A 57,671-nucleotide genomic window follows, 5' to 3' on the forward strand; every position below is an offset into this window, starting at 1 on the left:
AGCGGACCGAACTGCAGGCGCCGTTGTTTTTCCGGGGCCACTTCCGGGGCTTCACTGCGGCGCAGCAACGCCTGGATGCGCGCCAGCAGCAGGCGTGGACGCACGGGTTTGCACACGTAATCGTCAGCACCCAGGTCGAGGCCAAGAATCTGATCCGTGTCGTCGGTGCGGGCGGTGAGCATCAGGATCGGGCCGTCATACTTGTCACGGACCTTGCGGCAGATACTCAGGCCATCTTCGCCGGGGAGCATCAGGTCGAGGATCACCAGGTCCGGCTTTTCATTAATGATGCGAGCAGCGGCCAAGGCTCCATTGCCCTCGATCAATACGCGCAGGCCATTGGCTTCCAGGTAATCGCGGGTCAGTTCGGCCAGTCGCTGGTCGTCCTCCACAATCAATATCTGCCAGGCTTCTTGCTCCACGGTGACCTCTGCTTGCCAACAACACGAATAAAGGAAGGATCCGCCCGTCTTTTTGTAATGAATGGGGAGGATAAGAAAGCGTACACACTGGCCGATTGTATAAACGCCGAACGCCGAGAACACAAGCCGGCAAATGCGTTCGGACAACCCGGTTTTTTGTGATAGGGTTCGCGCCCTTAAAAATCCGAATGACTGTTTTCGGTCGCTGAAAATCAGTGAAAAACGGTCGACTCCAGCTAGGTCGCGGCCTACACGCCTGTTCCCTGTTTCACACACAATTTACGCACAGGTTTATCCACAGGTAGTACGTTGCAACACCCTCCAAAACGCATTATCTTGTACCTCGGCGCGAAAAAAACCCTACATGTAGGGTTTTACGCCAAAAACCAAACACAAACCGGATACCGATTTCAAGCGCTTTTATTGCCTCTTTCCGGTTGAACCAAACGTATTTTCGAAAGACCAAACCGCGCGTGCGGATGGCTACTGTTTTTGAGCCCGAAACGGCGATAACGGTACGGGTGTTGCAGTCAATTACTGCCACCCAAAACGGAATTCGGTTTCAGGCCCAAGGCGTGACACCAAAGACTTCGGCATGGAAGCGGCGCCCAACAGCCCCCTTCCTGATCTGTCCCGAAGTTGGTATGCCCGGCCCCCCCGCCGGTTGTAGTGCTTCAGGACGGAACGGTGGGCACCGTGATGGTGCCCAAACAAACATAGAGAATGTGGAGACAACCCCCCATGCAAACCGACACAACTCGCGAGAACCCGCAGGGCACCTTGCCGCAGGCCGCTGATTCGACTTCGGATCTGTCCGCCACCGCGCCTGGCCAACTGCGCGTGATCAAGCGTAACGGCACTGTCGTTCCTTACACCGACGACAAAATCACCGTCGCGATCACCAAAGCGTTTCTCGCAGTTGAGGGCGGCACCGCTGCCGCCTCGTCGCGAATCCATGACACCGTTGCCCGCCTGACCGAACAAGTCACCGCAACCTTCAAGCGTCGCATGCCTTCGGGCGGCACCATCCACATCGAAGAAATCCAGGACCAGGTTGAACTGGCCCTGATGCGTGCCGGCGAGCAGAAAGTTGCGCGCGACTACGTGATCTACCGTGACGGTCGTTCGAAAGAACGCGCTGCCCACGCACCGGCCGAAGAAGCAGTCAACGCTCACCCGTCGATCCGCATCACCCGCGCCGATGGCACCTTTGCTCCTCTGGACATGGGTCGCCTGAACACCATCGTCACCGAAGCGTGCGAAGGCCTGGAAGAAGTCGACGGCGACCTGATCCAGCGCGAAACCCTGAAAAACCTGTACGACGGCGTGGCCCTGACCGACGTCAACACCGCCCTGGTGATGACCGCCCGTACCCTGGTCGAGCGTGAGCCGAACTACTCGTTCGTGACCGCCCGCCTGCTGATGGACACCCTGCGTGCCGAAGGCCTGAGCTTCCTGGAAGTCGCTGAAAGCGCCACTCACCACGAAATGGTCGACCTGTACGCCAAGGCCCTGCCGTCGTACATCGCCAAGGGTATCGAATTCGAATTGCTGAACCCGATCCTGGCCACCTTTGACCTGGAAAAACTCGGCAAGGCGATCAACCACGAGCGCGACCAGCAGTTCACCTACCTGGGCCTGCAAACCCTGTACGACCGTTACTTCATCCACAAGGACGGTATCCGCTTCGAACTGCCGCAGATTTTCTTCATGCGCGTGGCCATGGGCCTGGCGATCGAAGAGAAGCAGAAAGAAGACCGTGCGATCGAGTTCTACAACCTGCTGTCGTCCTTCGACTACATGTCGTCGACCCCGACCCTGTTCAACGCCGGCACCCTGCGTCCACAGCTGTCCAGCTGCTACCTGACCACCGTGCCGGATGACCTGTCGGGCATTTACCACGCGATCCACGACAACGCCATGTTGTCGAAATTTGCTGGCGGCCTGGGCAACGACTGGACGCCGGTTCGTGCGCTGGGTTCGTACATCAAGGGCACCAACGGCAAATCACAGGGCGTTGTTCCGTTCCTGAAAGTAGTGAACGACACCGCCGTCGCCGTTAACCAGGGTGGCAAGCGCAAAGGCGCTGTCTGTGCCTACCTGGAAACCTGGCACATGGACATCGAAGAGTTCATCGAACTGCGCAAGAACACCGGTGATGATCGTCGTCGTACCCACGACATGAACACCGCCAACTGGATCCCTGACCTGTTCATGAAGCGCGTCTTCGATGACGGCCCGTGGACCCTGTTCTCGCCATCCGAAGTACCGGACCTGCACGACCTGACCGGCAAAGCCTTCGAAGAACGTTACGAGTACTACGAAGCGCTGTCCCAGTACCCAGGCAAGATCAAGCTGTTCAAGACCATCCAGGCCAAAGACCTGTGGCGCAAAATGCTGTCCATGCTGTTTGAAACCGGCCACCCATGGCTGACCTTCAAAGACCCGTGCAACCTGCGCAGCCCGCAGCAGCACGTGGGCGTGGTCCACAGCTCGAACCTGTGCACCGAGATCACCTTGAACACCAACAAGGACGAGATCGCCGTTTGCAACCTGGGCTCGATCAACCTGCCGAACCACATCGTCAACGGCAAGCTGGACACCGCCAAGCTGGAACGCACCGTGAACACCGCCGTTCGCATGCTCGATAACGTGATCGACATCAACTACTACTCGGTGCCACAAGCGAAGAACTCCAACTTCAAGCACCGTCCGGTCGGTCTGGGCATCATGGGCTTCCAGGACGCTTTGTACCTGCAGCACATTCCTTACGGTTCCGACGCTGCCGTCGAGTTCGCCGACAAGTCGATGGAAGCTGTCAGCTACTACGCGATCCAGGCTTCCTGCGACCTGGCCGATGAACGCGGCGCCTACGAGACGTTCCAGGGTTCGCTGTGGTCCAAAGGTATCCTGCCGCTGGATTCGCAACAGATCCTGATCGAGCAACGTGGCCAGAAGTACATCGACGTTGACCTGAACGAATCCCTGGACTGGGCACCGGTTCGTGCCCGTGTGCAGAAAGGTATTCGTAACTCCAACATCATGGCCATCGCACCGACCGCGACCATCGCCAACATCACTGGCGTCTCGCAGTCGATCGAACCGACTTACCAGAACCTCTACGTGAAATCGAACCTGTCGGGCGAATTCACCGTGATCAACCCGTACCTGGTTCGCGACCTGAAGGCTCGCGGTCTGTGGGACTCGGTCATGATCAACGACCTGAAGTACTACGACGGTTCCGTTCAGCAGATCGAGCGCATCCCGCAAGAACTCAAAGAGCTCTACGCGACGGCCTTCGAAGTGGACACCAAGTGGATCGTTGACGCGGCAAGCCGTCGCCAGAAGTGGATCGACCAGGCTCAGTCGCTGAACCTGTACATCGCTGGCGCTTCGGGCAAGAAGCTGGACGTGACCTACCGCATGGCCTGGTACCGTGGTCTGAAAACCACTTACTACCTCCGTGCCCTGGCCGCGACCAGCACCGAGAAGTCGACCATCAACACCGGCAAGCTGAACGCTGTTTCCAGCGGCGGCAACCATGGTGAAGATTCGGTCCTGGCAGCCCCTGCCGGCCCTGCTCCAGTGCCGAAAGCTTGCGCCATCGACGAGCCGGATTGCGAAGCTTGCCAATAAGCTGAGCCGGTGAGCGCTGAAAGGCGCTTACCTGGATAACCCCCGATCAGTCCTCTGGATTGTCGGGGGTTTTCTTTTGCCTTCCTTTTAAGATCAAAAGATCGCAGCCTCGTTTCACTCGACAGCTCCTACAGAAAGTCGCGGCAAAAAAAACGGCGAAGCCCGAATAAGGGTTTCGCCGTTTGTGTTTTGCCCGCCGCAATATCCATCAGTTTTCGATGAATGCTGCCGCGTTGCGACGCTTAAACCGGAACGGTGAACGAGTCTCCGTTGTTGGTCATGAACGTCTCGATGGTGTTGGACCCGGCATACCAGTCCTTCAGGAAAACCCCGGAGTCCAGGTTGCCACTTTGCAGGTCGGCGGCATTGAAGATGTAGGCGCCCAGGTCGTTCTTGACCACCCGGACATCGCTCAGGCTCTGGATGTTTTTCAGGGTGACGGTATCCACACCGGTGGTGCCGTCATCGAAGATAGCGACCATGGTTTTGGAGGAAACGAAGTACGCATCGCTGCCCTCGCCACCATAAGCATCACCCGCGGCGCTCAGGTACATTTTGTCGGCACCTGCGCCACCCCGCAGTTCATAACCGCGTCCCAGCCCCATCAAGGTGTCGTTGCCGTCACCTCCGTCAGCAACGCCCGACAGCACCGTGATGTTGTCATTACCGGCATCGCCGTAATAGATCGAGCCGACGTCATGGTTGGGACCGATGAGGTAATCATCACCGTTACCACCATGAAGGATGTTGACCTGGTTGGCATCCGAGGACGTTACCGACAACGCCCCCAATACAGTGAAACTGTCGCCGTACAGGATGTCGTTGCCGTCACCGCCGTAAAGGGTGTCGTTACCGGCACCACCTTCCAGCATGTTGGCGTTGGCATTACCGGTCAGCGTGTCATCAAAGACAGAACCGACCAGGTTATCGATGCCGCTGAGGACATCCCCTTGCGCATCGCCACCCGTGCCGACGCCTGTCAGCAGATTGACCTGCACCGCGTCGGAGCTGTTCACGTACCAGGCAGCGTCACCGCGGCCCACACCGGTCAAGACGTCAGCACCCGCGCCGCCGACAAAGCTTTCGACTGCGTAGGCGCTGCCGGTAAAGGTGTCCGCGTAATTGGAGCCCTGGAACGCTTCGATGCCGGTATACAAGTCGCCTGCGGCCACACCACTGACGAGCGGAGCACTCAGATCGACGGTGACGCCCGAGCTTTCATAGGCAAAACTCAGAATGTCGACACCCGTGCCGCCATCGAATCGGTCAGCGCCCGCACCGCCAACGAAGATATCGTTGAAGTTCGACCCGTTGATCTGCTCGATACCGCTGTAGACGTCACCCGCGGCGAACCCCGTACTCGCGACACCTGCCTTGGTGCTGATCATCAACACGTTGTTGCTGTCGGCATAACTGACGATGTCATAACCGGCACCACCGATGAGCTGATCCGCACCGTCGCCACCCGACAGAACATCATTGCCTGCCCCGCCGGTGATGATGTTGTCAGTGGCATTGCCGCGGCCGGTGAAGTTACCGGTCCCGGTGAAGGTCAGGCGTTCGACGTTGTCGGCCAGCACCTGGGTGTTGAGCTGGGTACGCACTTCATCGTCACCGCCACCAACCTGCTCGACCACTGTCGCGCCCTGGTTGGTGATGATGTAGACGTCATTACCAGCGCCGCCCTCAAGGGTTTGAATCGGGTTGTAACCCGTCAGGGTGTCGTTGAACACCGAGCCGATGACACGTTCGATGTTCGCGTAGCTGTCGCCCTGCGCATCGCCGCCCAGGCCTTTGGCCGTCAGGAAGTTCACGTCCACCGCACTGCCTGAATCGGAGTAGTCCACGGTGTCAGTACCACTGGAGCCGTCGAACGAGTCGGCGACAGCGCCACTGATAAAGGTATCGTTGCCGTTGCTGCCCTGCAAAATCTCGACACCGCTGTAGCTATCGCCTGCCGCAACACCGAGGTTGGTACCGGTTTTGGTGTTGATCGTGACCGGCACTTCATTAAAGCTGTCGGTGTAGCTCACCGTGTCCGTGCCTGCACCACCGATGAACTGGTCCGAGCCGCCGCCACCACGCAGCACGTCGTTACCCGCACCGCCGGTGATGATGTTGTCACCAGCATTACCCGTGCCTGTGAAGTTACCCGTACCGACGAACGTCAGGCGCTCGACGTTGTTGGCCAGCACCTGGGTGTTGAGCTGGGTCCGCACTTCGTCATCGCCACCGCCGGCCTGTTCGACCACGTTGCCGCCCACGTAGAGGTTGATGTTGTACACATCATTGCCCGCACCACCTTCCAGCACATGGTTCGAGTTGCCTGCCGTCAGGTTGTCGTTGAACGCCGAACCGACCACGCGTTCGATGAACGCATAGCTGTCGCCTTCGGCATCACCGCCCGTGCCTTTGCCGGTTTGCAGGTTGATGTTGACGCCAGCGCTCGAGGCCGAATAGTCGATGGTGTCGATGCCATTGGCACCGTCGAACGAGTCGGCGGCAGCGCCACTGATGAAGGTGTCGTTGCCGTTGCTGCCCTGCATAATCTCGACACCGCTGTAGCTATCGCCTGCCGCAACACCGAGGTTGGTACCGGTTTTGGTGTTGATCGTGACCGGCACTTCATTAAAGCTGTCGGTGTAGCTCACCGTGTCCGTGCCTGCACCACCGATGAACTGGTCCGAGCCGCCGCCACCACGCAGCACGTCGTTACCCGCACCGCCGGTGATGATGTTGTCACCAGCATTACCCGTGCCTGTGAAGTTACCCGTACCGACGAACGTCAGGCGCTCGACGTTGTTGGCCAGCACCTGGGTGTTGAGCTGGGTCCGCACTTCGTCATCGCCACCGCCGGCCTGTTCGACCACGTTGCCGCCCACGTAGAGGTTGATGTTGTACACATCATTGCCCGCACCACCTTCCAGCACATGGTTCGAGTTGCCTGCCGTCAGGTTGTCGTTGAACGCCGAACCGACCACGCGTTCGATGAACGCATAGCTGTCGCCTTCGGCATCACCGCCCGTGCCTTTGCCGGTTTGCAGGTTGATGTTGACGCCAGCGCTCGAGGCCGAATAGTCGATGGTGTCGATGCCATTGGCACCGTCAAACGAATCGGCGGCAGCGCCACTGATGAAGGTGTCGTTACCGTTGCTGCCCTGCAAAATCTCGACACCGCTGTAGCTATCGCCTGCCGCAACACCGAGGTTGGTACCGGTTTTGGTGTTGATCGTGACCGGCACTTCATTAAAGCTGTCGGTGTAGCTCACCGTGTCCGTGCCTGCACCACCGATGAACTGGTCCGAGCCGCCGCCACCACGCAGCACGTCGTTACCCGCACCGCCGGTGATGATGTTGTCGCCAGCATTACCCGTGCCTGTGAAGTTACCCGTACCGACGAACGTCAGGCGCTCGACGTTGTTGGCCAGCACCTGGGTGTTGAGTTGGGTCCGCACTTCGTCATCGCCACCGCCGGCCTGTTCGACCACGTTGCCGCCCACGTAGAGGTTGATGTTGTACACATCATTGCCCGCACCACCTTCCAGCACATGGTTCGAGTTGCCTGCCGTCAGGTTGTCGTTGAACGCCGAACCGACCACGCGTTCGATGAACGCATAGCTGTCGCCTTCGGCATCACCACCCGTGCCTTTGCCGGTTTGCAGGTTGACGTTCACGCCTGATGCAGAGTTTGCAAAGGAAACGGTATCCATCCCGTTCCCGCCATTCAAAACATCCGCACCAGTGCCTCCGTCCAACAGATCATTGCCTTCCCCTCCGCTCAGCGAATCATTCCCGGCAAAACCGTAGAGCTCATCCGCATCTTGGGTGCCTACCAGAGTATCCGTACCCGATGTTCCATTAATCACTGCCATTTTTTCTTCCTTGCCGTTTGATGAATCGGTAGCCCACACACAACACTTCAGCGGCGCATCATCCTTCCCGGAATGCGCGCTGAGCATGATCACTGATCGGTTTGAGCAGATAAGACATGACACTACGGGAGCCGGTCTTGATCATCGATTCCACGGGCATGCCCGGCACCAGGGCCAGCTCTTGCAGTTTTGCCATTTCACTCTTGGGGATTCTTATACCCGCACGGTAGAAGCCGACACCGGTGCGTTCGTCCTGAATCAGATCCGCCGAAAGGCGAACCACCGTGCCGGACAATTCAGGCGTGGTGCTGCGATTGAACGCGCTCAGGCGCAACGTGGCGTCCTGGCCAAGAGACACCTGATCGATATCCTGGGAACTGATCTTCGCCTCGACCAACAACTCGTCATCGGCCGGCACGATCTGCATCAAGCCTTCCGCCGGGGAAATCACCCCGCCCACGGTGTGCACCGTCAATTGCTGCACCCGGCCGGCTATAGGCGAGGTGATATCGATGCGTTTGAGCTGATCCTTGGCGCTGATTTCGCGTTCGACCAATTCACCCTGGCGCGCCAGCAAGTCGCGTAGCTCCTCGGAGACTTCGCTGCGAAAGGTCTGGTCGACCTGCAACCGTTGCAGGTCGGTTTCGGCGATTTTCCCCCGGGCTTCGGCAATGGCGGCCATGAGCTGCCCGCGCTCGCCGCGCAACCGGGTCATGCCGCGAGCCAGCGCATTGACTCGATCCAGGGTCATCATGCCTTTGTCGAACAGCTTCTTGACGGCTTGATACTCCTTGTCGATCAGCTCGATTTCTTCGGTCTTGGATTGCTGCTGCAAGTCATGGCCGACAATGGTGTCGTTGAGTTGCCGAATCCGTTCGCGCAGCTGTTTCTTCTGCCCTTCGCGGGACGCGCGACGGTCCAGGAACAGTTGCTGCTCGCTGGCCATCACCGCCCGTGCTTCGTCAGCGCTCATGCGCATCAGCAACTCTTTGGGCACCGTGACTTCATTGGCATTGTCGCGCTCGGCTTCCAGGCGAGCCTGACGGGCCCAGGCCTGATTCAAAGACTTGCTGACAATCGCCTGACTGGCCGCCGGCAATGTGGCATCGAGGCGCAGCAGCACATCACCTGCCGCGACCTGCTGCCCTTCCTTGACCAGCAACTCGGCCACGACGCCGCCGGTTGGGTGCTGAATCTTTTTGACGCTGCCTTCTACCGCGAGGGAGCCCGAAGCAATCACCGCACTGGACAGGTCGGTGCAGATTGCCCAGGCCAGGCCACCGCCCAGCAGCACAACCAGCGAAATCATGCCCAGCCGCAGATGACGGGACAGCGAATGGGTCAGGGTGCTTTCTTGATCGTTTTGCATCAGTTGGACGCTCCCAGCTCAACGACATTGGTGGCAGGCCGCGATGGCGTGGGCGCAGGTCTTCTGAGCACGGCGTCTCTGGGTCCGAAGGCAACCTGAGCGCCGTTTTCCAGAATCAGTACCTGATCGATGACCGACAGAATGTTGGTGCGATGGGCAATTACCACGACCACGCCGCCTCGGGCCTTGATCGAAAGGATCGCCCTGGCCAGCGCTTGTTCACCCTCGGCGTCGAGGTTGGAATTGGGTTCGTCCAGCACCACCAGGAACGGCTCGCCGAACAACGCTCGGGCCAGCGCAACACGCTGGCGCTGGCCGGCCGACAGGTTGACGCCGCCCTCGCCGACCTGGGTTTCATAACCCTGGGGCAATTGCAGAATCAGCTCGTGTACACCCGCCTGCTGGGCGGCGGCGACAATCGCGTTGTCCGCCGCTGAAGGATCCAGCCGTGCGATGTTCTGAGCCACGGTGCCGGTGAACAGGCCGACGCTCTGTGGCAGGTAACCGATCAGTTTGCCGCGCGCCTGATCCGTCAACAGATCAAGCGGCGCACCGTCGAGTCGCACATGCCCGCGAGCCGGTCGCCAGGCATTGACCAGCACGCGCGCCAATGAAGACTTGCCCGAGGCACTCGGCCCCACCACGCCCACCGCGGTGCCCGCTGCCACGCTGAAATTGACGTTTTGCAGTGCCAGGCGCTGGCTGCCGGGAGGTGCGGCGAAAATGCCTTCGACGTGCAGGCTGCGATGAGCAGCCGGCAATTCGGTCTTGTTCTGCTGATCGGGAAACAGGTTGAAGACTTCCAGCAGTTTCTTCCAGGCGATGTGCGCGCCCAACAGGCTGCGCCAGGTGGCGATGACTTGCTCGGCGGGCGCCAGCGTGCGGGCGACGATGATTGAAGCGGCGACCATCGTGCCGCCGCTCAAGTCCCCCTTGATCACCAGATAGGCCCCTAGGGCCAATGAACCGGATTGCACGGCCAGCCGCAGGTTCTTGGAGATCCCGCCAAAGAAGCTGCCGATGTCCACGGAGCGCCGTTGCAGTGTGGTGTAAGTGCTGTGGTGGTGTTGCCAGATGGCCGAGGCATTGCCGACCATGCCCATGGCCGCCAGCGCCTCGGCGTTCTGGTGCGATTGCTGGCCGTGATGATTGCGCTTGTTCAGCGCATCGGCCGAGGCTTGCATCAGTTGACGGGTTTGGCGGTCGGTCATGACCGTCAACGCGATGAGGATGATCATCAGCGCGGTGGTCAACCAGCCAAACGCCGGATGGATATAGAAGCAGACCGCCAGATAGACCGGCATCCATGGCAGGTCGAAAAACGCGACCAGCCCGGGGCCGCCGATAAAGCCACGGATCTGATCAAGCTCCTGCGCCGGTTTCAAGGCGTCGCCGGTGATCGGGGTTTTCAATGAGGCGCCGGAGATGACGCTGAACACTTTTGACGACAGCGTCAGGTCCAGGGAGGAAGCGATGCGCACCATGACCCGGGAACGAACAATGTCCAGCAGACCGGACAGCGCGTATACGCCAAGTACCAGCAAACCCAGCGCGACCAGGGTCGGAATGCTTTGGCTGGGAATGACCCGGTCATAGACTTCAAGCATGAACACCGGGCCGATCAGCGCCAGAATATTGATCACGCCGGAAAACAACGCAGCGCCGATCAATCCGCGACGCAATACCGATTTCAGTTGCAGCGCCACGACAGGCGCACTGACGGCTTTATGGCTCATCACTGGTGTTCCATCCTTAGAGTGTTGCAGGGCTTCCATGTCGCCGAACTGGCGTTCTGGCTGTATCAAACAAGTCGTATGAAACTTTGACGCGTATCGACCTGCGCCAGACGAGAGTGCAAATTGCGCACCAACCCGCCCGACGAACGGTATTCATTGGTACGAAAGCTTTTTCACGGGCATAAAAAAACCGGCGCCGTGTGGCGCCGGTTTTTCAGTAGAGCCCGCGAATCACATCAGGTCATCTGAATGATGGTCTGCATGATGGTGCTCTGGGTGGAGATGGTCTTGGCGTTTGCCTGGTAGTTGCTCTGCGCCTTGATCAACTCAACCAGTTCGTTGGTCAGGTTGACGTTGGACTCTTCCAGGGAGTTGGACACCACCGAACCCAGCGTACCGGTTTTCGGTGCATCGACACCAGCCACGCCGGAGGCGAAGGTTTCTTTCCAGCGGGTACCACCGATTGGCTGCAGACCTTGCTCGTTGGCGAAGCTGGCGACCGCAACCTGGCCGATGGCCTTGGTTTGCTGGTTGCTGAAGTTGGCGGTCATCACACCAGTTTCGTCGATGGTCAGGCTGGAGATCTGGCCAGTGGCGTAGCCGTCCTGGTACTGCGCAGTCCGCGCGGTAGGCGAAGCGTACGAGGTGGTTTTGGTCATGTCGAACGCAATACCGCCCGCGGCTGCGTCCGAGCCGTTCAGGGCCCAGGTTGGCGGGTTGGCGTTAGCGTTGACCAGCACGCCCGGCTTCCAGCCTGCCATGGTCAAGGTAGTGCCGTTTACCGTCCAGCCTGCACCTGCCGTCAGCGTCTTGATGCTGCCATCAGGGTTGAAGGTGATGTCGGCAGTGAGGGCGGTCGGAGGATTCGCGGTAGGATCCGATGGACTACGGCCATCCATGTAGGTGTAAACAGTCCAGGAGTTGGACGCCACATTTTTCACGTAGTACTGATCCATCCTGTGCTCGTTACCTTGGGTGTCGTACACAGGGGTGGAAATGGTTTTGTTGTAGCTATTGAGGTCTTTGACGTTGAACGGAGTGACTGTTGGCAGTGGGTCCGACGAGTTCAGGTTCATCGTCTGATCGATACGGGTCGTGGCATGTGGCGCCAGGCTCGAGGTGTCGATTTTCAGGTCAGTCAGCACACCGTTGATGATCTTGCCGTTGGCATCAACGCCATAACCCTGCAAGCGGTTGCCGTTGTTGTCGACGACGTAGTTTTCAGCGTCAGTCTTGAACGCACCGGCACGGGTGTAGCTCAGGGAACCGTTGTCGCTGAGGATGAAGAAACCGTTGCCCTGGATACCCATGTCCAGCACGTTGCCGGTGTTGTTCACGTCGCCCTGGCCGAACTGCTGGGAAACGTTGGCCAGGCGCACGCCGTTGCCGATGGTCTTGCTGCCGGTACCCAGGCGAGTGGCCGAGTACACGTCTTCGAATTCTGCACGGGACGATTTGAAACCGGTGGTCGCGACGTTGGCGATGTTGTTGCCGGTCACGTCCAGTTGTTTGTTGGCTGCATAGAGACCGCTAAGGCCGATATTGAAAGACATATTCCACTCCTTTGTGCCGTGTTAGTCGGCTCTATATACCAATGGTTTGTACTTTGGACAGGGCAACGCTGCCCAGGCCTGCCAGGTTCAGCATCAACTCACCGCCGGTCTGGCTGATGGTCACGCTGTTGACGGTGGCCGGCAGGTAAGTAACCAGCGAGGTCGCCTTGCTGTCGTAAGTCGCGGTGGCGGCGAATTTGTACGTGCCTGCCTTGGCCACTTCGCCCGCATCGTTCTTGCCGTCCCAGATGAAACTGGCGCTGCCGGCTTTCTGGCTGCCCAGATTGAGGGTGCGCACAACTTTGCCATCGGCGTCGGTGATCTTGACCATGACCGGATCCACCGATGCCGGTACCACGGCCGTGCCGTTGAAACTCTTGGAGGTATCAACGACCGCCGTGTCGGTCTGCGCGACCACCGAGCGGCCCACCAGCGAAGACGCTTGTAGCGCTTGCGAGGAGTTGTAGTTGCCGGCAATGCCGCTGACCGTCGTGTTCAGCGTGGTGATGCCTTCCAGGCTACTGAACTGTGCCAGTTGAGCCACGAATTCACCGTTGTCCTGCGGCTCAAGCGGGTTCTGGTTCTTCAGCTGGGTGACCAGCAATTGCAGGAACGCATCCTTGCCCAACGCCTTCTTGCCAGTGGCGCTGTTAGTCGCTGCCGTCAGGCCGTCAGCGCTGGTGTTTTTTTTGACCGAAGAATTGGCCAAGACGTCCTTGATGCTCACGCCGCTGGTGGTATCGGTAACACTCATCTGAGTCGCCCCTTATCACTGACCGAGGGTCAGGACCTTCTGCATCATGGTTTTGGCGGTGTTCATCATTTCGGCGTTGGTCTGGAATGAACGACTGGCGGAAATCATGTCGGCCATTTCTTCGACGACGTTGACGTTCGGGTAGTAGACGTAGCCCTTGGCATCGGCGGCCGGATGGTTCGGCTCGTAACGCGCGTCAAGGTTGCTCTGGTCTTCGACCACGCCCAGCACTTGCACGCCTTGACCGGCGGCGTCCTGGTTCTGGAACAGCGAATCGCTGCCGCCGCTCTGACCGCCCTGGAACATGGTGGCGAACACCGGGTGACGGGCGCGATAGGTCTGGTCGATGCTCGAGGAGACGGTTTCGGCGTTGGCGATGTTCGAGGCCACGGTGTTCAAGCGAGTGGTCTGGGCACTCATGCCGCTACCGGCAATGTTGAAAACACTGGATAGAGACATGAATTACTCTCCGCGCAGGGCTGATACCAGCCCTTTGAATTTGCTGTTGAGCAGGGTGAAGCTGGCCTGGAAGCCGACGGCGTTTTCCGCGTAGTTCGACTGTTCCAGTTGGGCGTCCACGGTGTTCTGGTCGATCGACGGCTGCATCGGCGTGCGATACATCAGCGACTCGTCGCCATTGCCCAGGCCTTCGGCTTCGATATGACGGTTGTTGGTCATGTTCAAGGCAAAAGTGCCGCCCTTGGTTTTCTCGTTCTGTGCGGCAAGCACTTTGGAGAATTCCAGGTCCCGAGCCTTGTAGTTCGGGGTGTCGGCGTTGGCGATGTTGTTGGCCAGGACTTCGGCACGCTGAGCGCGGAAACCCAGGGCTTGTTCGTGAATACCGAGCGCTTTATCGAAGCTGATGCTCATGTCGGGAAACCTTCGGGTGACCTGATTTTTCGTAACAGAGACATAGCAAGCGGCGTGCCAATTCAAAAAAGCCCGGAAACCGGGGCTTTGCCGGCAGTGGCAAGGCGGCAATGCCAGAAAAGCGGCAACCGATTACCGCCGCCTGCCGCTTTTCTGCCGCTTATCACCAATCGTCAGAACAACAACTGCCCCTGTGGGAGCGGGCTTGCCCGCGATGGCGGTGTCACAGGTTGCGTTGATGTCGACTGATACGACGCTATCGCGGGCAAGCCCGCTCCCACAGGGGTGTGGTGATTTTTAGAGATAATTACAGGCACAAAAAAAACGGGAGCCTCTGAGGGCTCCCGTTTTTTGATGACGCCAACCAATCACTTCGCCTGGTAAATGATCCCCGGGCTGCACTGGACCATCTGGTAATGATCCGGCAAACCGTTCAGCGCTTCGGAGGCGCCGAGGAACAGATAACCGCCCGGCTTGAGCGTGCTGTGAATGCGCAACAGGATGTCTTTCTTCACCTCGGCGGAGAAGTAGATCAGCACGTTGCGGCAGAACACGATGTCGAACTTGCCCAGGGCCGCATAGCTGTCCAGCAGATTGAACGAGCGAAACTCCACGCGGCTCTTGATCGGCGCCTTGATGGCCCAGCGTCCCGGCCCCTTCGGGTCGAAGTAACGCTGAAGGCGCTCGGGCGACAGACCACGGCCGATGGCCAGGCTGTCGTACTCGCCGGTCTTGCAGTTGGTCAGCATGGTGCCGGACAAGTCGGTGGCCACAATCTGCGCCCCCATCTTCAGCTGGCCCATGTTGACGCGCTCGAACTCATCGATGGACATCGACAGCGAATACGGTTCCTGACCCGACGAACACGCCGCCGACCAGATCCGCAGACGCTGGCCGGGGGCTGCCTTGATCGCTTCGGGCAGCACCTTGTTCTTCAACACTTCAAACGGATAGGTGTCACGAAACCACAGGGTTTCGTTGGTGGTCATGGCATCCACCACCATCTCGCGCAAACCGCTGCGCGGCTGGGTCTGGATGCGCTGAACCAGCTCACCCAGGGACTTGATGCCTTGCTGCTCCATCAGTTTGTTGAGACGGCTCGAGACCAGGTACTGCTTGTTTTCACCGAGCAAAATGCCACAGGCTTTTTCCAGGAATACCCGGAACTGTTCGAAATCCAAATTACCCGTAGACAAAGATGCCGCCTCTTAAATCGTGTTAACCACCAGGGGCAAAAGGCCCCTAGCTGATATCTGCTGCTTTGATCCGGTCGACTACCCGGGATGCCAGGTCATCAGGACGGAATTTGGCAAGGAAGTCATCCGCACCGACCTTCTTGACCATTGCCTGATTGAATACACCCGACAACGAAGTATGCAGGATGATATGAAGCTTTTGCATGCGCGGGTCGTTGCGGATCTCGGCCGTCAGGGTGTACCCGTCCATTTCCGGCATCTCGATGTCGGAAATCATCATCAGGAACTCTTCTTCCGGCTTCTTGCCCTCATCGACCAGCTTGCGCAAGTAATCCAGCGCTTGCCTGCCGTCGTTCAACGCCACCACTTCGACGCCGACCGTCTGCAGGCAACGGCTCACCTGCTTGCGCGCCACCGACGAGTCATCGACCGTCAATACCCGCAACGACAACGCCTTGTGCTGGGTTTCGACATCCACCACGCCGACCGAAATCGCTTCCGGTGTCGGCGCCACTTCCGCCAGCACTTTTTCGACGTCGATGATTTCGACTAACTGATTGTCGACCCGAGTCACAGCCGTCAGGTAATGATCGCGTCCCGTGCCCTTGGGTGGCGGATGAATCTCCTCCCAATTCATGTTGACGATGCGCTCCACCGATCGCACCAGGAAACCCTGGGTCTTGGTGTTGTACTCCGTGATGATTACGAAGGGATTGCTCTGATCTTTAAGTGCGCCGGAGCCGGTCGCCATTGCCAGATCAAGAATCGGAATGGTCGCCCCCCGGATATTTGCCACACCGCACACGACAGGACTGGACTTGGGCATCAGGGTCAGTTTGGGGCATTGCAGCACTTCCCGAACCTTGAACACGTTGATCCCATACAGCTGCTGGCCGTCGAGACGGAACAACAACAGCTCAAGGCGATTCTGCCCAACCAGTTGCGTGCGCTGGTTTACCGCATCCATTACACCAGCCATGCACAGACTCCTACACCAACGCTTAAGTGTGTTGCGACGCACATTCATTGCTAAACGGCACGGCGCTTGCTTTTTAACTCTTATGAACACAGAACCGACATTTTTCCGACGCCTGACATCAACTTCCCGCAAATTGCTTTGCGCGATGTCGGCCGTTTGCCTGTTCAACGCTGGCAGCCCTGCCTTTGCTGACGCGGTTACCTTGCCTGACATGCTTATCGGCGTCACTCAGGGCTTTCTTGAATTCACCGTAGAGGACTATTTGGCGACCAGTCAAACGGAAGGCCGCTATGAAATCGAGGTCAACCAGCTCGATCCGCGACTGCGCATGCCCATGTGCGACAAGGAATTGACAGCCACCCTGGAGAGCCCGGCGACCCCGATCGGGCGGGTGACGGTCAAGGTTCGTTGCGACAGTACGGCCCCCTGGACAGTCTTCGTGCCCGCTCAAGTCCGCCTGTTTCGAGACGTTGTCACGACCACGCGCCCGCTTAAACGCGCAGGGGTCATCGAGCCCGGCGACGTCATGTTGCGCGAGCGGGATATCAGCCTGATCAACCAGGGTTATTTCACCTCCATGGATCAGGCCGTCGGGCAGAAACTTACCCGACCAACGGTCGCCAATCAGGTGCTGACGCTGGTTCATCTCGAACAGGCGGAAGTCATCAGCAAGGGCGATCAGGTGGTGATTACCGCCCGCAGTGGTACGCTCAGTGTGCGTATGCCGGGCGAAGCCCTGTCCAACGGCGGCCTGCGTGAACAGATTCGTGTGAAAAACCTCAACTCCCAGCGGGTCATCAAGGCGCAAGTCACAGCGCCCGGCCAGGTGGAAGTGGCCATGTAGAGCGATCTGTTGGTGAAGAGATGGCGCGCCGCCCGGCTGTTCCCTAAACTGTGCCGCAGGCAGGACTAGCGCTGGCGCATGCAAGCTCATTGATAAATGGGCCTAAAGTTTTCGCAGGGAGAGCCGAAAACATGGCAAGCGTCCAAATACCCAGAGGTTTTTATCATGGTCATCGATTTCAGCCGTTTGAACAGCTCCTCGTCACTTACCGGTAGTACGCGTACCAGCACCGCGAAGGAAACTGCCGAAACCGGCAAATCCGCGACGCTGAATACCCCGGCCGAACAGGCCAGTACCGCTAAAAGCGGGGAATCGGTACACCTCAGCAATGAGGCTCAACAGTTGCAGAAGGTCACTGACAAGCTGCGCGATCAGCCTGCCGTCGACAACGCCCGTGTGGCCGAGTTGAAAGCAGCGATTGCCGATGGCAGCTATAAAGTCGACAGCAACCGTGTAGCCAGCAAACTGCTCAACTTCGAAGCCCAGCGCTAGGCCACGGCCTGCGCCAGGCTTTTGGACGCTTAAACCCCAAGGCCAGCCATGCACGACACTAATTTACTGCAACTGATCACCGACGACTTTGCTCCAGCACAATACTTGCTGGAGTTACTGCAAACCGAATCCATCGCTTTGCACGGTCGCGACATGCCGCTGCTCGAGGATATCCTGGCGCAGAAACAGGCAATGATCATTCTGCTGGAACAGCATGGCCGCAAGCGCAGTGAAATCCTCGCCAGCCTGAATCTGCCGACCAATCGCAACGGCCTGGAGCAACTTGCCAGCCAGTCGAGCATCGGCGATCAATTGCTGGAACAGAGCGACAAACTGACCGATCTGCTGGCTCAATGCCAGGCGGCCAACGTCAACAATGGCCAGTCGATCCTGGTCCAGCAGGCCGCCACGGCCAATCAGCTGAAAATCCTCACCGGCGGCGAACCGCCAGCGCTTTACGATGCACGCGGATCAACCTCCATGCTAGCGAAGCCGCGCCCGCTTAGTCAGGCTTGAGCCTGTTAATGAGCACGCTCTATCAAGACGCCTCACATGCTGGCAGTATGCTGGCAAGTCGCAGTCATATTTTGTCTGGAGAATGATGAACCGTGTTCAATGCCTTAAACGCGGAAGATGCTCCGCAGCCACCCAAGGTGCTATCCACGCCGATGGAGATCGCCGGTAACCTGCGGCAGCTGCAAGAGAGCCATGACCCGCTGATCATCACGTTCCACGAACGCAACCAGCGCTTCCAGAGCTATCTGGTGGACGTCGACCGTGACGGCAACATGATTGCCCTGGACGAGATGGTGCCTCGTGATGGCGAGCGTTATCTGCTGGCCGGCGAATCGTTTCGGGTTGAAGGCTTCCACGACGGCGTGCGCATTGCGTGGGAAAGCAACGGCCCGCTGACCATCGACGAGTCCGGCGGCGGTCGCTGCTACCGTGGCACCCTCCCCGATGAAGTGGTCTACCACCAGCGCCGCAATGCCTTCCGGGCTGCGTTGAAGCTGGCGCAACTGGTCGATGTCGAACTGGGCGGTGAAAAGCTCAAGTTCCCGATCAGCGGCAAGCTGCTCGACATTTCCGCCACCGGCTGCAAGCTGCGCTTTGAAGGTGACATCACCCCTAGGCTGCAACTGGGTCAGGTCTACGACCGCTTTATCGCCGATCTGCCGTTCGGCAGCATGACCGCGCCGGTGGAGTTGCGTTACCTGCACTTTGAAGAAAGAATCTCCACCACCTTCGCCGGCATCCGCTTCCACAACATGAGCGGACTGGTGCAGCGCCAGGTCGAACGGTTCGTCTATCAGCTTCAGCGTGAAGCGCGCCGCTTCGACAAAGACGACATCTGATACAACGCTTCAACAAAAAACGGGCAGTCCCTTGCGGTGACTGCCCGTTTTTTTATGCGCCGGCTTAAGGCCTGGCTTCGGTAAAGCTTTGCTCGCGACCCGCATTCGGGTCTTCGGGTGGTGGATCGGTGTCGGGTTCTGGTTCTGGTTCTGGTTCAGGTTCTGGGTTGATCGGGTTTTGCATCTGATCCTGCACCACCTGCTCATCGACCCTCGGGTCAAGGCACGCCACCAGTGGCGAACTCGACATGCTGTCCGGCATGGCCACGTGATGCAGCGGTGCATCGTCGACCTGATGCAGGTTGGTGACCGCTTTCGGGCGGATCCGCCACACCAGCACCAACGCGAAGAAACTGAAGAAGGCATACAGCATGTGGCTGCCAAACAGTTTCATCAGGACACCGGCCACCAACGGCCCGATACTGGCGCCAACGCCGTAGGTCACCAGCAACATCGCGGTCAGGGACACGCGACGATCACCTTCGACGTGGTCATTGGAGAACGCCACCGCCAGCGGATACAGGCAGAACATCACCAGCGAACAAAAGAACCCGGCGACAAACAGAACCTCCAGCGGTACCTGTTGCATGATTGCCAGCGGCAACGCGGTCAAGGCCAGGACCACCGCAAAGCAACGTATCAACAACGCCCGGTCATAACGGTCGGACAGCCAGCCCAGCGGCCACTGCACCAGCAGCCCGGCAAAAATACAGCTACCCATGAACAGACCGACCTGCTCGGTGGACAACCCTTGCTGCGAGGCATACAGCGGCGCCAGACCGTAGAAGGAGCCAATAATCAGCCCCGCTCCCAGCACCGTACTCAACGACTGCGGCACCCGTTTGATGAAGAAGCGCGGCTCCATCGGCGCGGGATGCAGCGGTGCCGGGTGAATGCGACGTGTGAGGGCCACCGGCACCAGGCACAGCGCAAAGCACAGGGCGACCAGCATCAGCAGTTCCAGGCCCAGGGCGGGGTGCATGACCAGAATCAGCTGACCCAGCACCAGCCCCAGATAGGAAGCGATCATGTAACCGCTGAACACCGTGCCGCGCTGCGACGCTTCGGCCTGCTCATTGAGCCAGCTCTCGATGACCATGTACTGGCACATCATGCCGAGGCCGACGATCACCCGCAGGAATATCCAGGCCGGCAGCCAGTCGACCAGGCCATGGCCCAGCACTGCCGCGCCGACAATCCCGGCGCAGGCCGAATAGGCGCGAATATGCCCGACCCGGGCGATCAGTCGGTGACCGATCTTGCCGCCCAGTACCAGGCCAAAATAGTTGGCCGCCATCAACGCACCGACCCACAAGCTGTCGACGTTATCCGCCGCCAGGCGCAAGCCCAGGTACGTACTCAGCAAGCCTGAGCCGATCAACATCATCAGCGAGGCAAAATAAAGCGCTCGAAAAGGTTTCCAGATTTGGCGCATCGGCGTTCCGAGCGGCTCCTTGCGGTGAGAAACGGGCTATCCGAAAAGATAGCCCGAAGACGACAGGTCGTCAGGCCTGGGCCGCCAGCACACGGCGCTCCCAGGGAGTAATTTCATCAAAGAAGCTGGTCAACTCCATGGTCTTCGAAGCGACGTAGCCTTCGATGAACTCCTTGCCAAACAGTTCCTTCGCCAATTGGCTACGTTTCAGACGTTCAAGAGCGGCATGCAAGGTACACGGCAACGAAAGATTATCCGGGACTTCGAACTCACCCTGGATCGCCTCGCTCGGCTCCAGTTCGTTTTCGATGCCATACAAACCGGCGGCAAGGCTGGCGGCGATCGCCAGATACGGATTTGCATCGGCCCCCGGCAAGCGGTTCTCGACCCGACGAGCGGCCGGCGAACTGGCCGGAATGCGCAATCCGGCGGCCCGATTGTCGTGGGACCAGCAGGCATTATTCGGCGAGGCAAACGGATGGCACAAGCGCTGATAGGAATTCACGTTCGGCGCAAACAGCGCGGTGAGATCCGCCATGCCGGCCTGCTGGCCCCCAATGAAATGGCGGAAGATCGCGGTCGGCTGACCGGCCTCGTCGCTGAACACGTTCCGCCCGCTGGCGATCTCGACGATGCTCTGGTGAATGTGCATCGAACTGCCCGGCGTGTGCGCCAGCGGCTTGGCCATGCAGACCACGGTCAGGCCGTGCTTGAGCGCGACTTCTTTAAGCAGGTGTTTGAACAGGAATGTCTGGTCGGCCAACAGCAACGGATCGCCGTGCAGCAAGTTGATCTCGAACTGGCTGACGCCCATTTCGTGCATGAAGGTGTCACGGGGCAAACCCAGGGCCGCCATGCAGGCATAGACATCACTGAAGAACGGCCGCAAGCCATTATTGGAACTGACACTGAACGCCGAATGCCCTTCTTCGCGCCGACCGTCCAGGCCCAGTGGCGGCTGGAACGGCTGCGTTGGATCGGGATTGGGCGCGAACACGAAGAATTCCAGCTCGGTCGCCACCACTGGCGCCAGGCCCAAGGCCGCGTAACGCGCGATGACAGCCTTGAGTTGACCACGGGTCGACAGCTTAGAGCTCTCACCGGTCAGTTCATCGGCGTCGCAAATGGCCAATGCCCGCGGTTGATCGCTCCAGGGCAAGCGGTGGATGTGCGCAGGGTCAGGCACCAGCGCCAGGTCGCCATCATCGCTGCCGTAAAAACGTGCTGGCGGATATCCGCCCATGATGCATTGCAGCAGCACACCCCGCGCCATCTGCAAACGCCGTCCTTCGAGAAACCCCTCGGCGGTCATTACTTTGCCGCGAGGCACGCCATTTAAATCCGGCGTGACACATTCAATCTCATCAATGCCCGTCAATCGCTGTGCGAGTGAGCGATGGCCATCGGTTGTCATGACGCAATCCTTTGTAATTGTGCGAGCCGCGAACGGCGACCCGTACAAAATAGGCTCCGCCTGTTCGGAATATCAAGCAACGCCACACAAAAAGAACGTCAGGGCAGATAAAGGCTGAACAGACCGCCGCCCAACGGGCCGCCGTTGCTGATTTTGGTGCGCCCGCCCACGCCATCGCGCTGGTGCAGCGCGGCGATCCGTCCGGCGAAGTACAGGCCCAGACCGGTGCTGCTACTGCTGTAGTTAATGCCCTGCACGTAGTCCGCCTGAAGCTCGATCATCTGGGCTGGATAGCCGTCGCCATCGTCGTTGATGGTCAGCACCAGTTGGCCGTCCTCATCGCTGACGCTGATCAACAGCGACTGGCGGGCGTAACGAATGGCGTTGGTGATGGTGTTGGCCAGCACCGAGGCCACCAGCTCGCGGTCGAAGAAACCCAGGGGGCTCAACGGGTCGACTTCATAAGTCGCGACAATCCCACGACTGGCGAATACCTCTTGATGACAAGCCAACTGCGCTTCGAGGAAGTCATCCAGATCATGGTAGGCCGGCTGCAACGGCATCTGATTGACGCCCAATTTGTACAGCCCCAGCAACTGCACCAGCATGCCGTTGAGGTGAGCGAACTCGTACTCGATGACGCCCTGCTCCGGGCTGTGCCGTTCGGGATCAGGCAAGCGCGCCAGCCAATGGCTGTGGGCCTGCATCAGCATGGCCAAGGAGTTCTTCATGTCGTGCACGGTAGAGGCAATCACCGTGGAAAAATCCAGTGCAGAGTTGTCTTGGCTCATCCGCTGAACGCCTTGATTTTCAGTTTCTGGTAGCGCGGATAACGCGCGTCGGTGTCGGGCATCATGCCGACCAGTTTCAGGCAGGCTCGGCATTCATCCAGTTCGGCCGAAGGTACGCTGGTGTCCGCGCCGTGCAGCAGCGACTGCGCCATGTTCAGCGCGATACTGATGTTCTTCGGTTGCATGTGCAGGGCCTTGCGAAACACCGCCCGGGCTTCCGCCAGGTTGCCGGTCTTGTACACCTGCACACCTTGACGGTTGAGTTCGGAGGCCGCGTTGCTCTGGCTGAGAATCGTCGGGTCATCGGTCAGTTTGGCGATGCCTTGCATCACCGCCGGATCGTCACCGTAGATTTCCGCGCAGTTTTTCAACATCGACGCGCCGGCGCTCGCCTGCCCGAGCATTTGCAGCTGCTTGGCCACTAGCAGCGCCGCTTCGGCGCTCATGAACTGCTCCATGCCATCAAGGCGCATCATCGCCTGCTCGGTGAGCTTCTCGGCGGTTTCTGCGTCGTTGAGCAGCAGGCTGGTGGCTTTCATCAGTCGCGCACGAATCTGCAGGCCGGGATCGCTGGGGTTTTCCTTGGCCACCAGACTGAGGGTCGTGTTGATCTCCAGTCGGGTGCGGGTATCCAGACCTTTTTCGCTGCCTTTGCTTATCAACGCGTGGGCCAGGCCCAGGTTGCTTTCGGCATCCTTGAAGCGCGATTGAGCGCCTTGGGAAACGGCTTGGCGATAGGCCTTGGAGGCCGTGTCGAAATCTTCGTTGGCCATCGCCAGTTTGCCCAGCAACGCTTGGCGGCGCACGGCTAATGGCGACAGGCGAATGGCCTCTTCCAATACTTTCTGCGCGCCTTTGGTGTCCCCTTCGACCACCAGCACGTCGGCCATGCCGTCATACAGCGCCGGCATCATCGGAAACACTTTCAGGGCTTTTTCGTAAATGCCTTTGGCCTGGCTGACTTGGCCGCGCTTGAACAGCAATTTGCCCAGCCCGGCAAACGCCCACGGCAAGGGACGATCGGCAATGATGCTGTCGTAGAGGCGTTCCAGCGCTTCGTTCTGATTCAGGTCGCGCAAGGCGTCCGCGCGATAACGCAGGCACAGCGGCGAATAACGGATGTCCTTCTTGCACAGCTCGATGCAGGCATTGAGCACTTCGAGCGGTTTGCCACGATCAAGCGCTTGCAGGATCGGCTTGAGCAGGTTCTTGCGTTGCTCCAGACGCTCCAGGCGCTGGGCCAGGCCGGATCGGTTGAACGGCTTGGTCAGGTAAGCGTCGGGCTCGTGTTCCAGCGCGCTGAGCACCATGGCCTGACTCGTTTCGGCGGTGACCATGACGAACACACTTTCATGGCTGATCAGCTTCTCGATCATCAAGTCTTCGAGGACTTGCTGACCGTTTTTCTTGCCGTCGCCGAGGTGAAAATCCTGCAGGATGAAATCGTAGGCCTTCTGCGAACACATGCGCAGCGCCTGCTCACCGGTATCCGCGGTGTCGACGTCCTTGACCCCCAGTTCACGCAGCATGGACCTGACGGAACTGCGGAAATCCGAGAAATCATCGACGATCAGAAAACTCTTTTGGTGATACGACAGCATCGAAGATTTCCAGGCAATTTGAGAAGAAGACCATGACCGTTCGGGTTATCGGCCAGTAGTGCCGTTCCCTTGAGAATCCCGCCTCACAAGTGCCTCTAAATATTTGAAGGCGTTATTGAAAAACGGGATTATCCTGCTTCATTGGAGTGCGTTTACCTCCTCTTGAACTCAACTCCGCCCCGTCGCCGATAAAGGCTGAAGTCATGACCACCACTTCCCCACCGTCGGCCATGGATCCTGAGCGAAAGGCCCTGAGCCCCAGCACCCTGGACTTCCCGGTGGTCGGCATTGGCGCGTCGGCGGGTGGGCTGCAAGCCATCAAATTGCTTTTCGAAAACATGCCGCACGACAACGGCATGGCCTTCGTGATCATTCTTCATCTGTCGCCCGATCACCAGAGCATCGCTGACAAAATCATCCAGGAATCGACCGCGATGCCGGTCCTGCAGGTCACCGAGACTGTGGCCATCGAGAAAAACCACGTCTACGTCATCTCACCGGCCCAGCGACTGAAGATGAATGACGGTGTGCTTGAGGTCAGCAACAACGACCCGCGCGAGGGGCGGCACGCCTCGATCGATCTGTTCTTTCGCGACCTGGCCGAAGTCCATCGCGAGCGCGCCTTCTGCCTGGTGCTGTCGGGCAGCGGCTCCGATGGCGCGGTAGGCTTGTCGCGCATCAAGGAACACGGTGGCATCACCATGGCCCAGGCGCCGGAAGATGCCGAGTTCGACGGCATGCCCCGCGCTGCCATCGAGACCGGCAATGTCGATCTGGTGTTGCCGGTGGTGGAGATGCCGCAAAAGCTGCTGGAACTGTGGCAAAACTCGCAGGAAATCAGCCTGCCCACTGCCAACGACCCGGAACTGCGAACCTTCGCTTCCGTGTCCGAGCGTGACGCGGCGCTCGCCGAACAAATGCTCCACGACATCCTGATTCAGTTGCGCGCCGGCACCGGGCATGACTTCAAGCACTACAAACGCGCGACCGTGTTGCGGCGGATCGAGCGCCGGATGCTGGTTACGGCCCAACCCGACCTGGGGGCCTATTTCCGCTACCTGCAAAACAATCCCGAAGAAACCAAAGCCCTGCTGGGCGACATGCTGATTGGCGTGACCAACTTCTTCCGCGATCGCGAGGCGTTCGAAGCCCTGGAACGGGACGTGCTGCCACAGCTGGTGAGTGCCGCCGTGTCAGCGCAGCCCGAGAAAGAAGAAATCCGCGTCTGGTCGGCCGGCTGCTCCACGGGCGAAGAAGCCTACAGCCTGGCGATGTTGCTCAACGATCAACTGCAACTGCAACTGGACGCCAGTAAAGCCTCGTTGCAATTGTTCGCCACCGACATCGACGAACGCGCCATCAGCATCGGGCGAGCCGGTCTGTACCCGCAAGCAATCGTGACCGATGTGCCGCCGACGCGCCTGCGTCATTACTTCGCCAAGGAAGACGATCACTACCGGATTCGCAAGGAGATCCGCGAAAAGGTCCTGTTTGCCAAACACAGTCTGTTATCCGACCCGCCCTTCTCGCAGATTGATCTGATCGTTTGCCGCAACCTGCTGATCTATCTGGATCGCGAAGTGCAACGTGAAATCCTGCAGATGTTCCACTTTGCGCTGCGCCCGGGTGGCTTCCTGTTCCTGGGGTCGTCCGAGAGCGCGGACGCTTGCCACGAGCTGTTCGCCCCGGTAGATAAACGCAACCGGATCTTCCGCGCCAAGACCGGTACAGCCAACAGCCGACGCACCCCGACCATGCCGCGGGGTGGTTACGTACGCACCAATATCTCCCGCAAGGCACCGCAAAACGCGGTACAGCGCAAGTTGTCCTTCGCCGACATCCATCAGCGCGCCCTCGAACGCGCCGCACCACCGAGCATGATTGTCGATGCCAACGCCGACATCCTGCACATGAGCGAAAGCGCCGGGCGTTTCCTGCGCCATGTGGGCGGGGAGTTGTCGTGCAACCTGCTGACGCTGATCCTTCCGGAATTGCGCCTGGAAATCCGCACCACGCTGTTTCAGGTCCAGCAGAGCGGTTTGATTGTGAAATCCCGCGCAGTGCCGATCAGCCGTGACAATCGGCGTTACAAGGTCGACCTGATCGCGCAGCCTTATAAGGACGATGAGTCGGACGGCGAGTTCGTCCTGGTGATTTTCGAAGAGGCCGAAGTCGATCCTTCCGAACTGGCCGCCACCACCCTGCTGCAAACCGAAAGCCAGGTGCTGTCCAACCTTGAGCGCGAACTGCAACGCACCAAGTTGCACTTGCAGGACACCCTCGAACAATCGGAAGTCTCCAGCGAAGAACTCAAGGCTTCCAACGAAGAAATGCAGGCGATCAACGAAGAGCTGCGCTCGGCCACCGAAGAGCTGGAAACCAGCAAGGAAGAACTGCAGTCGATCAACGAAGAGTTGCTGACGGTCAACTACGAGCTGAAAACCAACGTTGAAGAAACCGACAAGATCAACGACTACCTGACCAACCTGATCGCCTCGACCGACATTGCCACGGTATTCGTTGACCGCAGCATGCGGATCAAATGGTTCACGCCGCGTGCCACTGACATCTTCAGCATGTTGCCGGTGGATACCGGCCGCTCGTTGCTCGACATCACCCATCGCTTGCACTACGAAGACCTGGCAGGTGACGCGACATTGGTGTTCGAGTCATTGAACATGATCGAGCGTGAGGTCAGCAGCACCGACAACCGCTGGTACATCGCCCGCCTGCTGCCCTACCGTTCCAGCGAAGATCATATCGACGGCACGGTGCTGACTTTCATCGACATCACCAAACGCCGGGCGGCCGAAGAAGAACTGCGCCTGGGCGAAGAACGCATGCGTCTGGTGGCCGAAAGCACCCGCGATTACGCAATCATCACCCTCGACGAACAAGGGCTGATCACCAGTTGGAACAAAGGCGCCGAGCTGATTTTCGGCTACAGCAAGGCCGAGGCCGAAGGCGCTTATTACGACTTCATCTTCTCTGCCGAAGATCGCGCCTCCGGTCTGCCTGAAAACGAATTGCTGGCCGTCCGCACCCATGGCCGCAGCGAAGACGAACGCTGGCACCTGCGCAAGGATGGCAGCCGCTGCTATTGCAGCGGCGAGGTGACCCTGCTCAGCGGCGACAACCGGCACGGCTACATGAAAATCGCCCGGGACCTGACCGGGACCTGACCGGGCACAAACCTCAGCATGAAGAGCAGAGCCAGGAGCTGGCCGAGACCCGCTAACTCAAGGATGAGTTCTTTGCGGCCATGTTCCACGAGCTCAAGCATCCGCTGAACCTTCAGCTCAACGCAGAACTGCTGCGGCGCCTGCCGGTGACCAAGTCGCTGGCGCCCGCTACTAAGGCCGTCAACACGATCTGCGATGCCGTCAACAGCCAGGCCCGGATCATCGATGATCTGCGGGATGTCGCGCGGGTCCGTACTGGCAAGCTCAGGCTGCAACCGGTGGCCGTGGACCTGGTCAGCGTGCTGCGGGACATCAACACCGTCGTCATCAACCTGATCGAAACCATCGAGGCATTGCGGCGTTCTTCGAGTTTACCGATCGGTAAATGAGTCAGCGCAAATAGGCGCGTTGCACACAGACGCGCCGATCAATCGCCTGCCGCAGTCGCTCCTTGTGGTCCGCCCAGACCGCGGGATCGACTTTGGTGGCGCGCATCAACTCAAGCATCGCCGACTTGGCAGCAAGGTATTCCGACCAGGCGTCTTCAGAGCGGATCTTCAAACGCTCCCGATCCGTCATTTCCATCCGCCGCAGCGCCAGCGTCGGTTCATCGGTGATCACCGTCGCCAACGTCAACTGTACCCGATGCGGTGCGACAAACGCCTGAGTGTCCGCCACCAGTTCTCTCGCCCGCTGAGCGCCCCACTTCAACGCCAAGCAGTAATATTCACCCACCGTCCTGTCGTGAAATTCCTCGCAAATTGCCCAGCCACTGTCCGCGTAAATACCAATGAACACCTGGGTGATGCCCTCATGGCTGACCCGCGCCTGCACTTCGACCTGCACACCGTCGCTGAGCACTTCTTCATGAATGTGGAGAGGTAGCCGGGTGTTGGTCCATAACCAGAAATGTGCACCTCTGCGTCGCATCGCTTCGCTCCCTGAGTGGTACGAGGAGTAAGGCACAGCAATGACGGACTTGCCATGTAGGTCGTCGGGGGATCGGGCACAAAAAAGCCCCGCTGGAGGGTTTCTCCGGCGAGGCTTTTTTCTACAGCGCGATGCTGAAAAATCAGATGGTGTCCCAGGGCAGGTTCGAACTGCCAACCTTCCCCTTAGGAGGGGGATGCTCTATCCAATTGAGCTACTGAGACACAAGTCGCCCGCAAGCAATGCGGTGCAATGGACGGCGTGCATGTTAACGGGCAGGCCTGCTTTTGTCATGTCGTCCGTAGGGCTTTTTAAGTGTAGGCAGACGCCCTTGGCCCCCGTGGCTTAATTTACCGTGCAAATTGCATCCTCGCAAAATGCCATCATTGCAATTTGCAATGACAGCCTCTTTGAACAATAAGTTAATTCTTTGTTTTTAAAGGATTTAATAGCCGTTAGACTCTTGGCACGCGGGCTGCTTTAGCTGTTCTCACGAACAACCGAGGTCAGCCTCATGAACAGCGTTCTTTTACTCTCGAATGCGATCGCCCTCACCGTTCTGCTCGGTTCACATTTTGCCCCCGAGAATGACGCTGTGCAGGTGGCGCAACGGATGCCCCATTACCTGCAGCTGCAAAAAGCCCCCCAACTGGCCGTCATGAACGATCAGCGCAGCTTTGTTGGGCAGGATGCAAGTCAGCACAATTACCCGCTGGTGTCGCAGTCTTCGGAACGCTTGGTATTTTGAATCACCCTATCAGGAGCACAGCATGTCCAAATCAGCCGCAGGATTATTGATCCTTGCCTTACTGAGCGGCATTGTTCATTTGTCATTGGTTCCGGATGCGGTCGCCACCCTGCCCCTGATTGCTTGCGGCGTTTTCGGCGCGCTGTTCCTGCTGGCGCTGATCGTCGGGCGCAAAATCAAGTTCGATCCGGTTTTACGCTGAGCTTCAGCAAATTCAGAAGATTTTCAACGGTGACGGCAAGCTCGCCAGAGTTGTCGAGTTGATGGATTTGTGTGTCGCCGAGTGAATCGTCAGCCGTAAATAGCCCGTTACGGCGCAATCTCGCTTCAATTTCCTCTACGCTCTCACGACCACGTCGCAGCAGGCGCTCGCGCAACACTTCGTCCTTGACCGTCAACAGCACCGGCAGCAGCGCGGGATAACGCTGTAGCGCCTGCGCAAGGTGGCCACGAGAGCCGTTGACCAATACATGACGGCCGTCCTTCAGCCAGTCGTCGATCTGGACTGGAATGCCGTAATCCAGGCCATTGGCGTGCCACGACAGCGCGAAGTCACCCTTGTCTCGGCGTTGCGCAAACTCCTCGCGGGAGACTCCGATGGCGTCTTCGCCCACGGATTCGGCAGAGCGTGTAATGACACGTCGCACCACTTCGCCACCCATTGAGCGTAAGGGTTGTCGAGCCGCTTCGATGAGGCTGTCCTTGCCGGATCCGGAAGGCCCCATCAAGTAAATCAACCTGCCATCCATCCTGAATCGTCCCCCATTGCGGGTCTACCCCTAGTAAATCGGCCATTTGCCACTATCCTGTATAAGGTAAGGACCAAGGATCGAATCCACATAGCATGCACCTTCAGGCGTCTACGGGCATCACCTGACGGACAGAGAACACAGTCAGCAATACGGGCGTGGGGCAAAGTTTTCAAACCAGTCCGCATTTCTGATAATGGTGCTGGCATAAAGCCTTTACCCGGCTCAATATTTGTCACAGAATTGACGCCAATGATCTGGCTGCTTTGAGGCATGATGCGAGCCTCTATCAATTCAGGTTGAACATTTGGTCAGAGAGCTTGTCCTATCAGACATCCTGCGGCCAATCCCGAGAACCGCTCCCCTGAACTAACCGGTTAAATATATGCGCCCATTGAAACAGGCAATTTATTCCAGCCGTACGGCTGACAAGTTCGTCGTACGTCTGCCAGACGGAATGCGTGAACGCATTGCCGAGGTGGCTCGCAATCATCATCGCAGCATGAACTCCGAAATCATTGCGCGCCTTGAGCAGAGTCTTATTCAGGAAGGTGCACTGGGCGAAGAATTGAGCATGCGCCTGGACAGCCCGGAGCTGTCATTGCACGAACGTGAACTGCTGCAACGCTTCCGCCAACTCTCCCACCGTCAGCAAAATGCACTTGTTTCGCTGATTGCCCATGATGCCGAAATGGCCGCAGACGCTTCCTGATTCAACCCGAAAGCTCAAGCCAGCATAATCGCTGGCTTTTTTTTGCCTGAAATCTGGCAATAAAAAACCCGCCGGTTGGCGGGTTTTCGAGAACAGGCAAGTCAGAGCAGGAAAATCGTCGCCAACCCCAAGAAGATAAAGAACCCGCCACTGTCGGTCATGGCGGTGATCATCACACTGGCACCCATTGCAGGGTCGCGCCCAAGCCGCGCCAGGGTCATCGGAATCAAAACGCCCATCAACGCCGCAAGCAACAGGTTAAGTGTCATGGCGGCGGTCATCACCACACCCAAGGACCAACTGCCATAAAGCAGATAGGCCACGACACCAATCACGCCGCCCCAGACCAGGCCATTGATCAAACCGACGGCCAGTTCTTTGCGCATCAGTCGTGACGTATTACCGGTGCTTACCTGGTCCAGCGCCATGGCTCGAACGATCATGGTGATGGTCTGGTTGCCCGAGTTGCCACCGATACCGGCCACGATCGGCATCAATGCCGCCAACGCGACCAGTTTTTCGATGGAGCCTTCGAACAGGCCGATCACCCGGGATGCGATGAATGCGGTGATCAGGTTGACCGCCAGCCAGGCCCAACGGTTACGCAGGGATTTCCAGACGGAGGCGAAAATGTCTTCCTCTTCGCGCAGACCCGCCATGTTGAGCACTTCGTTTTCGCTCTCTTCACGGATCAGGTCGACCATTTCATCGATGGTCAGACGGCCGATCAGTTTGCCGTTCTTGTCGACCACAGGCGCCGAGATCAAGTCGTAACGTTCGAAGGCCTGAGCGGCGTCGTAAGCGTCCTCGTCCGGGTGAAAACTCACCGGGTCGCTGGCCATGACTTCCGAAACCTGTTTTTCCGGGTCGTTAACCAGCAAACGTTTGATCGGCAGCACGCCCTTGAGCACGCCGTCGTAGTCGACCACAAACAGTTTGTCGGTGTGGCCCGGCAACTCCTTGAGACGACGCAGGTAACGCAGAACGACTTCGAGACTGACATCCTCACGGATGGTCACCATCTCGAAGTCCATCAGCGCACCGACCTGCTCCTCGTCATAGGACAACGCGGAGCGGACGCGCTCACGCTGTTGACCATCGAGGGTTTCCATCAGCTCGTGGACGACGTCTCGCGGCAGCTCGGAAGCCAGGTCAGCAAGTTCGTCGGCGTCCATGTCCTTGGCCGCAGCCAGGAGCTCGTGATCGTCCATGTCGGCGATCAGGGTTTCACGAACCGAGTCGGATACTTCGAGGAGGATGTCGCCGTCGCGATCAGCCTTGACCAATTGCCAGAGCGTCAGACGATCGTCGAGCGGCAAAGCTTCAAGGATGTAGGCAACGTCGGCGGAGTGCAGATCATCAAGCTTGCGTTGCAGCTCGACGAGGTTTTGCCGGTGAACCAGGTTCTCGACCCGTTCGTGATGCGGACCTTCCTGGCGATGAGTCAGGTCTTCGACCACCCGCTGGCGTTGCAGCAGCTCAACGACTTGAGCGAGGCGGTCCTGCAAGCTTTCCTGCGTTTTCTTTACTTCAACTTCAGACATAGGCGAACTCCACTCCCAGCAGCGGGGCACGCCGGAAGGATCAATCAGTCAATTCATGATTGGAAAAACGGGATACTGAGTAACTACTGGGTAAGTCCATGGAGGTATTCCACAAGCCCCGGCGGGGCTGACGGGCGCAATGATACACCGCCCGACGGTTTTAAACGTTAAAAAATCGTGGCTGAAACAAGCGGTTGCAAGACAAAGCTGAGTGCAGTCCTGATCCCTCCAACTGCGACGACTCATTCTGAAAAGAAAACACACCCCCGTCGAAAAATGTAGCGGCTACCCTGACATGGACCGTCATGGAGGACGTTTGATGCCATCGATTGCTGTTTATTTTTTGTTGTTTGCCCTGCTCTGCCTTTCGCCCCGGTTGCATGCAACCGCCATTCACCGCTGCGAAGCCCCCGACGGTCACGTCACCTTCACTACGTTGAGTTGCACGGAGGGTGAGAGCTTCTCTCGGCAGGATGTGCGCACCTTCATGCTCGGCAACCCGGTAGCGCTCATGCCGGAGGCTGACACCCGGGAAGCACCCGCAACGAAAATCAAAAGGAAGGAACCAACCGTTGTCGGCCAGTCCGAGGACAAGTGTGGAAATTTGATGACTGCCAAGGAGCGTCGTGAAGCAATCATCAATCAACGGATAGTCGCCGGCATGACACAACAGGACGTCGAGAGCGCTCTGGGCAAGCCGGACAAGATCAGTATTCGCAATTCAGCAACGAGCTACCGCTACGACATCAAGCGAGGTCGTAGCGCACACGTCGAGTTCGATGAGAAAGGATGTACCAAGGGAAAAGCCAAATCCCGGACGGCAAAAAGCCCGCGTTAAACGCGGGCTTTTTGGTGTTTGGTGCACTCGACAGGATTCGAACCTGTGACCGCTCGGTTCGTAGCCGAGTACTCTATCCAGCTGAGCTACGAGTGCATTTGTGTTTTTATACCAGATCACAACTGGTTGGAGCCAAGTCATTCACATTGCTGCAAACAACTCTTAAATGGTGCACTCGACAGGATTCGAACCTGTGACCGCTCGGTTCGTAGCCGAGTACTCTATCCAGCTGAGCTACGAGTGCATTTGTTGCCGCGCATTATAGGCCGTCTAATCTCTATGTAAAGCACTTTTTCTAGTAATTTCAAACACTTACCGAAAAAGCTAGATTACAACGTACTACGCAAATAATGGCGGAGAACGGGGGATTCGAACCCCCGACACCCTTTTGAGGTGTACTCCCTTAGCAGGGGAGCGCCTTCGGCCACTCGGCCAGCTCTCCGCAACACGGGGCGTATATTAACCAGCTTCTTCCCCGTTTGCAAACATAAAAAACGATAAAAATTAATGGCTTGGTTCGTCGTCCTTCTCTTTCTTGATCCGCAAGTAGATTTCCTCACGGTGAACAGCAACCTCTTTGGGTGCGTTAACGCCAATACGCACTTGATTTCCTTTGACGCCGAGCACGGTCACGGTGATTTCGCCATCACCAATAATCAGGCTTTCTGCGCACCGACGAGTCAGAATCAGCATACCTTTCTCCTCACGCATTTCATTTCAGGGACAACAGTCTGCAAAAAAAAGGCACTCGACCTACAACCGGAACGATCGCAGCCCTACATGCCTGAGTATTGACCAGCGCGAGCAAAAGAACAGTTCCTGGGTCGCGCTATTCAAAAAAGACAAAGGGCGCGGTCAGACCGCGCCCTTTGGCAAACGCATCACTCGCCCGTTCGGGCCGGTGCGTCCAGTTCGAAAGCCGTGTGCAGAGCGCGCACAGCCAGTTCCAGATACTTCTCTTCGATCACAACGGAGACTTTGATCTCCGACGTCGAGATCATCTGGATGTTGATGCTTTCCTTCGCCAGGGATTCGAACATGCGGCTGGCCACGCCTGCGTGGGAACGCATGCCGACGCCGACGATCGAGACCTTGGCGATCTTGATGTCACCCACCACTTCACGGGCACCGATCTCACGAGCGGTGTTTTCCAGCACGGTTTGTGCGGCCTGGAAGTCATTGCGGTGCACGGTGAAGGTGAAGTCGGTGGTGTTATCGTGCGCAACGTTCTGCACGATCATGTCGACTTCGATGTTCGCGGCACTGATCGGGCCGAGAATCTTGAATGCAACGCCCGGGGTGTCTGGCACGCCACGGATGGTCAGCTTGGCTTCATCGCGATTGAAAGCGATGCCGGAAATGATCGGCTGTTCCATGGTTTCCTCTTCATCAATAGTAATGAGGGTGCCCGGACCCTCCTTGAAGCTGTGCAGTACGCGCAGCGGAACGTTGTACTTGCCGGCGAATTCCACCGCACGGATCTGCAACACCTTGGAACCGAGGCTGGCCATTTCCAGCATCTCTTCAAAGGTAATCTTGTCCAGGCGCTGGGCCACGGACACCACACGCGGGTCGGTGGTGTAGACGCCATCGACATCGGTGTAGATCTGGCATTCGTCAGCCTTCAAGGCTGCTGCCAGCGCCACGCCGGTGGTGTCGGAACCGCCACGACCGAGGGTAGTGATGTTGCCGTGCTCGTCGACGCCCTGGAAACCGGCGACAACCACCACACGACCTGCCTTCAGATCACCGCGAATCTTCTGGTCATCAATCTGCAAGATACGCGCTTTATTGTGCGCGCTGTCCGTCAGAATCCGCACCTGGTTGCCGGTGTACGACACCGCTGGCACGCCGCGCTTGATCAGCGCCATGGCCAACAGTGCAATCGTCACCTGCTCGCCCGTGGAAACGATCACATCCAGCTCACGCGGAACCGGTTGGCCGTCGCCACTGATTTGCTTGGCCAGATCGATCAGACGGTTGGTTTCGCCGCTCATTGCCGACAGGACAACCACCAGGTCGTCGCCGGCATCGCGGAATTTCTTAACCTTGTCGGCGACCTGCTCGATTCTCTCGACAGTGCCGACTGAGGTGCCTCCAAATTTCTGTACGATCAAAGCCATTTCAAAGCCGCCTCTGCCCATGAAGGGCGCCCAAATAATCACTCAAACAGCGCATCGGTCCGCCACTAGACTGCGGGCCGGACACTCTGCCTTATAAACCCTGCTCTACAAATGGAACAGTCAGGGCCAGTGCCGCATCCAGTGCGCCAGCGTCAGTACCACCGCCTTGCGCCATGTCTGGACGACCACCGCCCTTCCCGCCCACTGCCGCAGCGGCTTGCTTCATCAAATCACCGGCTTTGAGTTGGCCAGTCAGGTCTTTGGTTACGCCTGCAACCAGAACGACCTTTTCCTCATGGACACTGCCGAGCAGGATCACTGCGCGGCCGAGTTTGTTTTTCAGCTGATCGACCAGCGCCAGCAGCGCCTTGCCGTCCTGACCGTCCAGACGCACGGCCAGCACTTTCACGCCTTTGACGTCCAGCGCGGAAGCCGACAGATCGTCGCCCGCCGCACTGGCCGCCTTGGCCTGCAACTGCTCGAGTTGCTTCTCCAGCAGACGGTTGCGCTCCAGCACAGCCGACAGCTTGTCGATCAGGTTGTCGCGGCTGCCCTTGACCAGGTTGGCCGCTTCCTTGAGTTGTTCTTCTGCAGCGTTCAAGTAAGCCAGTGCCGCGGCACCGGTGACTGCCTCGATACGACGCACACCAGAGGCCACACCGCCTTCGCTGATGATTTTCAGCAGGCCGATGTCGCCGGTACGGTTGGCGTGGATGCCACCGCACAGCTCGACGGAGAAATCACCGCCCATGCTCAGCACGCGCACGTTGTCGCCGTACTTCTCGCCAAACAGCGCCATGGCGCCTTTTTGTTTGGCGGTTTCGATGTCGGTTTCTTCGGTTTCAACGGCGGAGTTCTTGCGAATCTCGGCGTTGACGATGTCTTCCAGGGCTTTCAGTTGCTCAGGCTTGATGGCTTCGAAGTGGCTGAAGTCAAAGCGCAGGCGCTGACTGTCGACCAGCGAGCCTTTCTGCTGGACGTGATCGCCCAGCACCTGACGCAACGCGGCGTGCAGCAAGTGAGTCGCCGAGTGGTTCAGCGAGGTCGCATGGCGCACGTCGGCTTCAACGTGGGTTTCAACCGGCGAGCCGATGGTCAGGCTACCCGATGCCAACACGCCGTGGTGCAGGAACGCGCCGCCGGTCTTGGTGGTGTCACGCACGTCGAAACGGCCGTTGCTCGATTGCAGATAACCGCAATCGCCGATCTGGCCGCCGGACTCAGCGTAGAACGGCGTCTGATCGAGAACGACCACGCCTTCTTCGCCTTCACTCAATACGTCGACCGACTGGCCTTCTTTATAGAGGGCGACAATTTTCGCCGAACCACTGGTGGCCTTGTAGCCGGTGAACTCAGTGGCCACGTCAACCTTGACCAGCGTGTTGTAGTCCAGACCGAACGAGCTGGCCGAACGCGCGCGAACACGCTGGGCTTCCATCTCACGCTCGAAACCGGCTTCGTCGACGGTCAGGTTGCGTTCGCGGGCGATGTCCGCAGTCAGGTCCATCGGGAAACCGTAGGTGTCGTAGAGTTTGAACACCACGTCGCCCGGCACCACAGTGCCTTTGAGTTCCAGCAGGTCCTGCTCGAGAATCTTCAGGCCATGCTCCAAAGTCTTGGAGAACTGCTCTTCTTCGGCCTTGAGCACGCGTTCGATGTTGCTCTGCTGCTTCCTGAGTTCAGGGAAAGCTTCGCCCATCTCGGCGACCAGCGCCGCGACGATTTTGTAGAAGAAGCTGCCGGTCGCGCCCAGCTTGTTGCCATGGCGGCACGCGCGACGAATGATCCGGCGCAGCACGTAGCCACGGCCTTCGTTGGACGGCAGCACGCCGTCAGCAATCAGGAAACCGCACGAACGGATGTGGTCGGACACAACTTTCAGCGAAGACTGATCGCCATTTTCGCAGCCGATTGCCTCGGCCGATGCGCTCAGCAGGTTCTTGAACAGGTCGATGTCATAGTTGGAGTTGACGTGCTGCATCACCGCACTGATCCGCTCCAGGCCCATTCCGGTATCCACCGACGGCGCTGGCAACGGATGCAACACGCCATCGGCGGTGCGGTTGAACTGCATGAACACGTTGTTCCAGATCTCGATGTAACGGTCGCCGTCTTCTTCCGGCGAGCCCGGTGGGCCGCCCCAGATGTGGTCGCCGTGATCGTAGAAAATCTCGGTGCATGGGCCGCATGGGCCGGTATCGCCCATGGTCCAGAAGTTGTCGGACGCGTAAGGCGCGCCTTTGTTGTCGCCGATACGGATCATGCGCTCGGCTGGCACACCGATTTGCTGGGTCCAGATGTCATACGCTTCGTCGTCCGAGGCGTAGACAGTGACCCAGAGTTTTTCCTTGGGCAGCTTCAGGACACCGGTCAGAAACGTCCAGGCGAAGGTAATCGCATCGTGCTTGAAATAGTCACCGAAGCTGAAGTTACCGAGCATTTCAAAAAACGTGTGGTGACGAGCGGTATAACCGACGTTTTCCAGGTCACTGTTCTTGCCACCGGCACGCACGCATTTCTGGCTGCTGGTCGCACGGGTGTACGCACGTTTTTCCTGGCCCAGGAAGCAGTCCTTGAACTGGTTCATCCCCGCGTTAGTGAACAGCAGGGTTGGGTCGTTGCCCGGAATCAAAGAGCTGGAGGCTACACGGGTGTGGCCTTGCTCTTCGAAGAAGCGAAGGAAGGCTTCACGGATTTCTGCGCTTTTCATTAGGTTCTTCCACGGAGGCTGCGGCCAAAGGCCTGTGCGAAACGTCAACAGACGAAGCGACGGCAAAGGGCCGCATTATATCGGCCCAGCGCGCGGGGTACAGCGTGTTTATACGATAGAAACGGTCAATTGGACGGCTAACGCTGTCAGTTGCGTGAAAACTCGACGAATGTCGCGACGACCTGCTCGATTTGAGCGCGGCTGACGTCCATGTGCGTGACCATCCGCAGCCGTCCGGCAGCACTCAATTTAATGCCACGCTCGGCCGCAAAGGCCTTGATCGCCTCGGCCTTGTCGCCCATCTGCACGTAAACCATGTTGGTCTGCACCGGTTCGACTCGGTAACCGGCCTTTTGCAGTCCGTCGGCCAGAAATTGCGCGTTGGCGTGATCGTCGGCCAAACGCTGAACGTTGTTGTCCAGCGCATAGAGCCCCGCCGCCGCCAAAAGACCTGCCTGGCGCATGCCGCCACCGACCATTTTGCGCAGGCGGCGAGCCTTGCCGATCAACTCTGCCGAGCCGCACAACACCGAACCGATCGGTGCACCCAGGCCTTTGGACAAGCAGACCGAGACCGAATCGAAGTGCTGAGTGATCTCGCTAGCATCAACACCCAACTTGACGGCTGCGTTGTAGAGCCGAGCGCCATCAAGGTGCAGCTGCAACCCATATTCACGAGTAAAGCTGCGCGCCCGCGCGAGATACTCCAGCGGCAGGACTTTGCCCTGCATGGTGTTTTCCAGCGCCAGCAGCCGTGTACGGGCGAAATGGAAGTCGTCCGGTTTGATCGCGGCGGCAACCTGCGCCAGGTCCAGCGAGCCGTCGGCCTGCACTTCCAGCGGTTGCGGCTGGATCGAACCGAGCACCGCCGCGCCGCCACCTTCGTACTTATACGTGTGCGCCTGCTGGCCGACGATGTATTCCTCACCACGCTCGCAATGAGCCATCAGGCCCAGCAGGTTGCTCATGGTGCCTGTCGGCACAAACAAAGCAGCGGCAAAACCCAGCCTTTTTGCCAGTTCGGCTTCCAGACGATTGACCGTCGGATCCTCGCCATAGACGTCGTCACCGGTGGCCGCACTGGCCATCGCGTCGAGCATCTCGGCGGTCGGTTGGGTAACGGTGTCGCTGCGAAGATCGATAACGCTCATGAATCTGGCCTCGGTAAGCAGGGAAAATCCCTTTCAGTCAGGAATTACTGAGGTCATGACGACGATTAATCAACCCCGGACGAAGGAAAAGACTTGTCGAGTGAGCGAAAAAGTCGATAGCAATCATCAGATAGCAGCAATGCACGGCTCGGAAATTTGTGTTAAAAACGCTTCGCCGCCAGACAATCTGGCGGCAAAACGTTCTCAGGGCGGGGTGCAACTCCCCACCGGCGGTAATTGCGCGCAATGCGCATAGCCCGCGAGCGCTTGGTGACAGCACGGCTTCGGCGGTGACTGGCGGCAAGGTCAGCAGACCCGGTGTGATCCCGGGGCCGACGGTCATAGTCCGGATGAAGAGAGAACGGGATTGGCACCAAAGGGCCGTCCGCGGGCATTCGTGCGAGCGTGCGTACCCTTAAATCCCATTCGATTCATATGCCCTGTTTTTTTCATAAACAGGAGTCAGAACATGCAACCCACCGCAATCGATAGCAAAAGCAAACACCATCAGGGCGAGCGCGTTGCGTTCATCCAGGCCTGCTGGCACAAGGAAATCGTTGATCAGAGCCGTAAAGGCTTTGTTGCCGAGATGATTGCTCAGGGTTATCAGGAATCCGACATCGATTTCTTCGAAGTCGGCGGCGCCTTTGAAATGCCCTTGCATGCCAAGTTGCTGGCCAAGACCGGCCGTTATGCCGGTATTGTCGCGGCAGCCCTGGTGGTGGACGGCGGGATCTACCGTCACGAATTCGTCGCCCAGTCAGTGGTCAGTGGCCTGATGCAGGTTCAATTGGAAACCGAAGTGCCGGTGTTCTCGGTGTCCCTGACCCCGCACCACTTCCATGCCGGCGAAGAGCATCAGAAGTTCTTCTTCGAGCATTTCGTGCACAAAGGTCAGGAAGCAGCGAAGACCTGTGCGGATACGCTGCACAAGATGCGGGCGTTGCGTCGCAGTGAGCCACGCGCGGTAGCCGTCTAAAACAAAAAACCCTGTGGTTTGGGTGAGGTCCAGGGCTTTACTCAAACCCTGTGGGAGCGGGCTTGCCCGCGATGGCGGTGTGTCAGTCACCCTATACATCGACTGATAGTCCGCTATCGCGGGCAAGCCCGCTCCCACAGGGATTTATGTTGCGTTTGAGGTCCGGGTCAGGCGAGGTTTTCGTCGGTGGTCGGCACGATCAGGATGCCGGCGCGCAGGCCGTTTTTGACTTTGGGGTTCGGGAAGATGATCCGGGCGCCCTTCTCTTCGATGACCCAGCGGGTCTGGGCGATGTCTTCGGCCAGCACGTAACCCACGTCCAATTCCGAAAAGTTCTCGATGTCGGCCGGCAGGTTCAGGCGGAAGCTGTCGCTGTGCTTGATGATTTCCCGCGCCACACTAAACAACTGCAAACCGTCCAGGCCTTCATCAGTCACCGCTGGCTCGTTGCCTTCGATGATCTGTTTGAGGCGGGTTTCAAGCAGCGAGACGTTAACCCCCTCGTTCTGCCCAAACGGCCGCGCCTTGCCCAGTTCAAGGGTGAAAGACTCGGCGCCCAGCTTGTCGTAGGTGTAGGAGCTGAAAACGATGGACGGCTTGTTCTGCAACAGCACCGCTTCCATGCCGGCGGCACGCAAGCGGGTCAACTCCAGGCGTGAATGCTGGCGCCCTTCTTTCCAGGGATACAACGCGAACTGCTCGATTTTCGAGCCGCGAATCGCGGTGTGCAGGTCGTAGTGGAGTCGGTTGCGGTCCGGCAGGCTGAAAAAACTTGCCGCCAGTCGCTCAAGTTCACAGGCGCGCAGGGCCTCTGAGCCACTGGTTTGTTCGTGACGGCCGTTGAACAGCCGATTGACGTCCTGCTCAATGAAACGCTCGCCTTTGCGGATCGCTTCCGGGTTGCCGAACAGGAACAGAATACGTGCGCGCGGCTTCAAGTCGCCGCGGGCGATGTCATGCAACAGGCGATCGAGCAGCTCGATCGGCGCTGTTTCGTTGCCGTGGATACCGGCCGATAGCAGCAGGTCCAGGCCGTTGTCGCGAGCTTCAGGTGGCCGGACTTCCAGCGCACCTTCGCTCAACCAGCGCATGCGCACGCCTTCGACAGTCAGTTGAGTCTTCTCCGCCGGTTCGCGGCCGGCGAGGGTCAGTTCAAGCAGTTTGCCGAGGGCGAGCATAGAGCGGTTTCCTTAGTGGTCGTGTGCGCAATCCGGGCCGTGCACGTGGTCTTCGTCGCCGACTTCAGCCGGTTCCATTTCCAGTTGCAGACTTACCAGATTAGTCGCCAATGGGCGCAGCAGCAGGTTGGCGTATTCAGCGTCACCCTCCTCAACGTCCACGCCGATCAGCAGTTGGCCGCGGCCGTCCTGCTGGATCCACAGCTCTTTGCCTTGCCACATGACCGCGACGCGGGTGCAGGAGGTTTCCAGTTGCGTGCCGTCGGTGTCTTCAAGGATCAGCTGCAGGGTATCGCTCATGTTTTTACGCTCTCGACGTTCAATTGATCTGGAATGGATAAACCGCGCCCAGTTTAAGGATTTGCGTCAGTTCATCCAGTGCCGTCCGGCACTCAAGCAGCAATTGCGGGTCCGCAAGATCGTTTTCGGTCATGCGGTCGCGGTAGTGCTTGTCGACCCATTCGGTCAACGTGCCGTACAACGGTGCCGTCATGATAACCCCTGGGTTGACGGCCGCCAGTTCGGTTTCATTCAGTGCGACACGCAACCGCAGGCAAGCCGGGCCACCGCCGTTCTGCATGCTCTGCTTCAAATCGAAAACCTTCACTTCGCGGATCAGGCCGCCGGAGCTGGTCAGGCCCTGCAAGTACTGCCAGACGCGCTCGTTGCCACGGCACTCTTCCGGCACGATCAACAGCATCGAACCGTCAGGACGGGTCAGCAACTGGCTGTTGAACAGGTAGGACCGAACGGCATCTTCGACGGTTACGGCCGAACGCGGTACGCAGACTGACTGGAATTTCCCACCGAATTTTGCGAGTTTGCCCTGCAGTTCAGCGAGCATCTGGTCGGTGTCGAGGAACGCGTCCTCGTGATAGAACAGGACCTCGCCGTTACCCACCGCAATCACGTCGTTATGGAACACACCCTGATCGATCACCGAAGGGTTCTGCTGGGCGTAGACCACGCCGTCATCGCTCAAGCCGTGCAGGCGAGCAACCGCTTGAGACGCTTCGAGGGTCTGGCGCGCCGGGTACTTCTGCGGTGCCGGGTAGCGGGTGTCGAACGCACTGCGACCGAACACGAAGAACTCGACGCCGGCTTCACCATATTCACGGCAGAAACGGGTGTGGTTGGCTGCACCTTCATCGCCGAACTGTGCCACTGCCGGTAACGCGGCGTGGTGCGCGAAGTGCTTCTGGTCAGCGAACATCGCCCCCAGCACGCGGCTGGTGGTCGGGTGTTCGATGCTGCGGTGGTATTTGCAATTGAGGTTGGCGGCGGTGAAATGCACACGACCATCAGCCGTGTCGGCGCTCGGGCTGACCGTGGCGGCGTTGGCCACCCACATGCTCGACGCCGAGCAACTGGCGACCAGCAATGGCATTGCGTCTTTGGCGGCTTGTTCGATCACTTGCGCGTCGGTACCGCTGAATCCCAGGCGACGCAGGGCTGCAACGTCTGGACGTTCCTGGGGTGCCAGAACGCCTTGTTGGAAGCCCATTTCCATCAGCGCTTTCATTTTCGCCAGGCCTTGCAGCGCAGCTTCCTTCGGGTTCGAAGACTGCTGGCTGTTGCTCTGGGACGCGACGTTGCCGTAGGACAAACCGCCGTAGTTATGGGTCGGCCCCACTAGACCGTCAAAATTGACTTCATAGGATTTCATCAGCGAGGCTCCACGAGAATCTGTTGTTATAGGCATCAGTAACTATTCAGTAAGACCGCGTCGCGGCCATCGCTGGCAAGCCAGCTCCCACAGATTCCACAGTGTTCACAGATTTTGTGTTCGACTCGGACCTTGTGGGAGCGGGCTTGCCCGCGATTGGCATCACGCCATTTTTACGCCGGGCGTGAGGGTCGCTGGCAAGGTCAAGCTCGGCGTTTCCAGCGAGGCCACCGGGTACGCGCAGTAATCTGCCGCGTAGTAGGCGCTGGCGCGGTGGTTGCCCGAGGCGCCGACGCCGCCGAATGGCGCGCTGCTCGCGGCACCGGTCAGCTGCTTGTTCCAGTTGACGATGCCGGCACGGCTTTCCAGCCAGAACTGCTGATAACGTGCTTCGGAATCCGACAGCAACCCAGCCGCGAGGCCATATTCAGTGTCGTTGGCTTCAGCGATCGCCGCTTCAAAATCAGCGTAGCGGATCACTTGCAGCAGCGGACCGAACAGCTCTTCGTCAGGACGATCGACAACGGCCGTCATGTCCAGAATACCCGGGGTCAGCAACGCGGCTTGTGCCTGAGGCTGAGTCATTTCCAGCAGCGCCACGGCGCCATTGGCCAGGAAATGTTCCTGCGCATCCATCAGCGCTTTTGCCGCGCCGAGGGAAATCACCGAGCCCATGAACGGCGCTGGTTGCTGATCAAATGCACCGACTTCAATCGTCGCACTGACCGCCACCAGACGCGCCAGCAACGTGTCGCCCCAGGCGCCCTGCGGTACCAGCAAGCGACGGGCACAGGTGCAACGTTGGCCGGCGGAAATGAATGCCGACTGGATGATGGTGTAAACGGCAGCATCGAGGTCTGCGACCTGATCCACCACCAGCGGATTGTTACCGCCCATCTCCAGCGCGAGGATCTTGTCCGGACGACCGGCGAATTGCTGGTGCAGGTGATTGCCGGTGCGGCTCGATCCGGTGAAGAACAAACCGTCGATGCCCGGGTTCGCCGCCAGGGCGATACCGGTTTCGCGAGCGCCTTGCAGCAGGTTCAACACGCCCGCTGGCAGGCCGGCTTCGATCCAGCATTTAACCGTGAGCTCGGCGACTTTCGGGGTCAGTTCGCTTGGCTTGAACAACACGCTGTTACCGGCCAGCAGCGCCGGCACGATATGACCGTTCGGCAAATGGCCCGGGAAGTTGTAAGGACCGAACACCGCCACCACGCCGTGTGGCTTGTGGCGCAGTACGGCGGTGGCATCGCCCAGCGGGCCGCTCTTCTCGCCGGTACGTTCGCGGTAGCTCTGCACCGAAATCGCAATCTTGTTGACCATGCTGGTCACTTCAGTCGCCGCTTCCCACAACGGTTTACCGGTTTCCTCACCAATGGTGCGGGCCAGTTCGTCAGCGTGGTTCTTCAGCGCGGCGGCAAAGGCCTCAAGTACAACAATGCGCTCTTCCAGGGTACGACGGGCCCAGCCCGGGAACGCCTGACGTGCAGCCTGCACGGCCGACTCGACCTGAGCGGTGGTAGCGCCTTCGCCGGTCCACAGCACTTGCTGGGTCACCGGGTTCAGCGACTGGAACGCTTCGCCCTGACCGGCCAGCCATTCACCTGCAATGTATAGCGAATTCATTATTTCGACTCCCTGGCAGCAGACAACGGAACGGCGCGCACTTGATCGCCGGCGTTGAGTTGAAGACGTTTGGCGGTCAGCGGATCGACGACCAGCGTGCCGGCGGCGAAGCGTGCTGGCGCGGCAGTGATCCGGCAGTCTTCGCGTTTGCGGTTGTGAATCAGGAACGGTGTAGCGTCATCACCCGGCGTGCCGATGGCCAACACCAGTGCCTGGCTGTCGCGCACGGCGCGGATCTTGCCGGTTTCGCACTCGACCGCTGGGCCGGCGTCAAAAATGTCGACATAGCCTTGGTAGCTGAAACCTTCGCTCTTGAGCATGGCCAGCGCCGGCTCGGTGTCCGGGTGAACCTGGCCGATGACATTGCGCGCGTCTGGCGACAGGAAGCAGGTGTACAGCGGGAACTTTGGCATCAGTTCGGCGATGAACGCCTTGTTGCCCACGCCCGTCAGGTAGTCAGCCTGGCTGAATTCCATCTTGAAGAAATGACGACCCAGGCTTTCCCAGAATGGCGAGCGCCCGGCTTCGTCGGACACGCCGCGCATCTCGGCAATGATCTTGTTGCCAAACAGCTGCGAGAACTCGGCGATGAACAGCATCCGCGCTTTGGCCAGCATGCGGCCGTTGAGGCCCGTGCGGTAATCGGCGTGCAGGAACAGCGAGCACAATTCGGAGTTGCCGGTCAGGTCGTTGGCCAGGAACAGCGTCGGGATCTCGCGGTAGATGTTCAGCTCTTGCGAGGCGCTGACGGTCAGGCCAACCCGGAAGTTGTACCAAGGCTCACGCAGGCCGACGGCGCCGGCAATGGCGGAAATGCCCACCACGCGGCCGTCATCGTCTTCGAGTACGAACAGGTAGTCCGCATCGCCCCGCCCGGCTTCGCCACGGAAGGTCTTCTCGGCCCAGCCGACCCGATGGGCCAGACGTTCTTCGTTGGCCGGCAACGTGGTCAGGCCGGTGCCGGTGCTGCGGGCCAGGTCGATCAGAGCGGGTAAATCGCTGCTGCGTACGGGACGAACGATCATGCTATCTCCTCAAACGGGCCGCTGCTGCCACCCGCGAAACACTTCTACTTTCCAGGCATTCAAAGCAGTCGTTAAACCGCCACCAGGCGCACGCTCGCACCTTCACCGACGCCCAGGGCTTCGGCCGCTTCCAGATCCAGGGTCACGGGTTTGCCCGGCGCGTAATCGAGCTCGAGCAATACGGCGCGGTAATCCTGCAACTGGGCGTTGGCCACCAGGTACTGACGACCGGCGCCTTTGACCGGCTCGCCGATTTTCACCGGTACTACACGGCTCTGGGCGATCGAACGGATCCCCGAGACGCGGGCATGCAACGTCGGGCCACCGTCGAAAATGTCGATGTAGTGATCGGTCTCGAAGCCTTCGCGCATCAGGATATCGAAGGTGATCTGCGCCCGTGGATGCACCTGACCCATCGCTTCTTGAGCGGAGTCCGGCAGCAAAGGCACGTAAATCGGGTAATGCGGCATCAGTTCGGCAAGGAAGGTCCGGCTCTTCAGGCCGCACAAACGCTCGGCTTCGGCATAGTTGAGGTCGAAGAAGTTGCGACCGATCGCATCCCAGAACGGCGAGTCGCCATTTTCGTCGCTGTAACCGACGATCTCGGTCACCACGGAATCGGCAAAACGCTCCGGATGGCTGGCGACGAACAGCAGACGACCACGGGAGTTGAGTTCTGCCCAAGGCGAACCCACCAGCTCACGCTGCACGTAGAAACTGGTCAACAAGCTGTTACCAGTCAGGTCGTGGCACTGCGAGAGCACGTGAATCTTGTTATGAATCTTCAGCTCGCGGGAGGCGTGCACGAAGGTTTCATTACGGAAGCTGTAGAACGGCTCGGAATAACCGGCGGAGGCAACGATGGCCGAGCAACCGACCAATTTGCCGGTGGCCGAGTCTTCGAGCACGAAAAAGTAGCTTTCTTCGCCGTTGAAGCTGACTTCAGCGGAAAACGAGGCTTCGCTTGCGGCGATCTTGTCGCTCAGGCGTTCAACGTCATCCGGCAAGGAAGTGACACCAATCGGGCTGTCCGCAGCCAGACGCTGTACCTCGCCCAGATCAGCCATTTGCGCGGGGCGCATCACCAGCATGGTGTCACTCCTTAATCTCAGAACTTACAGAAGAAAAAATCCCGGGCCATCCCTGAAACAACTCAGAGTCAACTGTGGGAGCTAGCCTGCTAGCGATATCGTCCTGTCAGGCAACAATGATGTTGGCTATCAGGCCCTCATCGCTAGCAGGCTAGCTCCCACACTTTTGATCCAGCCCGAAACAAAAATTTGGATCGACGCCTGGATGTCAGGCGCCGAAGGGTCTATCAGGCTTGCGTCAACTTGGCCACGGCGCGTTCGAAACGATCCAGGCCCTGGTCGATGTCTGCGTCTTCAACCACCAGGCTTGGCGCGAAACGCACCACGTCCGGGCCGGCTTGCAGAATCATCAGGCCTTCACGTTCGGCCGCGTTGAAGATGTCTTTGGCCTTGCCTTTCCAGGCATCGCTCAGCACACAACCGATCAACAGGCCCATACCGCGGACCTTGGTGAAGATGGCGTATTTCTCGCCGATCTGCTCCAGGCGAGCCTTGAACTTGTCGTGCTTGGCTTTGACGCCGGCCAGCACTTCAGGGGTGTTGATCACGTCGATCACCGCTTCCGCGACAGCGCACGCCAGCGGGTTGCCGCCGTAAGTGGTGCCGTGAGTGCCGACGACCAGGTGTTTGGCCAAATCTTCGGTGGTCAGCATCGCCGCGATCGGGAAACCGCCGCCCAGGCTCTTGGCGCTGGTCAGGATGTCCGGGACCACGCCGTAATGCTGGTAGGCGAACAGATGGCCGGTGCGACCCATGCCGGTCTGCACTTCGTCGAAGATCAGCAGCGCGTTGTGCGCGGTGCACAGGTCGCGGGCGCCTTGCAGGTACTCAAGTTCGGCCGGGATAACACCGCTTTCGCCCTGAATCGGCTCCAGCACCACGGCGCAGGTCTTGTCGGAAATGGCGGCTTTCAACGCGGCCAGATCGTTGAACGGCACGTGGGTGATACCGGTGATCTTCGGACCGAAGCCATCGGAATACTTCGACTGGCCACCGACGTTCACGGTGAACAGAGTACGACCGTGGAAGCTGTTGAGCGCGGCGATGATTTCGTACTTCTCGCTGCCGAACCGATCGTGGCCGACGCGACGGGCCAGCTTGAAAGCGGCCTCGTTGGCTTCGGCGCCGGAGTTGCAGAAGAAAGCGCGCTCGGCAAAGGTGGCGTCGATCAGCTTATGCGCCAGACGCAAGGCCGGCTCATTGGTGAACACGTTGGACACGTGCCACAGCTTGTTCGCCTGCTCGGTCAAGGCACCGACCAGCGCCGGGTGCGCATGGCCCAATACGTTAACGGCAATCCCGCCGGCGAAGTCGATCAGCTCGCGGTCAGACTGGTCCCAGACACGGGAACCGGCACCACGCACAGGAATGAATGCGGCAGGCGCGTAGTTGGGAACCATTACCTGGTCGAAATCGGCGCGTTCTACCGCAGCGTGCTCAACGGACATCGGAGTCTCCTGATGAGGAACACTCGCCGGAAACTGGCGAGCGATGGGGGGATTGTAAGGACAGTTTTCAGCCCGGCCTTGCCGCCAAGCGACAACTTCTTATAGCGCAAACCCCGGTTTTTCCCGGGTTTACGGCAATGCGACATATAGGGTCGCAAAGGCGCAGTTTAAACCGCCGGCACAGGTTATAGGCAGGCTTGTGGAACGGTGCGGTAAATATGTACCGCACGGATCAAATCATTGTCTGTTTTGCTGGCGACTCATCCAAACGCTAAGGGAATAGCGCATGACTCAGCTCGAAAACTCTTCTACTGCCGGCGGTAGTGAATCCGCCACACAGCCGGACGATCACTACCATCACCTCTTCAATAATCTGCCGACCTGGGTATTAGAAGCATCGTCCGGCACCCGCAGCGCCCTGAAGAACGCCAAGCTTACAAAGCCGATCTGGCATGGCACCGCGACGCCTCTGCAACATCAGTCGCTGAAAAAGCTCAGCCAGGAACACTGGACCCATCGAAATCGCCTGGACTCAACGCTGTCGAAGCTGCAAAGCGCACGCGCCTTTGCCGAACCCCTTCTAAACGCAGCCCTGAAAACCCGGTTTGATCTGGAACTGGACGTCAAGACGACTTTCCTGCGCCTGTACATCCCGCAAACCGTGCCGTGGCTCGGGATCAAGACCGGTGCCGCACGCACCTGGACCGTGTCGCTGCTCGACGCCGCCCTGCATAACTTTCAGGCATCGGAAACGGCGGTTGATGCTTATGAGTCCGCCTCGACATTCATTACCGAACCGTCGCCCACAGGGCAGTTCGATACGCTGCCGGCGGTCAAGCAGAAACTTACCGTCGCGGCCTTTACCCGGTTGTGCCGGGAACTGGATATCGGCGCCCGGTACAACACGTACCTCAAAGACAATCTGGGGCTGACTAACGCAGTGGCCGGTGCAGTCGTGAAATCAAAGGTGATCGGCTCGCACAAAGCGGCACTCAAAGCGGCGCTGCAAATGGCTCATATCCGCAAGGACATTCCAGAGGATGCCCATCTCTCGATCCTGCACATTCTGGAAGGACGCTCGGGTGCTCGACTGGATGGACAACCGTTGTACGGTCATGACCTGACCATAATGTCTTCCTCTTTGACCGGGATTGTCGTTTTTGCCGCAAGCCTGGAGCGCGCACGCAAGGGAACACGGATCATTGCCTATATTCCGGACGATCCAGAGCATCCGCTCAAGGAATACCCGAACACCCTGGCGTTCATGACCGAGCTGGCCCGCAAGCTGCGCGCACCTTCCTACCAGACGTTCTTCAGCCGTTTTATCGAACACAAGGAAAGGGGCCATTTCTTCGCTGATCTCAACCGTCGCCTCCAGAGCGTGACCTGGCATCAGCACAAGCGTGGCGACCCACTGCCGAGCTGGCGCGAAACGCCCATTGACAGGCCGAATCTGCAGTTTTTGCTCACCCCGTTCAGCGCCGACTTATGGAAGCATCTCTACCAGCGACAACTGAACAAGATTCTCAACGATGCAAGCACGCTAGCCGTCTCCACCGCCTCTGCCGACCGAAACGCACGATGGGCCTTGTGGGACGCCTTCAGCAAAGTGGCTTCCACACTCCTTGATATCGCGACGTTCGTTGCATTGCCTTTCGTCCCGTTTCTCGGCGAATTGATGCTGGCCTATATGGCTTACCAGTTACTCGACGAAACCTTCGAAGGCATTGTGGATCTGGCCGAAGGGCTGAAAACAGAAGCTTTCGGCCATCTGCTGACGTTCGTCGAAACAGTGGTTGAGGTGGGTACATTCGCGGTGGGCGGCGCCATCGCTGCCGGCGCCTTCAGCCGCCTGCTCTCGCGGGAAGCTGTCGCGCTGGTTGACCCACTCAAACCCGTCGCAACGCCAGATGGAAAAACCCGCTACTGGAAGCCGGATCTCACCCCTTACGAACAGGTACACACGCTGCCCGAAGGAGCAAAACCCGATCAGCATGGCCTCTATCACCAGGGGGGCAAGATGCTGCTGCCGCTGGAGGGAAAGCTGTATTCCGTGAAATCCGATGGCACCTCGGGCGCGTTTCAGATTGAGCATCCGACCCGGGCCGATGCTTATCAGCCTTCCCTGCTGCATAACAACCACGGTGCCTGGCACGCAGAGCTGGAGCAACCGCTGAACTGGGATCGGGAAACGGTCATGCGTCGTCTCGGCCAAAGTGTCGAGTCGTTCAGCAGTGCCGAGCGCGAACAGATCCTGCGAGTCAGCGGTTTCCACGACAATGCCGTGCGCGAAATGCATGTCGAACATTATCGACCGCCTTCGTTGCTAACCGACACGATCAAACGCTTCAGGATCAATCGGGACATTGAGTCTTTTATCGAGCAGATCGGCAGTGATCAGCCCGAGCACTATCGAAAGGCTGACATGACCCTGCAACATCAACTCCTGCGCAGTTACGACGACTGGCCTGTCGACACACCCCTGCCGACACCGCAAGCCCAAACGCCAGCCTTCAGACAACAGAGCGCCGAACTCGCCCGAAAACACCAAAAATCGCTGTTCGATTTGCGTTATCGCGCACAGGAAAAAACCGATGATCCGCGGGTTCAGCGACTGCTCGACGACGTGCAGGGGTTACCAACCGATATCGCCCAGGAACTGGTGAGCAATGCTTGCGGCACCGAATTAAAACAGCTGCACAACGGAAACACGCCCCCTCGACTCAAGGACGCGGCGCTGAAAGCCATGGAGGCCGTGCGTGCAACCCGAGCCGGCGAAGGCTTTTATTCCGAGGCGATGGACAACACCGACACTCACCGACTGGCCTTGCAAAGCCTGAACTCACTGCCCGATTTACCAGCCGAGCTGCGTATCGAGGTGAGGGATTACTCAACCGAGGGGACCTTGCGCGACAGCATTGGCCAGCCTGATGCGCCGATGCTTAAAACACTGGTTCGCGCTGAAGACGGGACTTACCAGGTTCACCCAGACAATGAATCGGCGCCCGGTGACTTTTATCACGCCTTGTTCCAGGCGCTGCCGGATGCACAGCGCAATAAGTTGAGCCCTTCGATTACAGACGCGCGGGCGCTTAAGCAGCGCATCGCCGAACACGCGATGGAGCAACCGGCATTACGCACGCTGTTCACAAAAAATCCCCATCGAAAGCCATTCTATGACCCGACCACCATGCGCCTGCCCGGCGGCACGCAGGGGTACAGTCGAGTCAACCGCGAGACACCTACGCTCAACGACCGGGTTCGGGAGGTTTACCCAAACCTGCCTCAGGAGGAAATGCAGTCCTTTGTCCAGGCGTTGCAACTTCACCCCGATGGCGCTCGCGTAGAACTTTCACGCTTGAGCAGGGAGTTGGCCCGACTGCATAAGGATCTGCGCACGTGGGTAGATGACGCTCCCACTGCTCATCCTGAAAGCGGTCGCCCGCTCAGTGAACTGGAGCAACAAGCCGAGAGAAACAATCGCCGGTTGCTGGCTCAGGAAATCCAGCGCAGCTGGCGGCGGCAGTCCGACCGGGACTTCGACACACCGGATGGGGTTAGCCGGTATACGCTCAGGTTTGCAGAGCCGATCGTCGGTGACTTGCCATCATTGAGTGCCGATTTCGGTCACGTGTCGCTACTGTCCCTGGAAGGCAATCGTACCGCGCAGGGTATGCCCGGTTTCCTACAGGGCTTCACTGGGCTACGCCGCCTGGAATTACGCCGTTTCTCCCTGAGCACCCTCCCCGATGCCATTAGCCGAATGCCAGACCTTCGCGCCTTAGTGTTAAGCGATTGCGGTATCAGGGTCGACGCGGCCACGTGGTCGAAACTGACGTCATTGAACAAACTGAGCATGCTGGACCTGTACAAAAATCCGTTTGAAACCCTGCCCCGAATCGACACGATGAGCGAACTGGCACACCTGGATCTGAGCGACACCCACCTGACAGAGATTCCGGCCAACCTTTTGCAACACCCAAAGCTCGACGCCCTCATGCTGATGAACAACCGTATCAGCGAGTTGCCTGCCGGATTATTCGAGAGTTCGCTGTACGAAAAGCGCGGCGTACACCTCACGCACAATCCGCTTTCGATCAGGGCACGGGAACTGATCAAGCAACACCACTTCGAGACCGCTTACGACATGGGGGTCTATGCCCCCGAGGCAGACATTGATCGCGTCAAGGCGTTGTACCCCGGCATGGAAGTCGAACAAGCGAGCGAGTTCGTCTACGAATTGCCGGGGACGCTGGAGGATGGCCGGACCTATCTGACGCGCCTTGAGGAAGAGCTCACCCAACTGAGAAATGATCTGTCTGCCTGGACCGCCGACGTTCCCGACCGGCATCCCGATACCGGAGAACCTTTCAACGCCGACCAACTGTTTGCCGAGCAAGCCAACCGTGACGAATTCAAGCAGGCGCTTGAGAAGTGCTGGCAGCGTGAGTCCGAACTGGATGATTTCAATGAATCGCTTGAGCCGACTTTCGAGTTCACTGTCCGCCCGGTCATCAATGGAGAACTGCCGGCCTTGAGCGCGGACTTCAGTCATGTTTCCGCGCTGGAGGTCCACAGTGCCGATGGCGTAACGCGCATCGGGCGCTTCCTCGAGTCCTTTCCAAACCTCAAAAGCCTGAGGCTGCGCGGGTGCGACCTCGGCAATATTCCCGACGCGGTGTTCAAGATGGGGCGTCTGCGCTCACTGTCGCTTCCCGATTGCCGGGTCAGTCTGTCAGCAGAGACGGCCAACGCACTGGCGGGAATGGAACAGCTTGATTACCTCGACCTGGGCTTCAACCCGCTGGGGCGCACCCCTGATCTGAGTCAGATGCCCGAACTGGCGAACATATTGCTCAACGACACCGGCATCACTGAAATACCCGATGGCCTGCTTCAGCTGACTGATCTGGACTGGGTAGATCTGAGTATGAATGCGATTACTGAGGTGCCCAGCGACTTGCTGGAGTTGCCGGTGGAGGTTGCTGAAAACATCACGTTGAGAGGCAATCCGTTTTCGGAGGAAAGCCTGTTGCGACTGATCCGTTACTTCGAACTGACCCGCGCGGATTTTGGCGTAGAAGAGGTGATCAACCGAGGTGAAATGCAGGTTTCCACCTCTGAGGGTTCCGAGATCGACGAGTAGATCAGCCGCGCTCGGACGGCACCGACGACAATTCGAATGGACTGCTGCTGCGCCGCTGGTTGCGATCTTCACGCGGCGTGGCGCCGAAGAAGTTGCGGTAGGCGCTGGAGAAATGCGGCCCCGAGGAGAAGCCACACGACAGGCCGATCTGGATGATCGACTTGCTGGTTTGCATCAACATCTGCCGGGCCTTGTTCAGGCGCAGTTCCAGGTAGTACTGGCTCGGCACGCGGTTGAGGTATTGCTTGAAGATCCGCTCCAGCTGTCGGCGGGACACGCACACGTGCTGGGCGATTTCGTCGGTGGTCAGCGGCTCTTCGATGTTGGCTTCCATCAGCAACACCGCCTGGGTGAGCTTCGGATGACTGGAACCCAGGCGGTTCTGCAAGGGAATGCGCTGGCGTTCGCCACCCTCACGGATGCGCTCGACCACCAATTCTTCGGATACCGCGCCAGCCAGTTCGGCACCGTGATCACGGGCCAGCACCGCCAGCAACAGATCGAGTACCGACAGGCCGCCACACGCGGTCAGACGATCACGATCCCAATCGAACAGATGGCTGGTGGCGATGACTTTCGGGAAGCGTTCGGCGAAATCGTCCTGCCAGCGCCAATGCACGGCCGCGCGATAACCGTCGAGCAAACCGAGCTGCGCCAACGGATAGACACCGGCGGACAAACCGCCGATCACACAACCGGCTCGCACCAACTGCTTGAGCGAACTGCTGAGCGCCGGCGCGAGTGTGGTCGGCGGCTCATCGGCGAGCAGGAACAGTTTCTGGAAGTTTTCGAGCTTGCCGGCCCACGGCTCCCCCGGCAATTGCCAGGCGCCTTCGGTCGGCGGTTCGGCCTGCAAGAATGACAACTCGTAGACCACGTCCGGATGCACACGCTGGGCAACACGCAAGGCCTCCTCAGCCAGCGCAAGCGTCAGTGCTTTAGTGCTGGGCCAAATCAGGAAACCAATTCGATGGGCAGTCATGGCGGGCAATCCGAAACGAAAACAGTGATGAAGGCATGGGCCAATGCTAGCCCGGAAATGAACACAAATCTCAAAACCAACACAGATCCATTGTGGGAGCTGGCTTGCCAGCGATGGCGGTCTGTCTGTGCCAGAGATACAAACTGCCCCACCGCTATCGCTGGCAAGCCAGCTCCCACAGGGAATCGGGGCCAGCCTTTAGGTTGCGAAGCATGCACTATCCCGGTGCGCAACGGGAGTTCGGTTTACTTCAAACTGCCCGAGAGGAATTGTTGCAAACGTTCAGACTGTGGATTGACCAGCACTTCACGCGGGTTGCCGCTTTCTTCGACGACGCCTTTGTGCAGGAACACCAGCTGGTTCGACACTTCACGGGCGAAGCCCATTTCGTGGGTCACCACCACCATGGTGCGACCTTCCAGCGCCAGGGCCTGCATGACTTTCAATACGTCGCCGACCAGCTCCGGGTCGAGGGCCGAGGTCGGTTCGTCGAACAGCATCACCTCAGGCTCCATCGCCAGCGCACGGGCAATCGCCACACGCTGTTGTTCGCCGCCGGACATGTGGCCCGGGTAAGCGTCTTTGCGATGCGCCACGCCCACCTTGTTCAGGTAGTGTTCGGCTTTTTCACGGGCTTCGGCCTTGGACATGCCCAGCACGTGGACCGGCGCTTCCATGATGTTTTCCAGCGCGGTCATGTGCGACCACAGGTTGAAATGCTGGAACACCATCGACAGGCGCGAACGCATGCGTTGCAGCTGTTTCGGGTCGGCCGCTTTCATCGCGCCGTCCTTGTTCGCCACCAATTTCAGCTCTTCGTTGTTGAGCAGAATACGGCCCGCGTGCGGCTGCTCGAGCAGGTTGATGCAGCGCAGGAAAGTACTTTTGCCGGAGCCACTGGAGCCGATGATGCTGATCACATCGCCAGCCGCCGCTTTCAGGGACACGCCCTTGAGCACTTCGTGACTGCCATAGCGTTTATGCAGGTCTTGGACTTCAAGTTTGTACATGCGGTCGGTTCTCACAAAAACAGTCAGTCAGTCGTTGAGCAAGCGCCCGTGACGCAGCGCTTCGCGCCCCGCCACCTTGGCCAGCCAGAAACCGGGTTGGGCATAACGCAGCCGTTCAATGGCAAACAGCACCCCGGACGTACCAGCACACACCGTGCTGACCCGATCCGATAACGGATCGATCACTTCGAAAATCTCGTCGCCGGCTTCGATCCACTCACCGGGTTTACGCAAAAAGCTGATCACGCCCGGATGCGGCGCGAACAGCAATTCGGTGCCTTCGAATGGCATCCCTTCGCACGCTTCTTGCGCAGGTTTCGGCCATTCGCCGCTGATCAAGCCTTGCTCGGCGAGGAACGCCAGGATGCCTTCAGCGTAAGCCTCGGCTTCCACGCGACCGGTATCGGCCTGACCACCTAACTCAATGGTAGTCGCCAGGCAGGCCAGCGGTATTTGTGCATCCGGAAACTGACGGGACAGGCGCAACCACGGCAGCGAGCAGGCCTCGTCAAAGGAACTGCCGCCGGAATCTTCCGCCAGCAACCCCACCTTCACATTCAAGTGCGCGGCCAGCGAACGCCATTGCGGCCAGTGTTGCGGCAAGGCGTACATGTGCAGCGCCGCTTCGGCATCGCAATGCAAATCCAGCACCACATCAGCGGTGCAAGCGTGGCTGAGCAAAATGCGCTGCATGCCTTGCAACTGACTCGCGGCCGGTGGCAATGCGGCCAGCGCATCGCTCATCGCCTGACGGATCAAACGGATATTGGCGTGAGGATCATCGCCCAGGTGCCCTTCAAGCGCAGCGGCCACTGGCGCGCTCAACTCGACGAAATCCCGGTTGAAGTTCTTGCCGCTGCCCGCCTCGAAACGACCTTGATGGCTGCCTTGCAACAGCTGACCAAGGCCCAGCGGATTGGCCACCGGCACGAGTTCGATCACACCGTTGAGCAAACCTTGGGCTTCGAGCTCGGCCAGGCGCTTTTTCAGCTCCCAGGCCGTGCGCATCCCCGGCAATTCATCGGCGTGGAGGCTGGCCTGGATGTAAGCCTTACGCTCGCCACCACCGAAGCGGAACACCGAAATCTGGCGTTCGCTGCCCAGGTGGTTCCACGGCAATGAATGATCGATGCGTTCCATATCAGTGCTTCCGCGGGGCCAGATAGCCCAGCCAGCGGCGCTCGGCCAGTTTGAACAGCTTCACCAGAATGAAGGTCAGGCACAGGTAAAACACGCCAGCGGTGATGTAGGCTTCGAACGGCAAGTAGAACTGAGCGTTGACCGTGCGCGCGGCGCCGGTGATGTCGATCAGGGTCACGATGGACGCCAGACTGGTGGTCTGCAGCATCATGATCACTTCGTTGCTGTACTGCGGCAACGCCCGGCGCAGGGCCGACGGCAGCAGGATGCGCTTGTACATTTTGTAGCGCGACATGCCCATTGCCTTGGCCGCTTCGATCTCACCGTTCGGCGTGGCGCGCAGGCTGCCGGCGATGATTTCAGCGGTGTAGGCGCTGGTGTTGATCGCAAAGGCCAGACACGCACAGAACGTCGCGCTGGACAGCCACGGCCACAGGAAGCTTTCACGTACGGCTTCGAATTGCGCCAGGCCGTAGTAGATCAAAAACAGCTGCACCAGCATCGGCGTGCCACGAATCACGTAAGTGAAGAGCCAGGCCGACATGTTGACCACGGCATTCTTCGAGACGCGCATCAGCCCCAGCGGCAGGGCCGCCAGCAGACCGAAAAACAGCGACAGCGCGAGCAATTTGAGGGTAGTCACCAAGCCGCCGAAGTACAGCGGCAAGGCCTCCCAAATGACGTTGTAGTCGAAGATCATAGATCAGCCGCCCTTACGCCTACCGAGTAGCGCTTCTCAAGGTGACGCAATGCCAGCAACGAGACACTGGTGATCACCAGGTACATTGCGGCCACTGCGAGGAAGAAGGTGAAAGGCTCGCGGGTGGCATCTGCCGCCTGCTTGGCCTTGAACATCATGTCTTGCAGACCCACCACCGAAATCAGCGCGGTGGCCTTGGTCAGTACCAGCCAGTTATTGGTGAAGCCCGGAATCGCCAGACGAATCATCTGCGGCACCAACACCCGGAAGAACACCTGAAAACTGCTCATGCCGTACGCCATGCCAGCTTCTGCCTGACCTTTGGGGATCGCCATGAACGCGCCGCGGAAGGTTTCCGACAGGTACGCACCGAAGATGAAGCCCAGGGTGCCGATACCAGCAGCCAACGGATTCAGGTCAATGTAGTCGTCAAAACCGAGCATCGGCGCCACGCGGTTGAGCAGGTCCTGACCACCGTAGAAAATCAGCAGGATCAGTACCAGGTCGGGAATACCGCGGATCACCGTGGAATACAGGTCGCCCAGCCAGGCCAGCCAGCGAACCGGCGACAGACGCAATGCCACGCCGATCAGACCCAGAAAGATGGCCAGGACCATGGACGACAAGGCGAGCTGAAGCGTCAGCCATGCGCCATCGAGGATGACAGCCCC

Annotated in this window: 44 protein-coding genes, 4 tRNA genes, 1 pseudogene and 1 riboswitch (2 of these 50 cut by a window edge); of the genes and pseudogenes, 12 read left to right on the top strand and 37 right to left on the bottom strand. The window is 58.8% G+C overall.

The window, feature by feature from the left end; translation table 11 throughout:
- Positions 1 to 422, bottom strand: partial view of a response regulator gene (locus ACYZT8_RS22140; protein WP_461975941.1) — the 5' portion only. It extends 292 nt beyond the left edge of the window; the window shows 422 of its 714 coding nt (coding positions 1–422); it begins with the start codon at positions 420 to 422; the stop codon falls past the left edge of the window.
- Between the two features lie 741 nt (positions 423 to 1,163).
- On the opposite strand from ACYZT8_RS22140, the gene ACYZT8_RS22145 reads away from it, so the two are divergent.
- Complete coding sequence (locus tag ACYZT8_RS22145; protein ID WP_461975943.1) at positions 1,164 to 4,058, top strand: ribonucleoside-diphosphate reductase subunit alpha; 2,895 nt, start codon at positions 1,164 to 1,166, stop codon at positions 4,056 to 4,058.
- Between the two features lie 242 nt (positions 4,059 to 4,300).
- On the opposite strand, the gene ACYZT8_RS22150 is transcribed toward ACYZT8_RS22145, so the two are convergent.
- From ACYZT8_RS22150 to ACYZT8_RS22190, 9 genes are all read right to left on the bottom strand, one after another.
- Positions 4,301 to 7,930, bottom strand: coding sequence for a beta strand repeat-containing protein (locus tag ACYZT8_RS22150; RefSeq protein WP_461975945.1), 3,630 nt, complete (start codon positions 7,928 to 7,930; stop codon positions 4,301 to 4,303).
- A 58-nt stretch (positions 7,931 to 7,988) separates the two neighbouring features.
- The gene (locus ACYZT8_RS22155; RefSeq protein WP_461975947.1) at positions 7,989 to 9,299 is read right to left on the bottom strand and encodes an HlyD family type I secretion periplasmic adaptor subunit; all 1,311 of its coding nucleotides are present in this window, start codon (positions 9,297 to 9,299) and stop codon (positions 7,989 to 7,991) included.
- Positions 9,299 to 11,038 (bottom strand): type I secretion system permease/ATPase, encoded by a 1,740-nt coding sequence (locus ACYZT8_RS22160; RefSeq protein WP_461975949.1) that lies wholly within the window; start codon positions 11,036 to 11,038, stop codon positions 9,299 to 9,301. The genes ACYZT8_RS22155 and ACYZT8_RS22160 overlap by 1 nt, the downstream gene beginning before the upstream one ends.
- A gap of 233 nt (positions 11,039 to 11,271) precedes the next feature.
- Complete coding sequence (flgE, locus tag ACYZT8_RS22165; RefSeq protein ID WP_461975951.1) at positions 11,272 to 12,588, bottom strand: flagellar hook protein FlgE; 1,317 nt, start codon at positions 12,586 to 12,588, stop codon at positions 11,272 to 11,274.
- Between the two features lie 31 nt (positions 12,589 to 12,619).
- On the bottom strand, positions 12,620 to 13,342 hold the full coding sequence (flgD, locus tag ACYZT8_RS22170) for a flagellar hook assembly protein FlgD (protein WP_461975953.1): 723 nt from the start codon (positions 13,340 to 13,342) through the stop codon (positions 12,620 to 12,622).
- 15 nt (positions 13,343 to 13,357) lie between these two features.
- Positions 13,358 to 13,801, bottom strand: coding sequence for a flagellar basal body rod protein FlgC (flgC, locus tag ACYZT8_RS22175; protein ID WP_010457154.1), 444 nt, complete (start codon positions 13,799 to 13,801; stop codon positions 13,358 to 13,360).
- Between the two features lie 3 nt (positions 13,802 to 13,804).
- Positions 13,805 to 14,212, bottom strand: a complete 408-nt coding sequence (gene flgB / locus ACYZT8_RS22180) for a flagellar basal body rod protein FlgB (RefSeq protein ID WP_461975955.1) — start codon at positions 14,210 to 14,212, stop codon at positions 13,805 to 13,807.
- A 368-nt stretch (positions 14,213 to 14,580) separates the two neighbouring features.
- The gene (cheR, locus tag ACYZT8_RS22185; RefSeq protein WP_010457158.1) at positions 14,581 to 15,408 is read right to left on the bottom strand and encodes a protein-glutamate O-methyltransferase CheR; all 828 of its coding nucleotides are present in this window, start codon (positions 15,406 to 15,408) and stop codon (positions 14,581 to 14,583) included.
- Positions 15,409 to 15,454: 46 nt separating this feature from the next.
- Positions 15,455 to 16,387, bottom strand: coding sequence for a chemotaxis protein CheV (locus ACYZT8_RS22190; protein WP_461975957.1), 933 nt, complete (start codon positions 16,385 to 16,387; stop codon positions 15,455 to 15,457).
- Between the two features lie 82 nt (positions 16,388 to 16,469).
- Here ACYZT8_RS22190 and flgA point away from each other — a divergent pair, with 82 nt between their 5' ends.
- From flgA to ACYZT8_RS22210, 4 genes are all read left to right on the top strand, one after another.
- Complete coding sequence (gene flgA / locus ACYZT8_RS22195; RefSeq protein WP_461982584.1) at positions 16,470 to 17,231, top strand: flagellar basal body P-ring formation chaperone FlgA; 762 nt, start codon at positions 16,470 to 16,472, stop codon at positions 17,229 to 17,231.
- Between the two features lie 165 nt (positions 17,232 to 17,396).
- Complete coding sequence (gene flgM / locus ACYZT8_RS22200; RefSeq protein WP_461975959.1) at positions 17,397 to 17,723, top strand: flagellar biosynthesis anti-sigma factor FlgM; 327 nt, start codon at positions 17,397 to 17,399, stop codon at positions 17,721 to 17,723.
- Positions 17,724 to 17,771: 48 nt separating this feature from the next.
- Positions 17,772 to 18,239 carry a flagella synthesis protein FlgN gene (locus tag ACYZT8_RS22205; RefSeq protein WP_461975961.1) on the top strand — a complete coding sequence of 156 codons (468 nt, stop codon included), beginning with the start codon at positions 17,772 to 17,774 and terminating at the stop codon, positions 18,237 to 18,239.
- A gap of 92 nt (positions 18,240 to 18,331) precedes the next feature.
- On the top strand, positions 18,332 to 19,078 hold the full coding sequence (locus ACYZT8_RS22210) for a flagellar brake protein (protein WP_461975963.1): 747 nt from the start codon (positions 18,332 to 18,334) through the stop codon (positions 19,076 to 19,078).
- A gap of 64 nt (positions 19,079 to 19,142) precedes the next feature.
- On the opposite strand, the gene ACYZT8_RS22215 is transcribed toward ACYZT8_RS22210, so the two are convergent.
- The 4 genes from ACYZT8_RS22215 to ACYZT8_RS22230 all read right to left on the bottom strand — a co-directional run bounded on the left by ACYZT8_RS22215 (position 19,143) and on the right by ACYZT8_RS22230 (position 24,319).
- On the bottom strand, positions 19,143 to 20,513 hold the full coding sequence (locus ACYZT8_RS22215) for an MFS transporter (RefSeq protein ID WP_461975965.1): 1,371 nt from the start codon (positions 20,511 to 20,513) through the stop codon (positions 19,143 to 19,145).
- Positions 20,514 to 20,583: 70 nt separating this feature from the next.
- Entirely contained in the window at positions 20,584 to 21,825 is a 1,242-nt protein-coding gene (locus ACYZT8_RS22220; RefSeq protein ID WP_461982586.1) for a glutamine synthetase family protein, read from the bottom strand.
- Positions 21,826 to 22,025: 200 nt separating this feature from the next.
- Complete coding sequence (locus ACYZT8_RS22225) at positions 22,026 to 22,718, bottom strand: sensor histidine kinase (RefSeq protein ID WP_461975967.1); 693 nt, start codon at positions 22,716 to 22,718, stop codon at positions 22,026 to 22,028.
- Complete coding sequence (locus ACYZT8_RS22230) at positions 22,715 to 24,319, bottom strand: response regulator (RefSeq protein ID WP_461975969.1); 1,605 nt, start codon at positions 24,317 to 24,319, stop codon at positions 22,715 to 22,717. Before ACYZT8_RS22230 ends, ACYZT8_RS22225 begins: the two co-directional genes overlap by 4 nt.
- Positions 24,320 to 24,522: 203 nt before the next feature.
- On the opposite strand from ACYZT8_RS22230, the pseudogene ACYZT8_RS22235 reads away from it, so the two are divergent.
- Positions 24,523 to 27,833: pseudogene (locus ACYZT8_RS22235) on the top strand (CheR family methyltransferase); the annotation flags it as partial.
- 58 nt (positions 27,834 to 27,891) lie between these two features.
- Here ACYZT8_RS22235 and ACYZT8_RS22240 read toward each other — a convergent pair.
- Both ACYZT8_RS22240 and ACYZT8_RS22245 read right to left on the bottom strand, forming a co-directional pair.
- Entirely contained in the window at positions 27,892 to 28,431 is a 540-nt protein-coding gene (locus ACYZT8_RS22240) for a hypothetical protein (protein WP_461975971.1), read from the bottom strand.
- 147 nt (positions 28,432 to 28,578) lie between these two features.
- Positions 28,579 to 28,655: transfer RNA gene (locus ACYZT8_RS22245), tRNA-Arg, on the bottom strand.
- Between the two features lie 290 nt (positions 28,656 to 28,945).
- On the opposite strand from ACYZT8_RS22245, the gene ACYZT8_RS22250 reads away from it, so the two are divergent.
- Entirely contained in the window at positions 28,946 to 29,179 is a 234-nt protein-coding gene (locus ACYZT8_RS22250) for a hypothetical protein (protein WP_461975973.1), read from the top strand.
- Positions 29,180 to 29,201: 22 nt separating this feature from the next.
- Positions 29,202 to 29,381, top strand: coding sequence for a PA3371 family protein (locus ACYZT8_RS22255; RefSeq protein WP_461975975.1), 180 nt, complete (start codon positions 29,202 to 29,204; stop codon positions 29,379 to 29,381).
- On the opposite strand, the gene phnN is transcribed toward ACYZT8_RS22255, so the two are convergent.
- Positions 29,356 to 29,928, bottom strand: a complete 573-nt coding sequence (gene phnN / locus ACYZT8_RS22260) for a phosphonate metabolism protein/1,5-bisphosphokinase (PRPP-forming) PhnN (RefSeq protein WP_461975977.1) — start codon at positions 29,926 to 29,928, stop codon at positions 29,356 to 29,358. The two genes, ACYZT8_RS22255 and phnN, sit on opposite strands and share 26 nt — an antisense overlap.
- 385 nt (positions 29,929 to 30,313) lie before the next feature.
- Here phnN and ACYZT8_RS22265 point away from each other — a divergent pair, with 385 nt between their 5' ends.
- The gene (locus ACYZT8_RS22265) at positions 30,314 to 30,640 is read left to right on the top strand and encodes an Arc family DNA-binding protein (protein WP_003178899.1); all 327 of its coding nucleotides are present in this window, start codon (positions 30,314 to 30,316) and stop codon (positions 30,638 to 30,640) included.
- A gap of 101 nt (positions 30,641 to 30,741) precedes the next feature.
- Here the strand turns inward: ACYZT8_RS22265 and mgtE are convergent, their stop codons facing one another.
- A complete protein-coding gene (gene mgtE / locus ACYZT8_RS22270; RefSeq protein ID WP_131059681.1) occupies positions 30,742 to 32,184 on the bottom strand; it encodes a magnesium transporter in 1,443 nt (480 codons plus the stop codon).
- Between the two features lie 319 nt (positions 32,185 to 32,503).
- Between mgtE and ACYZT8_RS22275 the strand changes: the two genes are divergently transcribed.
- Positions 32,504 to 33,022 carry a cell envelope protein SmpA gene (locus ACYZT8_RS22275; protein ID WP_461975979.1) on the top strand — a complete coding sequence of 173 codons (519 nt, stop codon included), beginning with the start codon at positions 32,504 to 32,506 and terminating at the stop codon, positions 33,020 to 33,022.
- A gap of 19 nt (positions 33,023 to 33,041) precedes the next feature.
- Here the strand turns inward: ACYZT8_RS22275 and ACYZT8_RS22280 are convergent.
- The 7 genes from ACYZT8_RS22280 to ltaE all read right to left on the bottom strand — a co-directional run bounded on the left by ACYZT8_RS22280 (position 33,042) and on the right by ltaE (position 39,006).
- Positions 33,042 to 33,118: transfer RNA gene (locus ACYZT8_RS22280), tRNA-Arg, on the bottom strand.
- A 71-nt stretch (positions 33,119 to 33,189) separates the two neighbouring features.
- A tRNA-Arg gene (locus ACYZT8_RS22285) sits at positions 33,190 to 33,266 on the bottom strand.
- Positions 33,267 to 33,373: 107 nt separating this feature from the next.
- A tRNA-Ser gene (locus ACYZT8_RS22290) sits at positions 33,374 to 33,464 on the bottom strand.
- A 62-nt stretch (positions 33,465 to 33,526) separates the two neighbouring features.
- The gene (csrA, locus tag ACYZT8_RS22295) at positions 33,527 to 33,715 is read right to left on the bottom strand and encodes a carbon storage regulator CsrA (RefSeq protein ID WP_003178872.1); all 189 of its coding nucleotides are present in this window, start codon (positions 33,713 to 33,715) and stop codon (positions 33,527 to 33,529) included.
- 188 nt (positions 33,716 to 33,903) lie between these two features.
- Positions 33,904 to 35,145: an aspartate kinase gene (locus ACYZT8_RS22300; RefSeq protein ID WP_008033100.1), complete on the bottom strand. Its 1,242-nt coding sequence runs from the start codon at positions 35,143 to 35,145 to the stop codon at positions 33,904 to 33,906.
- A 91-nt stretch (positions 35,146 to 35,236) separates the two neighbouring features.
- A complete protein-coding gene (alaS, locus tag ACYZT8_RS22305; protein ID WP_461975981.1) occupies positions 35,237 to 37,855 on the bottom strand; it encodes an alanine--tRNA ligase in 2,619 nt (872 codons plus the stop codon).
- A gap of 146 nt (positions 37,856 to 38,001) precedes the next feature.
- Positions 38,002 to 39,006 carry a low-specificity L-threonine aldolase gene (ltaE, locus tag ACYZT8_RS22310; protein ID WP_461975983.1) on the bottom strand — a complete coding sequence of 335 codons (1,005 nt, stop codon included), beginning with the start codon at positions 39,004 to 39,006 and terminating at the stop codon, positions 38,002 to 38,004.
- Between the two features lie 196 nt (positions 39,007 to 39,202).
- Positions 39,203 to 39,373: riboswitch (FMN riboswitch) on the top strand.
- A gap of 102 nt (positions 39,374 to 39,475) precedes the next feature.
- Between ltaE and ACYZT8_RS22315 the strand changes: the two genes are divergently transcribed.
- Positions 39,476 to 39,985 carry a 6,7-dimethyl-8-ribityllumazine synthase gene (locus ACYZT8_RS22315; protein ID WP_461975985.1) on the top strand — a complete coding sequence of 170 codons (510 nt, stop codon included), beginning with the start codon at positions 39,476 to 39,478 and terminating at the stop codon, positions 39,983 to 39,985.
- Between the two features lie 167 nt (positions 39,986 to 40,152).
- Here ACYZT8_RS22315 and astE read toward each other — a convergent pair whose 3' ends face one another.
- From astE to ACYZT8_RS22350, 7 genes are all read right to left on the bottom strand, one after another.
- Positions 40,153 to 41,163 (bottom strand): succinylglutamate desuccinylase, encoded by a 1,011-nt coding sequence (gene astE, locus ACYZT8_RS22320; RefSeq protein ID WP_461975987.1) that lies wholly within the window; start codon positions 41,161 to 41,163, stop codon positions 40,153 to 40,155.
- 12 nt (positions 41,164 to 41,175) lie between these two features.
- Complete coding sequence (locus ACYZT8_RS22325; RefSeq protein WP_033056735.1) at positions 41,176 to 41,463, bottom strand: hypothetical protein; 288 nt, start codon at positions 41,461 to 41,463, stop codon at positions 41,176 to 41,178.
- Positions 41,464 to 41,482: 19 nt separating this feature from the next.
- Positions 41,483 to 42,829 carry an N-succinylarginine dihydrolase gene (gene astB, locus ACYZT8_RS22330; protein ID WP_461975989.1) on the bottom strand — a complete coding sequence of 449 codons (1,347 nt, stop codon included), beginning with the start codon at positions 42,827 to 42,829 and terminating at the stop codon, positions 41,483 to 41,485.
- Between the two features lie 162 nt (positions 42,830 to 42,991).
- Positions 42,992 to 44,461 (bottom strand): succinylglutamate-semialdehyde dehydrogenase, encoded by a 1,470-nt coding sequence (astD, locus tag ACYZT8_RS22335; protein WP_461982588.1) that lies wholly within the window; start codon positions 44,459 to 44,461, stop codon positions 42,992 to 42,994.
- Complete coding sequence (gene astA, locus ACYZT8_RS22340) at positions 44,458 to 45,483, bottom strand: arginine N-succinyltransferase (RefSeq protein WP_219097186.1); 1,026 nt, start codon at positions 45,481 to 45,483, stop codon at positions 44,458 to 44,460. The genes astD and astA overlap by 4 nt, the downstream gene beginning before the upstream one ends.
- A 71-nt stretch (positions 45,484 to 45,554) precedes the next feature.
- Entirely contained in the window at positions 45,555 to 46,574 is a 1,020-nt protein-coding gene (gene aruF, locus ACYZT8_RS22345) for an arginine/ornithine succinyltransferase subunit alpha (protein WP_218441620.1), read from the bottom strand.
- 227 nt (positions 46,575 to 46,801) lie between these two features.
- Positions 46,802 to 48,022, bottom strand: a complete 1,221-nt coding sequence (locus ACYZT8_RS22350) for an aspartate aminotransferase family protein (RefSeq protein WP_461975991.1) — start codon at positions 48,020 to 48,022, stop codon at positions 46,802 to 46,804.
- A gap of 286 nt (positions 48,023 to 48,308) precedes the next feature.
- On the opposite strand from ACYZT8_RS22350, the gene ACYZT8_RS22355 reads away from it, so the two are divergent.
- Positions 48,309 to 53,168, top strand: coding sequence for a dermonecrotic toxin domain-containing protein (locus tag ACYZT8_RS22355; protein WP_461975993.1), 4,860 nt, complete (start codon positions 48,309 to 48,311; stop codon positions 53,166 to 53,168).
- Between the two features lies 1 nt (position 53,169).
- Here ACYZT8_RS22355 and ACYZT8_RS22360 read toward each other — a convergent pair whose 3' ends face one another.
- The 5 genes from ACYZT8_RS22360 to ACYZT8_RS22380 all read right to left on the bottom strand — a co-directional run.
- On the bottom strand, positions 53,170 to 54,150 hold the full coding sequence (locus ACYZT8_RS22360; protein ID WP_010457247.1) for a GlxA family transcriptional regulator: 981 nt from the start codon (positions 54,148 to 54,150) through the stop codon (positions 53,170 to 53,172).
- Positions 54,151 to 54,395: 245 nt separating this feature from the next.
- Positions 54,396 to 55,160: an ABC transporter ATP-binding protein gene (locus ACYZT8_RS22365; RefSeq protein ID WP_109634103.1), complete on the bottom strand. Its 765-nt coding sequence runs from the start codon at positions 55,158 to 55,160 to the stop codon at positions 54,396 to 54,398.
- Positions 55,161 to 55,187: 27 nt separating this feature from the next.
- Positions 55,188 to 56,300, bottom strand: a complete 1,113-nt coding sequence (locus tag ACYZT8_RS22370; protein ID WP_461975996.1) for a M14 family metallopeptidase — start codon at positions 56,298 to 56,300, stop codon at positions 55,188 to 55,190.
- Between the two features lies 1 nt (position 56,301).
- Entirely contained in the window at positions 56,302 to 57,000 is a 699-nt protein-coding gene (locus ACYZT8_RS22375) for an ABC transporter permease (RefSeq protein WP_283181347.1), read from the bottom strand.
- Positions 56,997 to 57,671, bottom strand: the 3' portion of a protein-coding gene (locus ACYZT8_RS22380) for an ABC transporter permease (protein ID WP_010457254.1). It continues 15 nt past the right edge of the window; only the last 675 of its 690 coding nucleotides appear in the window; its start codon lies off the right edge, out of view; the stop codon is at positions 56,997 to 56,999. Before ACYZT8_RS22380 ends, ACYZT8_RS22375 begins: the two co-directional genes overlap by 4 nt.

It is taken from the genome of Pseudomonas sp. LB3P93 (assembly GCF_054898025.1).

Bases quoted from the DNA above. Each gene is read 5' to 3' on its own strand.
- flgM (WP_461975959.1), top strand. From the start codon at position 17,397: ATGGTCATCGATTTCAGCCGTTTGAACAGCTCCTCGTCACTTACCGGT.
- ACYZT8_RS22375 (WP_283181347.1), bottom strand. From the start codon at position 57,000: ATGATCTTCGACTACAACGTCATTTGGGAGGCCTTGCCGCTGTACTTC.
- ACYZT8_RS22265 (WP_003178899.1), top strand. From the start codon at position 30,314: ATGCGCCCATTGAAACAGGCAATTTATTCCAGCCGTACGGCTGACAAG.
- ACYZT8_RS22215 (WP_461975965.1), bottom strand. From the start codon at position 20,513: ATGCGCCAAATCTGGAAACCTTTTCGAGCGCTTTATTTTGCCTCGCTG.
- ACYZT8_RS22250 (WP_461975973.1), top strand. From the start codon at position 28,946: ATGAACAGCGTTCTTTTACTCTCGAATGCGATCGCCCTCACCGTTCTG.
- ACYZT8_RS22145 (WP_461975943.1), top strand. From the start codon at position 1,164: ATGCAAACCGACACAACTCGCGAGAACCCGCAGGGCACCTTGCCGCAG.
- ACYZT8_RS22365 (WP_109634103.1), bottom strand. From the start codon at position 55,160: ATGTACAAACTTGAAGTCCAAGACCTGCATAAACGCTATGGCAGTCAC.
- astA (WP_219097186.1), bottom strand. From the start codon at position 45,483: ATGATCGTTCGTCCCGTACGCAGCAGCGATTTACCCGCTCTGATCGAC.
- flgA (WP_461982584.1), top strand. From the start codon at position 16,470: ATGAACACAGAACCGACATTTTTCCGACGCCTGACATCAACTTCCCGC.
- astE (WP_461975987.1), bottom strand. From the start codon at position 41,163: ATGCTCGCCCTCGGCAAACTGCTTGAACTGACCCTCGCCGGCCGCGAA.
- ACYZT8_RS22155 (WP_461975947.1), bottom strand. From the start codon at position 9,299: ATGCAAAACGATCAAGAAAGCACCCTGACCCATTCGCTGTCCCGTCAT.
- ACYZT8_RS22190 (WP_461975957.1), bottom strand. From the start codon at position 16,387: ATGGCTGGTGTAATGGATGCGGTAAACCAGCGCACGCAACTGGTTGGG.
- ACYZT8_RS22240 (WP_461975971.1), bottom strand. From the start codon at position 28,431: ATGCGACGCAGAGGTGCACATTTCTGGTTATGGACCAACACCCGGCTA.
- ACYZT8_RS22300 (WP_008033100.1), bottom strand. From the start codon at position 35,145: ATGGCTTTGATCGTACAGAAATTTGGAGGCACCTCAGTCGGCACTGTC.
- ACYZT8_RS22370 (WP_461975996.1), bottom strand. From the start codon at position 56,300: ATGGAACGCATCGATCATTCATTGCCGTGGAACCACCTGGGCAGCGAA.
- flgC (WP_010457154.1), bottom strand. From the start codon at position 13,801: ATGTCTCTATCCAGTGTTTTCAACATTGCCGGTAGCGGCATGAGTGCC.
- mgtE (WP_131059681.1), bottom strand. From the start codon at position 32,184: ATGTCTGAAGTTGAAGTAAAGAAAACGCAGGAAAGCTTGCAGGACCGC.
- flgB (WP_461975955.1), bottom strand. From the start codon at position 14,212: ATGAGCATCAGCTTCGATAAAGCGCTCGGTATTCACGAACAAGCCCTG.
- aruF (WP_218441620.1), bottom strand. From the start codon at position 46,574: ATGCTGGTGATGCGCCCCGCGCAAATGGCTGATCTGGGCGAGGTACAG.
- ACYZT8_RS22255 (WP_461975975.1), top strand. From the start codon at position 29,202: ATGTCCAAATCAGCCGCAGGATTATTGATCCTTGCCTTACTGAGCGGC.
- ACYZT8_RS22205 (WP_461975961.1), top strand. From the start codon at position 17,772: ATGCACGACACTAATTTACTGCAACTGATCACCGACGACTTTGCTCCA.
- flgE (WP_461975951.1), bottom strand. From the start codon at position 12,588: ATGTCTTTCAATATCGGCCTTAGCGGTCTCTATGCAGCCAACAAACAA.
- ACYZT8_RS22230 (WP_461975969.1), bottom strand. From the start codon at position 24,319: ATGCTGTCGTATCACCAAAAGAGTTTTCTGATCGTCGATGATTTCTCG.
- phnN (WP_461975977.1), bottom strand. From the start codon at position 29,928: ATGGATGGCAGGTTGATTTACTTGATGGGGCCTTCCGGATCCGGCAAG.
- ACYZT8_RS22355 (WP_461975993.1), top strand. From the start codon at position 48,309: ATGACTCAGCTCGAAAACTCTTCTACTGCCGGCGGTAGTGAATCCGCC.
- ACYZT8_RS22220 (WP_461982586.1), bottom strand. From the start codon at position 21,825: ATGACCGCCGAGGGGTTTCTCGAAGGACGGCGTTTGCAGATGGCGCGG.
- alaS (WP_461975981.1), bottom strand. From the start codon at position 37,855: ATGAAAAGCGCAGAAATCCGTGAAGCCTTCCTTCGCTTCTTCGAAGAG.
- flgD (WP_461975953.1), bottom strand. From the start codon at position 13,342: ATGAGTGTTACCGATACCACCAGCGGCGTGAGCATCAAGGACGTCTTG.
- ACYZT8_RS22360 (WP_010457247.1), bottom strand. From the start codon at position 54,150: ATGACTGCCCATCGAATTGGTTTCCTGATTTGGCCCAGCACTAAAGCA.
- ACYZT8_RS22315 (WP_461975985.1), top strand. From the start codon at position 39,476: ATGCAACCCACCGCAATCGATAGCAAAAGCAAACACCATCAGGGCGAG.
- ACYZT8_RS22275 (WP_461975979.1), top strand. From the start codon at position 32,504: ATGCCATCGATTGCTGTTTATTTTTTGTTGTTTGCCCTGCTCTGCCTT.
- ACYZT8_RS22150 (WP_461975945.1), bottom strand. From the start codon at position 7,930: ATGGCAGTGATTAATGGAACATCGGGTACGGATACTCTGGTAGGCACC.
- ACYZT8_RS22350 (WP_461975991.1), bottom strand. From the start codon at position 48,022: ATGTCCGTTGAGCACGCTGCGGTAGAACGCGCCGATTTCGACCAGGTA.
- astB (WP_461975989.1), bottom strand. From the start codon at position 42,829: ATGAAATCCTATGAAGTCAATTTTGACGGTCTAGTGGGGCCGACCCAT.
- ACYZT8_RS22325 (WP_033056735.1), bottom strand. From the start codon at position 41,463: ATGAGCGATACCCTGCAGCTGATCCTTGAAGACACCGACGGCACGCAA.
- ltaE (WP_461975983.1), bottom strand. From the start codon at position 39,006: ATGAGCGTTATCGATCTTCGCAGCGACACCGTTACCCAACCGACCGCC.
- csrA (WP_003178872.1), bottom strand. From the start codon at position 33,715: ATGCTGATTCTGACTCGTCGGTGCGCAGAAAGCCTGATTATTGGTGAT.
- ACYZT8_RS22225 (WP_461975967.1), bottom strand. From the start codon at position 22,718: ATGAGCCAAGACAACTCTGCACTGGATTTTTCCACGGTGATTGCCTCT.